This is a genomic window from Chryseobacterium sp. (assembly GCF_041914225.1).
Taxonomy (GTDB): Bacteria; Bacteroidota; Bacteroidia; order Flavobacteriales; family Weeksellaceae; genus Chryseobacterium.
In genome coordinates this window covers 1-57,671 of sequence record NZ_JAYSDT010000007.1, presented here as the reverse complement: position 1 = coordinate 57,671, position 57,671 = coordinate 1, and the positions used below count along the sequence as shown (strand labels likewise).

The 57,671-nt window shown below is 36.5% G+C and carries 51 protein-coding genes and 1 pseudogene (1 of these 52 running past the window's edge); 29 read left to right on the top strand and 23 right to left on the bottom strand.

What is annotated here, in order from left to right:
• The 6 genes and pseudogenes from ACE3RB_RS05225 to ACE3RB_RS05200 form a co-directional block, all read left to right on the top strand.
• Window positions 1–469: the 3' portion of a sensor histidine kinase gene (locus ACE3RB_RS05225; protein ID WP_374463262.1), read on the top strand. The gene continues 248 nt to the left of window position 1, outside the view; only the last 469 of its 717 coding nucleotides appear in the window; its start codon lies off the left edge, out of view; the stop codon is at window positions 467–469.
• 11 nt (window positions 470–480) lie between these two features.
• Complete coding sequence (locus ACE3RB_RS05220; RefSeq protein ID WP_374463259.1) at window positions 481–1,122, top strand: response regulator; 642 nt, start codon at window positions 481–483, stop codon at window positions 1,120–1,122.
• 248 nt (window positions 1,123–1,370) lie between these two features.
• Window positions 1,371–2,375, top strand: a pseudogene (locus tag ACE3RB_RS05215) (zinc metalloprotease).
• A 337-nt stretch (window positions 2,376–2,712) separates the two neighbouring features.
• Complete coding sequence (locus ACE3RB_RS05210) at window positions 2,713–3,726, top strand: zinc metalloprotease (protein ID WP_374463258.1); 1,014 nt, start codon at window positions 2,713–2,715, stop codon at window positions 3,724–3,726.
• A 101-nt stretch (window positions 3,727–3,827) separates the two neighbouring features.
• Window positions 3,828–4,868 (top strand): phosphatase PAP2 family protein, encoded by a 1,041-nt coding sequence (locus tag ACE3RB_RS05205; protein WP_374463257.1) that lies wholly within the window; start codon window positions 3,828–3,830, stop codon window positions 4,866–4,868.
• 150 nt (window positions 4,869–5,018) lie between these two features.
• Window positions 5,019–5,213: a hypothetical protein gene (locus ACE3RB_RS05200; RefSeq protein ID WP_374463256.1), complete on the top strand. Its 195-nt coding sequence runs from the start codon at window positions 5,019–5,021 to the stop codon at window positions 5,211–5,213.
• Between the two features lie 34 nt (window positions 5,214–5,247).
• Here ACE3RB_RS05200 and ACE3RB_RS05195 read toward each other — a convergent pair whose 3' ends face one another.
• The 3 genes from ACE3RB_RS05195 to ACE3RB_RS05185 form a co-directional block, all read right to left on the bottom strand.
• Window positions 5,248–7,113, bottom strand: a complete 1,866-nt coding sequence (locus ACE3RB_RS05195; RefSeq protein WP_374463254.1) for a M1 family metallopeptidase — start codon at window positions 7,111–7,113, stop codon at window positions 5,248–5,250.
• A 106-nt stretch (window positions 7,114–7,219) separates the two neighbouring features.
• Window positions 7,220–9,589 (bottom strand): outer membrane beta-barrel family protein, encoded by a 2,370-nt coding sequence (locus tag ACE3RB_RS05190; protein ID WP_374463253.1) that lies wholly within the window; start codon window positions 9,587–9,589, stop codon window positions 7,220–7,222.
• 173 nt (window positions 9,590–9,762) lie between these two features.
• Window positions 9,763–10,596, bottom strand: coding sequence for a GLPGLI family protein (locus ACE3RB_RS05185; protein ID WP_374463251.1), 834 nt, complete (start codon window positions 10,594–10,596; stop codon window positions 9,763–9,765).
• Between the two features lie 116 nt (window positions 10,597–10,712).
• Between ACE3RB_RS05185 and ACE3RB_RS05180 the strand changes: the two genes are divergently transcribed.
• Window positions 10,713–12,026: a sensor histidine kinase gene (locus ACE3RB_RS05180; protein ID WP_374463250.1), complete on the top strand. Its 1,314-nt coding sequence runs from the start codon at window positions 10,713–10,715 to the stop codon at window positions 12,024–12,026.
• The gene (locus ACE3RB_RS05175) at window positions 12,016–12,711 is read left to right on the top strand and encodes a response regulator transcription factor (RefSeq protein WP_374463248.1); all 696 of its coding nucleotides are present in this window, start codon (window positions 12,016–12,018) and stop codon (window positions 12,709–12,711) included. Before ACE3RB_RS05180 ends, ACE3RB_RS05175 begins: the two co-directional genes overlap by 11 nt.
• On the opposite strand, the gene ACE3RB_RS05170 is transcribed toward ACE3RB_RS05175, so the two are convergent.
• The 9 genes from ACE3RB_RS05170 to ACE3RB_RS05130 all read right to left on the bottom strand — a co-directional run bounded on the left by ACE3RB_RS05170 (window position 12,706) and on the right by ACE3RB_RS05130 (window position 21,319).
• Window positions 12,706–13,533 carry an endonuclease/exonuclease/phosphatase family protein gene (locus ACE3RB_RS05170; protein ID WP_374463246.1) on the bottom strand — a complete coding sequence of 276 codons (828 nt, stop codon included), beginning with the start codon at window positions 13,531–13,533 and terminating at the stop codon, window positions 12,706–12,708. The genes ACE3RB_RS05175 and ACE3RB_RS05170 overlap by 6 nt on opposite strands.
• Before the next feature lie 67 nt (window positions 13,534–13,600).
• Window positions 13,601–13,804: a hypothetical protein gene (locus ACE3RB_RS05165; RefSeq protein WP_374463245.1), complete on the bottom strand. Its 204-nt coding sequence runs from the start codon at window positions 13,802–13,804 to the stop codon at window positions 13,601–13,603.
• Window positions 13,801–15,063, bottom strand: a complete 1,263-nt coding sequence (locus ACE3RB_RS05160) for a S8 family serine peptidase (RefSeq protein ID WP_374463244.1) — start codon at window positions 15,061–15,063, stop codon at window positions 13,801–13,803. The genes ACE3RB_RS05165 and ACE3RB_RS05160 overlap by 4 nt, the downstream gene beginning before the upstream one ends.
• A 12-nt stretch (window positions 15,064–15,075) precedes the next feature.
• On the bottom strand, window positions 15,076–15,654 hold the full coding sequence (locus ACE3RB_RS05155) for a hypothetical protein (protein ID WP_374463243.1): 579 nt from the start codon (window positions 15,652–15,654) through the stop codon (window positions 15,076–15,078).
• Window positions 15,654–16,349: a hypothetical protein gene (locus ACE3RB_RS05150; protein WP_374463241.1), complete on the bottom strand. Its 696-nt coding sequence runs from the start codon at window positions 16,347–16,349 to the stop codon at window positions 15,654–15,656. The genes ACE3RB_RS05155 and ACE3RB_RS05150 overlap by 1 nt, the downstream gene beginning before the upstream one ends.
• A 15-nt stretch (window positions 16,350–16,364) precedes the next feature.
• Window positions 16,365–17,252 carry a DUF2589 domain-containing protein gene (locus tag ACE3RB_RS05145; RefSeq protein ID WP_310406160.1) on the bottom strand — a complete coding sequence of 296 codons (888 nt, stop codon included), beginning with the start codon at window positions 17,250–17,252 and terminating at the stop codon, window positions 16,365–16,367.
• Between the two features lie 353 nt (window positions 17,253–17,605).
• Window positions 17,606–19,543: a M1 family metallopeptidase gene (locus tag ACE3RB_RS05140; protein WP_374463240.1), complete on the bottom strand. Its 1,938-nt coding sequence runs from the start codon at window positions 19,541–19,543 to the stop codon at window positions 17,606–17,608.
• 85 nt (window positions 19,544–19,628) lie between these two features.
• Window positions 19,629–20,510, bottom strand: coding sequence for an SDR family oxidoreductase (locus ACE3RB_RS05135; protein ID WP_374463239.1), 882 nt, complete (start codon window positions 20,508–20,510; stop codon window positions 19,629–19,631).
• Between the two features lie 395 nt (window positions 20,511–20,905).
• Window positions 20,906–21,319: a DUF1573 domain-containing protein gene (locus tag ACE3RB_RS05130; RefSeq protein ID WP_374463238.1), complete on the bottom strand. Its 414-nt coding sequence runs from the start codon at window positions 21,317–21,319 to the stop codon at window positions 20,906–20,908.
• A 159-nt stretch (window positions 21,320–21,478) separates the two neighbouring features.
• Here ACE3RB_RS05130 and ACE3RB_RS05125 point away from each other — a divergent pair, with 159 nt between their 5' ends.
• The 5 genes from ACE3RB_RS05125 to ACE3RB_RS05105 all read left to right on the top strand — a co-directional run bounded on the left by ACE3RB_RS05125 (window position 21,479) and on the right by ACE3RB_RS05105 (window position 28,057).
• Window positions 21,479–22,741: a sensor histidine kinase gene (locus ACE3RB_RS05125; protein ID WP_374463236.1), complete on the top strand. Its 1,263-nt coding sequence runs from the start codon at window positions 21,479–21,481 to the stop codon at window positions 22,739–22,741.
• Between the two features lie 2 nt (window positions 22,742–22,743).
• Window positions 22,744–23,427: a response regulator transcription factor gene (locus ACE3RB_RS05120; RefSeq protein ID WP_332388199.1), complete on the top strand. Its 684-nt coding sequence runs from the start codon at window positions 22,744–22,746 to the stop codon at window positions 23,425–23,427.
• Window positions 23,428–23,505: 78 nt separating this feature from the next.
• On the top strand, window positions 23,506–25,803 hold the full coding sequence (locus ACE3RB_RS05115) for a GH92 family glycosyl hydrolase (RefSeq protein ID WP_374463235.1): 2,298 nt from the start codon (window positions 23,506–23,508) through the stop codon (window positions 25,801–25,803).
• 191 nt (window positions 25,804–25,994) lie between these two features.
• Complete coding sequence (locus ACE3RB_RS05110) at window positions 25,995–27,002, top strand: aldo/keto reductase (protein WP_374463234.1); 1,008 nt, start codon at window positions 25,995–25,997, stop codon at window positions 27,000–27,002.
• 158 nt (window positions 27,003–27,160) lie between these two features.
• Entirely contained in the window at window positions 27,161–28,057 is an 897-nt protein-coding gene (locus tag ACE3RB_RS05105; RefSeq protein ID WP_374463233.1) for a helix-turn-helix domain-containing protein, read from the top strand.
• Between the two features lie 167 nt (window positions 28,058–28,224).
• Here the strand turns inward: ACE3RB_RS05105 and ACE3RB_RS05100 are convergent, their stop codons facing one another.
• Window positions 28,225–29,562: a dihydroorotase gene (locus ACE3RB_RS05100; RefSeq protein ID WP_374463232.1), complete on the bottom strand. Its 1,338-nt coding sequence runs from the start codon at window positions 29,560–29,562 to the stop codon at window positions 28,225–28,227.
• 101 nt (window positions 29,563–29,663) lie between these two features.
• Between ACE3RB_RS05100 and ACE3RB_RS05095 the strand changes: the two genes are divergently transcribed.
• The 8 genes from ACE3RB_RS05095 to ribA all read left to right on the top strand — a co-directional run bounded on the left by ACE3RB_RS05095 (window position 29,664) and on the right by ribA (window position 36,722).
• Complete coding sequence (locus ACE3RB_RS05095; RefSeq protein ID WP_374463231.1) at window positions 29,664–31,091, top strand: oligosaccharide flippase family protein; 1,428 nt, start codon at window positions 29,664–29,666, stop codon at window positions 31,089–31,091.
• 154 nt (window positions 31,092–31,245) lie between these two features.
• The gene (locus ACE3RB_RS05090) at window positions 31,246–32,262 is read left to right on the top strand and encodes a sugar phosphate nucleotidyltransferase (RefSeq protein WP_002981815.1); all 1,017 of its coding nucleotides are present in this window, start codon (window positions 31,246–31,248) and stop codon (window positions 32,260–32,262) included.
• Between the two features lie 106 nt (window positions 32,263–32,368).
• On the top strand, window positions 32,369–33,220 hold the full coding sequence (locus ACE3RB_RS05085; protein WP_374463228.1) for a DUF4292 domain-containing protein: 852 nt from the start codon (window positions 32,369–32,371) through the stop codon (window positions 33,218–33,220).
• Window positions 33,217–34,779, top strand: coding sequence for a peptidoglycan DD-metalloendopeptidase family protein (locus ACE3RB_RS05080; RefSeq protein ID WP_374463227.1), 1,563 nt, complete (start codon window positions 33,217–33,219; stop codon window positions 34,777–34,779). The genes ACE3RB_RS05085 and ACE3RB_RS05080 overlap by 4 nt, the downstream gene beginning before the upstream one ends.
• A 31-nt stretch (window positions 34,780–34,810) precedes the next feature.
• Window positions 34,811–35,023, top strand: coding sequence for a twin-arginine translocase TatA/TatE family subunit (locus ACE3RB_RS05075; RefSeq protein WP_002981818.1), 213 nt, complete (start codon window positions 34,811–34,813; stop codon window positions 35,021–35,023).
• 14 nt (window positions 35,024–35,037) lie between these two features.
• Window positions 35,038–35,652: a DUF4254 domain-containing protein gene (locus ACE3RB_RS05070; protein WP_374463226.1), complete on the top strand. Its 615-nt coding sequence runs from the start codon at window positions 35,038–35,040 to the stop codon at window positions 35,650–35,652.
• The gene (locus ACE3RB_RS05065) at window positions 35,649–36,107 is read left to right on the top strand and encodes a hypothetical protein (RefSeq protein ID WP_374463225.1); all 459 of its coding nucleotides are present in this window, start codon (window positions 35,649–35,651) and stop codon (window positions 36,105–36,107) included. Before ACE3RB_RS05070 ends, ACE3RB_RS05065 begins: the two co-directional genes overlap by 4 nt.
• Before the next feature lie 18 nt (window positions 36,108–36,125).
• Entirely contained in the window at window positions 36,126–36,722 is a 597-nt protein-coding gene (ribA, locus tag ACE3RB_RS05060) for a GTP cyclohydrolase II (RefSeq protein ID WP_374463224.1), read from the top strand.
• A 203-nt stretch (window positions 36,723–36,925) separates the two neighbouring features.
• On the opposite strand, the gene ACE3RB_RS05055 is transcribed toward ribA, so the two are convergent.
• A complete protein-coding gene (locus ACE3RB_RS05055) occupies window positions 36,926–37,474 on the bottom strand; it encodes a hypothetical protein (RefSeq protein WP_374463223.1) in 549 nt (182 codons plus the stop codon).
• Between the two features lie 115 nt (window positions 37,475–37,589).
• Between ACE3RB_RS05055 and ACE3RB_RS05050 the strand changes: the two genes are divergently transcribed.
• The 7 genes from ACE3RB_RS05050 to ACE3RB_RS05020 all read left to right on the top strand — a co-directional run bounded on the left by ACE3RB_RS05050 (window position 37,590) and on the right by ACE3RB_RS05020 (window position 43,905).
• On the top strand, window positions 37,590–39,293 hold the full coding sequence (locus ACE3RB_RS05050; protein ID WP_374463222.1) for a glycoside hydrolase family 3 protein: 1,704 nt from the start codon (window positions 37,590–37,592) through the stop codon (window positions 39,291–39,293).
• A 24-nt stretch (window positions 39,294–39,317) separates the two neighbouring features.
• Window positions 39,318–40,466 carry an N-acetyl-alpha-D-glucosaminyl L-malate synthase BshA gene (bshA, locus tag ACE3RB_RS05045; RefSeq protein WP_374463221.1) on the top strand — a complete coding sequence of 383 codons (1,149 nt, stop codon included), beginning with the start codon at window positions 39,318–39,320 and terminating at the stop codon, window positions 40,464–40,466.
• Window positions 40,467–40,549: 83 nt separating this feature from the next.
• The gene (locus ACE3RB_RS05040) at window positions 40,550–41,131 is read left to right on the top strand and encodes a Crp/Fnr family transcriptional regulator (protein WP_149389211.1); all 582 of its coding nucleotides are present in this window, start codon (window positions 40,550–40,552) and stop codon (window positions 41,129–41,131) included.
• 52 nt (window positions 41,132–41,183) lie between these two features.
• Complete coding sequence (locus tag ACE3RB_RS05035; protein WP_374463220.1) at window positions 41,184–41,627, top strand: DoxX family protein; 444 nt, start codon at window positions 41,184–41,186, stop codon at window positions 41,625–41,627.
• 192 nt (window positions 41,628–41,819) lie between these two features.
• Entirely contained in the window at window positions 41,820–43,076 is a 1,257-nt protein-coding gene (locus ACE3RB_RS05030; RefSeq protein WP_374463219.1) for a DUF2851 family protein, read from the top strand.
• A 91-nt stretch (window positions 43,077–43,167) separates the two neighbouring features.
• A complete protein-coding gene (locus tag ACE3RB_RS05025) occupies window positions 43,168–43,389 on the top strand; it encodes a PspC family transcriptional regulator (RefSeq protein ID WP_002981826.1) in 222 nt (73 codons plus the stop codon).
• A gap of 3 nt (window positions 43,390–43,392) precedes the next feature.
• A complete protein-coding gene (locus ACE3RB_RS05020) occupies window positions 43,393–43,905 on the top strand; it encodes a GNAT family N-acetyltransferase (protein WP_374463217.1) in 513 nt (170 codons plus the stop codon).
• Window positions 43,906–44,146: 241 nt separating this feature from the next.
• On the opposite strand, the gene ACE3RB_RS05015 is transcribed toward ACE3RB_RS05020, so the two are convergent.
• The 4 genes from ACE3RB_RS05015 to ACE3RB_RS05000 form a co-directional block, all read right to left on the bottom strand.
• Window positions 44,147–44,881 carry an SIMPL domain-containing protein gene (locus ACE3RB_RS05015; RefSeq protein WP_374463216.1) on the bottom strand — a complete coding sequence of 245 codons (735 nt, stop codon included), beginning with the start codon at window positions 44,879–44,881 and terminating at the stop codon, window positions 44,147–44,149.
• Window positions 44,882–44,957: 76 nt separating this feature from the next.
• Window positions 44,958–45,773, bottom strand: coding sequence for a carboxypeptidase-like regulatory domain-containing protein (locus tag ACE3RB_RS05010; RefSeq protein WP_374463215.1), 816 nt, complete (start codon window positions 45,771–45,773; stop codon window positions 44,958–44,960).
• A 19-nt stretch (window positions 45,774–45,792) separates the two neighbouring features.
• Window positions 45,793–46,599 carry a hypothetical protein gene (locus ACE3RB_RS05005; RefSeq protein WP_374463214.1) on the bottom strand — a complete coding sequence of 269 codons (807 nt, stop codon included), beginning with the start codon at window positions 46,597–46,599 and terminating at the stop codon, window positions 45,793–45,795.
• A complete protein-coding gene (locus ACE3RB_RS05000) occupies window positions 46,600–47,346 on the bottom strand; it encodes a hypothetical protein (RefSeq protein ID WP_374463212.1) in 747 nt (248 codons plus the stop codon). It abuts the gene before it with no gap.
• Between the two features lie 182 nt (window positions 47,347–47,528).
• Between ACE3RB_RS05000 and ACE3RB_RS04995 the strand changes: the two genes are divergently transcribed.
• A complete protein-coding gene (locus ACE3RB_RS04995; protein WP_374463211.1) occupies window positions 47,529–50,669 on the top strand; it encodes a UvrD-helicase domain-containing protein in 3,141 nt (1,046 codons plus the stop codon).
• A gap of 428 nt (window positions 50,670–51,097) precedes the next feature.
• Here the strand turns inward: ACE3RB_RS04995 and ACE3RB_RS04990 are convergent, their stop codons facing one another.
• From ACE3RB_RS04990 to ACE3RB_RS04970, 5 genes are all read right to left on the bottom strand, one after another.
• Window positions 51,098–51,607, bottom strand: a complete 510-nt coding sequence (locus ACE3RB_RS04990; protein ID WP_002981834.1) for a ferritin — start codon at window positions 51,605–51,607, stop codon at window positions 51,098–51,100.
• A 127-nt stretch (window positions 51,608–51,734) separates the two neighbouring features.
• Entirely contained in the window at window positions 51,735–52,184 is a 450-nt protein-coding gene (locus tag ACE3RB_RS04985; protein ID WP_374463210.1) for a hypothetical protein, read from the bottom strand.
• Window positions 52,185–52,360: 176 nt separating this feature from the next.
• On the bottom strand, window positions 52,361–53,356 hold the full coding sequence (locus ACE3RB_RS04980; protein WP_374463209.1) for a hypothetical protein: 996 nt from the start codon (window positions 53,354–53,356) through the stop codon (window positions 52,361–52,363).
• A 139-nt stretch (window positions 53,357–53,495) separates the two neighbouring features.
• Complete coding sequence (locus tag ACE3RB_RS04975; protein ID WP_374463207.1) at window positions 53,496–56,147, bottom strand: 4-alpha-glucanotransferase; 2,652 nt, start codon at window positions 56,145–56,147, stop codon at window positions 53,496–53,498.
• Between the two features lie 126 nt (window positions 56,148–56,273).
• A complete protein-coding gene (locus ACE3RB_RS04970) occupies window positions 56,274–57,437 on the bottom strand; it encodes a T9SS type A sorting domain-containing protein (RefSeq protein ID WP_374463205.1) in 1,164 nt (387 codons plus the stop codon).
• Between the last annotated feature and the right edge of the window lie 234 nt (window positions 57,438–57,671).

Here is a 57,671-nt window from a genome sequence, read left to right as displayed (position 1 = left end):
AAGAATTGATCAGGTTTCACAAATCATCAATCAATCTTTACAGGACCTGAGGAGCTTGTCAAAAACATTAACGGATGACAATATCAACCAGAAGGAAATTGTAACTTTGATCCAGGAGGAAGTAGACAATACCAACTCCTTTAAAAAGTGTAAAGTCAGTTTTGAGCATAATTTTAAACAGCTGGATTTGGGTTTTGTACATAAAAATATGCTGCTAAGAATTACGCAGGAATTCATTCAGAACAGTATAAAACATTCCCGTTGTAAAAATATCTTTATCACTCTGAATACGTCTGAAGACATCCTTTGGGAACTTGACATCCGTGATGACGGAATCGGGTTTGATACTTCACAGATCAAATCCAACGGAATAGGTCTTACCAATATGAAAAACAGAGCTGAAATCATAGGAGCCAGCTTTCGTATGGAAAGTAAGGAAAATGAGGGAACCCAACTTAATATTATCTAAAAAAAACAGTCATGAAAAAAAGCATTGTAATCGTTGACGACCATATACTTATTGCAAAAGCCCTGGAAGGCATTATCGGTAATTTCAATGAATTTGAGGTCATCTATGTCTGTGAGAATGGCAAAGACCTCATTCAAAAATTTGAAGAAGGGAATGCTATTCCGGATATTATTCTTCTGGATATCAGCATGCCGATCATGGATGGCTTTGAGACGGCAGTATGGCTTACAAAAAATCACCCTAACATTAAAATCATGGCTCTGAGCATGCAGGGAGATGACAACAGTGTGATTAAGATGATCAAAAGCGGAGCAAAAGGCTATCTTTTAAAAAACACCCATCCAAGAGATCTGGAAACCGCTCTTACCCGGCTGAATACTGACGGCTTCTTTTATCCGGACTGGGCTTCCAAAATTATATTTACCAATCTTAACAAAGAAACAGAATCTGAAATCGCGGTAAAAATCTCCGACAGGGAAAAAGAATTCCTAAAATACACTGTGACCGAACTCAGCTATAAGGAAATTGCAGACAAAATGTGCTGCAGCCCAAGAACAGTGGAGAGCTACCGTGACCAGCTATGTGAAAAACTGGATCTGAAAACCCGTGTAGGACTGGCAGTTTTTGCTATTAAAAACGGTTTTGCAAATTAAGATTCACTGTGAAAATTTTATTCAATAAATTAAATTTAAACGAAAATAATTCACATAAAATCATCAAAAAAAACAAAAACACATAAACATAATCTAAAATTAATTAAAATTAAAACATATTGAAAAACATTGAAATTAATTTAATGAAAAGATATAAATTTTAATAATGTATTAAAGATTTTAAGAAAATACTTGCATATCAATTTCAAATAATATAATTTCACACCCTCAACCTAAATGATTTTGATATGAAAAAACTATTATTTGGAGCTTTCATGCTCACTGTAATGGCTGCATGTAACAATGACAGCATCAACAATCAAAACGAAAATCCAACTGACGAACCGGTAACTTCTGCAGGATTAGTTCAAAGAGGCTGTGCTTCTGAGGAAATCAGACAGGAGGCATTGAAAAAAAGTCCTGAACTTCAGCAAAGATTTGCGGCATTGGAAACCAACACAGAAAAATTTGCCAACGATCTTAAAGTGGGAAAAGTTCTTGCTGATGGCACTGTAGAAATTCCCGTGGTAGTTAATGTTATTTACAAAACTACAGCTGAAAATGTTTCTGATGCAAGAATTGCTGAACAGATTGCCGTATTGAATGCTGATTATTCTGGCACCAACAGTGATGTTAACAAAATTCCAACTGAATTCCAATCGGTAAGTTCCGGTGATACAAAAGTAAAATTCAGGCTGGTAAATACGGTTAGAAAATCCACAACAAAAACAAGCTGAGCAACTAATGATGATATGAAAAAAGCATCTAAAGGAGGAATTGATGCAACTAATCCAACTAACTATTTAAATTTATGGGTTGTGGGTAAAATGACCAGCCAGGGACGCACAATTCTTGGATACGCAACTTTCCCTGAATCTGCAGGTTTATGGAATGACGGTGTTGTAATTGCTGCTCCGTATTTCGGTAAAACAGGAGCTTCTTCACCTTTCAACCTGGGAAGAACAGCAACACATGAAGTAGGCCACTACTTAAACTTAAGACATATCTGGGGGGATGCCAATTGCGGAAATGACCTGGTAAGCGATACTCCTACACAAACTACTGCTAATTACGGAAAACCTTCCTACCCGTTATACAACACCTGCAGTGGTGTATAAAGATCTGTAATGTTCATGAACTATATGGACTATGTAGATGATGCAGCTATGTTTATGTTCTCTGCAGGACAGAAAACAAGAATGCAGTCTGTAGTAGCTTCTTCTGGTGCAAGATCCGGATTAAGAGTGTATTAAAAGATATTTTTAAATATAAATCTAAAAATCTATCCTAATCATTAGGGTAGATTTTTTTATGCTCGTATTGTGTCATCAGCTGCTTAAATAAGTATAAAAAATATTCTATATTTCTCAATAAAGACATAAAATTATTTATATTAAAATGCACTTGAGTGTGAAATATAAAGCAATTGTAATAATTTAACTAAAATTCAAACAAAATACATTTAAATTGCAATATAATCAAAGAAACAAATTTTTACATGCAAACTATTTAAATATTTTACAAAATAATTTGCATATCAATTTCAAATACTATAATTTCACGCCCTCAACCAAATTATATTATAACGATATGAAAAAATTCTTAATCGGAGCCCTGGCCCTGGGCTTTATGTCAGCATGTAACACTGACAACCTAGCCAATCAAAACGAAACACTTCCGGATCAGGAGACTTCTGCTCCCAGCGCTCTTAAAAGAAGCTGTCCATCAGAAGAAATCAGACAGGCAATGCTCCTGAAAAACCCTGCACTTAAACAAAAAATAGCCGATATTGAATTCGGGACTGAAAAATTTGCTGAAAATCTTAAACTGGGAAAAGTTCTTGCAGATGGAACAGTTGAAATTCCGGTAGTTTTTAATGTAATTTATAACACTTCCACTCAAAATATCTCTGATGCAAGAATTGCAGAACAGATTGCAGTACTTAATGCTGATTATGGCGGCACCAATTCTGATATCACTAAAATCCCGTCTGCATTTCAACCTGTAGCAGCAGGTGATGTAAAGATTCGTTTCAAACTGGTAGCTACTAACCGCAAGCAAAGTACAAAAACAGGATGGAGATCTGATCTTGAAGAAATGAAAAAAGCCAGTACTGGCGGTATTGATGCTACTGACGTGACTAAAAATATGAACATCTGGGTTGTGAACTCAATTCTTGATGAGAATGGCCAGCCCGGAACTTTAGGCTACGCCTATTACCCGGAACATGCAGGACAATGGTATGACGGTCTTGTTATAGGTTATCAGTATATAGGGAAAACCGGTGCTTCAGCTCCTTTCAATTTAGGAAGAACTGTAACGCATGAGGTTGGACATTATTTAAATCTGCCACATCTTTGGGGATCATCTGATGCCGGATGTCAGACAGATTATTCTAATGACACTCCTACATCTCCCGGTCCTAACTACGGAAATCCTACTTATCCTCTCAACAGAATCTGTGGTGGTGTAAGCCGTTCTCAGATGTTTATGAATTATATGGATTATGTGGATGATAAATCTATGTTTATGTTCTCTGCCAATCAAAAAACAAGAATGCAGGCAGTAGTATCAGCATCCGGACCAAGAGCCGGACTAAGATAATCCGCAGCTGAATATTATAAAAATATTAAAATAGTCTATCTCAATTTTTGTGATAGATTTTTTTAATATTTTTACCCGATTTTAATTCAGCACCACTACCGATGAAAAAAACAGCATTAGCATCAGGAATACTATTGCACTTATACTGTATTAAAGCACAGGATACGATCCAGGTCAGAAATATCAGGCAAGACCTGGAACTTACTAATTCGGGATATACCATTCAGGAGAAGACTCCGTTTTTCAAAAAAGAATGGGTAAAAAAATCAGTGGCTCCTGCAATTCTTTTTACTGCTGCAGCTGCAACCTGGGGAGAAAAAGAAAATATCCGTGAGGTGAGAAACCGATATCTTCCCAACTTCAAAGTCAAATATGATGACTATCTTCAGTATGCTCCTGCTGTTGCTGTTTACGGATTAAAACTCTCTGGTGTAAAGGGGCGGAACAATATTGGAAGGGCAACCTTATCCTATGGTACAAGTTTAGCCATCATGGCTATTTTAGTCAATTCTATCAAATATACAGCAAAAGTAGAACGGCCTGACGGGTCCAAAAACAATTCTTTCCCATCAGGACATGCCGCTATGGCTTTTACCAATGCCAGCTTTCTACACAAAGAATACGGAATGGTAAATCCGGCGTACAGCATCGCAGGATATGGGTCTGCCACGATAACAGGACTTGGACGAAATTTAAATAACAGGCACTGGGTTCCGGATATTCTTGCCGGTGCCGGTATCGGAATCATATCAACAGAACTCGGATATTTCTTTATTGACAAAATTTATAAGAACAAAGGGGATAATTTAAGCATCTTATCTAGAATAGAGGGAAACGATTACCCTTCTTTTCTTGCTCTGAAAATGGGTACAGCATTAGGCACAACCAACTTCCTGAAAGAATCTGAGCTTGACGACAAAAAGCAAACCGGTTTTGAGGGCGGGCTGGAAGGGGCTTATTTCTTCTCAAAAAATTGGGGTGTTGGCGCTGATATAGCTTTCAGCAGCTTCCCGATTAAATCTCAAAGAATAACTTTCGATGACGGGCAGGATTTTGGTGATCATGAAATCAAAACACAATCCATGGGATTCCTGGCTGCAGGCATTGGTCCTTATTTTTCCCACGAATTATCAGATAAATGACAGCTTACTTTAAAATTAACCGGAGGATATGCCGCAACTGCAAGTGGAAAAGTATTTGTAAAAGGAAACGAAATAGACACCCCTAATCACGAGCTGCAGATAGCCAGATACAAACCTAAACCCGCCTTCCGATGGAATACAGGAGCTTCCATGACTTATAAGTTCAATCCGGGATTAGGTCTTACCTTTTATACAGATTATAATCAGATCAACTCTACCATTCGTTACCACTTCAGTGATGAGATTAAAGAAAGTGCTGAGCTGGACCAGGAGCTTAATAACCTGATTGCAAAAGAAAAAGTTAATTATATTACGTTAGGTTTAAGATTAACTGCCTATTTTTAAAATACAAAGCCTTCAAAATATGAAGGCTTTTACTTTATAAATTTTTACGGTTATTTTCCGGAGTATAATCCATAAACAGATCACCATCCAGCTGTACTGATTTTACTTTCTTCTTAATGGGAATCACAAGATCAGTCATCTTCTGGTCTTTTTCCCAGACAGAAGGCGAGAAATGTAACTTTTCCGTACTTCCATCTTCATAAGAGAGTATGGCATCAAACGGAATGGCAAAGCCTCCTACATTGGCAACATTTACGGTAAGCATATCATTCATCTGGGATGCTCCTGCTATCTTTAAGTCAATATAATTATTGGTATAAAACCAGTTCTGGAAGAACCAGTTCAGATTTTTACCTGAACCTGTATTCATAGAGTTGAAATAATCCCATGGAACCGGATGTTTCCCGTTCCAGTTATCCATATAATGATGTAATGCTTTTTTAAACAGCTCGTCCCCCAGATAATCTTTCAGTGCCAGATAAGATAAAGATGCTTTCACATAGGAATTGTTGCCATATCCTGCACCACTCACCTGCGTACTCATTGTAATCACCGGCTGGTCCTGTTCTGAAGACGGGTCATTGATCCATCTTTTAACACGGAAATTTTTATAAAACTCTTTAGCCGCGGCTTCTCCGTTTTCATCAATCCCTATAAGATATTCCAGCGTAGTAGCCCAACCCTCATCCATAAAAGCATATCTTGTTTCGTTGATTCCCATATAAAACGGGAAATAGGTATGGGCAATTTCGTGATCTGCTGTGAGCCTCGCATCCTGGAGATTGTCCGGGATACTGGTATCATTAATCATCATCGGATATTCCATATCTGCATACCCCTGAATAGCAGTCATTACATTGTAAGGATATTCTACACCAGGCCAGTTCTTAGAGAACCAATCCAGGTTATAGCGCATCCAGTCTACATAATTTTCGAAATCTTTTGCTCCGGATTTATACCCTGCCTGAACGCTTGCTCTTTTTGTTTTTAACTGAACACTTGCAGCGTCCCAAACATAATGATTACTTAGTGCAAAACAGAAATCTGTGATATGGTTAGCCTTAAATTTCCATACATTCCACTTATTAGGTTTGGTCACTTTTCCGGACCTCATTTCCTGTTCTGTAGCAATATGTATCAGCTTATCGCTCTTTAATGAAGCTTTATAACGTTTTAAATATTCCGGCTGAAGCACGGTTTCCGGATTAAGGAAATCCCCTGTTGCCCAGACCACATAATTCTTTGGAGCTGTAATACTGAAACTGTAATCATTAAAGTCATTATAGAACTCCTGTCTGTCCGAATGCTGAATCATATCCCATCCGTTATAATCATCATACACGGAAATTCTCGGAAAAGAATAAGCCACATAGAATGTTTCGGGGTCAATCTGACCTTCTCTTCCACTCTGTACAGACAACGGATATTCCCATTCTATTTTAACCTCAGCTTTGGATTTTGATTTTAAAGCTGTTTTCAGGTTTACTTTTTCAACAGTACTCCAATCGTCACTGTTGATATCATATTTTGCACCGTTTACAATGAAAGATTTAATCTTAAGCCCTGAAGAGAGGAAATCCTTGGATACAAATCCTGATCTTGGCGACTGTGGTTTATGAAGGTTATTCACAAAGCGTATGGCCAGTTCATTCAGGCTATCAGGACTGTTGTTGGTATAGACAATCGTTTCTTTTCCGGAAACTATTTTGGTAACGGCATCCACTTTTACCTCTACATTATACACTCCTTTGTTCTGCCAGTAATTTTTACCCGGTGCTCCTGAAATATCACGGGTTCCTTTTTCGTATGCTTTTTTGATATTCCTCGGCATATACAATTCCTGCGCTGATAAGTGCAGTAAAGAAACTGCTACCAGCATCATGGAAAAAATTTTCTTCATAACGATCTTTTTAAAGATTGGCATCAAAAATAGCGAAAATCTGACACCAGTAGATCATTTGTTATATAATAATATTTTATTGTAACGATTCTTATATTAAATTTACTTACAATCTTTCCTGTTCTGCAGTTTTCTTTATTGTTTTTGCATTTTTCACAGACTGATTTCCAAAATTGAATTTCAAAGAAATCGTAAAGCTCTGGGTATCCCGGTAATCTATAAAATAGTTGTCCTGATTGGCATACTTTGTACTTATTTTTTCCTGTGAAGTTTTAAAAATATCATTAAACAAAAGGCTTGCTTCCAGTTTTTTGTTAAAGAATTTTTTATTGACCGCCAGATAAGTTGCAGAAGATTCCGAGATCCAGAAAGTCCCCTGTATCCCCGGAGAATAATAGCGGTGCCCTATTTCTATTTTCCAATCGGTGTTTTTATCGAGTGTAAAACTTGTTGAAATATTGGATGCCAGGTTCCAGACTTTGTTTTTATATAGGAATCCGTCAGTTCCTTTAAAATAATTTTCGTTGTGTTCAAGATTTTCAGACACGATAATATTCCACCATGGCTTGACCTGAAAATTTTTATACAGGCTTAATCCGAAAGCTTCTCCTTTCTCTATATTGGTGAAATAATAGATCAAACTGTTGGTACTTGGTTCCTGATATGAAATTTCCATGGATGGATAGATTTCTTTCCGGTAATATAAATCCACATTCCAATCCTTCCAGGAGTAGGTAAGATTCAGATTGTGAGTGATTGTTGCCTTTAATTTCGGATCTCCCTGATAGTATGAGAACAGGTTATAGTAAGATTTTGCGGGGTTCAGCCATGAATAGGAAGGTCTGCTGATTCTTTTACCATAAGAAAACCCAAATTCCTGTTTATTTTCTGTCGTATACTGTGCATAAAAAGTGGGAAAAAACTTCCAGTAATTACTTTTATTCAGTTCATAAGGCTCAGAAACAGTTCCTTCAAGATCCGTCATTTCTGCACGGAGACCTCCTTTGAAGTTCCATTTTCCTATATTGTAGGACAATGAAGAATACAGTGCAAAATTATGCTCTTTATAATCAAATACACTACTTTTTTCCGGTCTGTATTGCAATTCTCCATTCTCATTATCTGAAAAGTCAAGCTTACTGTTCGTCTTTACAAAACTATATTTTGCTCCGGATTCCAGTTCCAGTTTATCTTCTTTCCACTGGTAATCAAATTGAGTGGAATACAACTGAACATCCGCTTTGTTCTTCGTAATAAAATCATCCTCTTTTGGAGGCTGCCCAGCAAAGTTCAGATAGGTCATTACATTCTGATATTTATCTGCATTGTTTCCCGTAAAATAATTGATCCAGGAAAGGCTGCTTTTTTTGTTCAGTTTCCGGTCTATCTGAAGGCTTACAGAATTATTAATGGATCTTGAGCGATGATCATTAATTGTAGTATAGTTGGATTCTACAATATCCTGTTCATTATAAATCAAAGTTGGAACATTGTAAATCCCGAAGGATTTTGGAGAAAAATACCCTGAGTAGTTGAGGCTTATATTGGTCAGGCTGTCCAATTCATATTCCGCATTAAAATTCAGGGTATTCTGATTATTGTTTTTATCCTTCCTGTTCATTGTACTGATCCATCGGGTTTGACTTTCCGGATAACTTACATAGTCTGTTCCTTCCCGGTAGTAGGTCCCGATTCCTTTATAATAGCTTACCATAACGGAAAGTTTATCTTTTTTATAATATTGGGAAAGCCCAAAAACACCTTTTGCATATTGTGTCTGTATATATTTAGAGGAGAGAATTCCCCGGTAGCCTTCAATTTTATTTTTCTTCAGGACGATATTCAGAACAGCACTTCCTGAAGCTTCATATTTTGCAGGCGGATTGGTAATCACTTCTATTGACTTCACCTCATCTCCCTGTGTATTTTCCAGAAGATTTTTGAGTTCATCTCCCGTCAGCATTACTTTTTTATCATTAATCGTCACGAGAATTCCTGTGCTTCCCTTTACACTCAATACACTATTGTTGATGGTAACACTGGGTGTATTTTTTAGGATTTCCCAGGCATTGAGTGATGAAATATTACTGTTTTCCACATTAAATTCCAGCCGGTCAACTTTTCTTTTTACCAGGGGTTTACGCCTGGTCATTACAATTCCTTCAATTTCCTGGGACTCCTTTTTAAGAATAACATTCAGCGGTTCAGGTTCATTCAGATCGAGCTTTCTCTCAAATAAAGAATACCCCGGATTTTTAATCACCAGTTTTACATTCCGTTCTGTAATACCTTCCAAAACAAATTCTCCGTTTTCATTTGTTTTTAGTTCTTTGATTAATTTATTCTGAGCATCATACACTTCAAGCTTTACTGATGACAGCTTTTCGTTTTCAGTGTTTACAACTGTTCCTCCAGGCAATTGTTTCTGAGCAAGAATCAAAACCGGAAAACACAAAAGAAAAAGAATTTTATACATAGTTATTTTTTTATCCTCCAACAAAGACTGTTGTTGCGTTCTATGGGGACAAAATTCTGCATTGAATAGGAGATTTTCAGTTAACGATGGGTTAATGATAGGTTAATCTCTTTTCTTCAAAATAATAAACCTGAATCCGGAAATTCAGGTTTTAAAATCAATGGAATATGTTTTTATGGATAAGGGATTATTTTATCCAGTTCTATAGGATTATAATATCTTTTTATATTAATCTGCGTCTGTTTGGTCAAACCCGCAAACTCGTCTTTACTTTTGATCTGTCGTCCGTTAATGCGTACATTCCAGTCTGGCTGAAATTCAGTTCTCATTCTGGCATAAGGATCATTATAAAACTCCAGATTCAGTTTCACCCATTTCTTAAAATCAATGGCAATAGGAGACAATGAATAATGCTTTTCGAGAAAACCTGTTGTATCATATATTTTGGAGAGGTTAATATTTCTGGAGAAAGAATATATAAAGTCTTTGTTGTCATCCTCTACATACAGAACCAATCCCGGCAGTCCTCTAAATTTATAAGGACCTTCAGGAATATTGATATCCGGAGTAAACCAGGCGGTCCAGTTTCTTCCTCCAAATACTGCAGTTGCTTTTTGCAAATTATAATTATTGATCTTTTTGGTATCAGCCTCTACTTTCCACGAAATATTATCTTCCGTTTCAAACACATAATAATAGGGCATCATCATGATCTGAACAAAATTTTTATTTTTATTGGAACCTTTTTTCCTGATAATGGTCTGTCCGGACTGGCTGGTATACTGAGAAGACATTCCTCCATGAAGGATATTCAGAGAATCATTTACCAAAAATGCAAATTCATAAAATTTCACTTCCTCCGGATTAATATCCAGTACCATTTCTTCCTTTTCATAATTTGTACCTTTAGGATCAGGCCTGTATTGAAGTTCATATATAAAGCGATGGGTCTGAGCTTTAATCCCCATCCCAAGGAACAGAACAAGAAGAATGAATACCTTTTTCATTACATCGAATTTAATTTTCTAAAATTACCAAAAAACACACTAAACATCAGGTTAATAAAAGGTTAATGATAAAAAATACTATTTCATTAAAATGTTAAAGCTCTATCTTTGTTCCGATGATAGCCAAGAGTAAAATTCTGATTCCGGTTTTTGCCACTCTGTTCCTTCTTTTACTGGGAATACAGGTTTACTTTATGTATAAAACCTATCAGGTAAAAGAGAGAGAAATCTACAGGGCAATACAGTCTCCTCTCAGAGATTATACTGATGAACTGGAAGATAACGGCGGTGCAAAAAAAACTGACGATGATTCTTTACAATCTTTTTTCATCCGCTACAACAATAAAGAAATCAGTAAAAAAGATTTTCTGAATTTTTTCGAAGAAAACAGAAAGCAGACGATGGAAATATTCAGTAATCATGTTGACAGTATGTTTAGAAAAGAAGGATACAGAATTGCTGTAAAAATAGAATACCTGTCTGTTTCTTTCATGCCGGATAATATCAATCTTCTGGACAACCCCATTGTGCTGTATGAAACGAAAAACAAAATAATAAATCCCGAAATTTTAAGCCGGGGAAAATGGGAAACAACTTCAACTTCAAAAATCAATCGTAAGACCAGAAAAAATAATGTTTTCCTGGTAAGAAGCAGAACCAGTATTGAAATATTAAATATTAAAAGTATTGTTTTCAAAGAACAGGCATTGCTCTTTCTGTCTTGTATTGCGATTTTATCCTTTGTTCTGATGCTGTATATTTTTACAGTTAAAAATCTGGCTGCCCAGCAAAAACAGGTGGAAGTTCTTCACAACATTGTGGATAATATTTCACACGAGTTTAAAACTCCGATTGCTACTTTAAAAATAGCATCAAAAACGTTAAAGAAAGAATGGAACCCGGAAACGCTTCCTCTTATTGACCGCCAGGTTGCCCGTCTTGAAAGCCTGATGTTTCAGCTTCATAAGGACGAAATACCTGACGAAATAGTCGAAATACAGCCTAAAGACTGGGATTTCTTCATTCAGGATCTTGCAGTTACCTATCCTGCTACAGATTTTAAATTTGAAAACACCATCTTACAAAAGCTACCTTTTGATAAAAACCTGATGGAAACTGTTATTAAAAATCTTTGTGAAAACAGCGTAAAATATGGAGCATCTGTTATTACAATAAATCTAAGCTCCCGTTCTCAGCATCTGGAAATTGAAATTTCTGACAACGGACAAGGTATGGAAACGAAAGAGCTGAATACTATTTTTGAAAAATTTTACAGAATACAGAACAAAAATATTCACAATAGCAAAGGGCTTGGACTGGGGCTTTATTTTGTAAAAAAAATCGTTGACAAGTATGGTGGAAAAATAGAGGTTTCCAGCCAGCTTCATACAGGCAGCACTTTTAAAATATCAATTCCTTATGAAAACTAAAATCCTTCTTACAGAGGATGATCCGGATTTCGGAATGATCCTGAAGCAGTATCTTGAATTGGAAGATTTTGAAGTCGGCTGGTTTCAGAATCCCGAAGAAGTTTTACCCTTACTTTCTGCTGAATTTCCTTATCAGATAGGAATTCTGGATGTGATGATGCCTAATATAGACGGATTCTCACTGGCAAAAATGATTTTGAAAGAAAAAAGTAATTTCCCATTATTGTTTTTAACTGCCAAAAACCAGAAAATCGACCGTCTGACCGGGTTGAAAATAGGTGCTGATGATTATATTGCCAAACCCTGCGATCCTGAAGAGCTTGTGTTACGAATCAAAAATATTCTGAAGAGAAGTCTTCCTGCTGTTATGGCTTCCCAAATAAAAATAGGAGAATTCTCACTGGACACCAACAAGCTTCTGTTGTCACATCCTAACGGAAATAACCGGCTGACTATACGGGAACAGGAATTACTGCTGTATCTTCTGAAACACAACCGATCTATTATTACAAGGGATAATATCCTGGACAATCTTTGGGAAACCAATGATTATTTTACAGGAAGAAGTCTTGATGTGTTCATCAGCAGGCTCCGCAAATATTTCAACAGTGATCCCCAAATAAAAATCCAATCCCTTAGAGGAATTGGATTTGAAGTTGATTTTCCAACCAATGATTTTTTATAGCGACAGATGTACAATTACAGGGAAATGATCTGACGGGTACAAAAGATTTTCTCTTCTGTCATTAATGTGTCTGTGAGATCTTATTTTAAAGCCTTGTGTAAAGATATAATCTATTCTGTCTTTCGGGACTGTATTGACATCAAAAGCAGTGAAAGTTCCTACCGGACCATAATGTTTGGTTTCAGAATGGTAGAAAGTATCTTTCATATTCTGGGAAAGAATTTTAATCGGTTCTGAATCATCTGTCAGGTTAAAATCTCCGCTTAGCGTTACCGGAAGGTTTTTTGGATTGAGTTCTTTGATTTTTTTAAGGATCAGTTCAGAAGATTTCACTCTTGCCACATTTCCAATATGATCGAAATGAAGATTCATTGCGAGGAATTCTTTCTTCGATTTTTTATCTTTAAATACTGCATAGGTGCAGATTCTGTTCAGTGCAGCATCCCATCCTTTTGAAGGTTTTTCCGGAGTTTCAGATAACCAGAATGTGCCTGATTTTACAACATCAAGTCTGTTGGTATCATAAAAGATGGCTGAAAACTCCCCTTTTTCTTTACCATCGTCTCTTCCTACTCCTATGTAATCATAATTCTTTAATCCTGTCTTAATATCTTTCATCTGCTCAGGAAGCGCTTCCTGTACTCCGAAATAATCAGGATGGTAATAGGTAAGCAAATCTGCAACGTCCTGCTTTCTCTTCGGCCAGGCATTGTCTTTATCTGACTCTACGTTCAGCCTGATATTAAAACTCATTACGGTAAGGTCCTGTGAAAATCCCAATGCAAAAAGCATCAGAAACACCATTGAAAATCTGAAATTCATATGTTATGTTATCAATAAGAAAACAAAAATAAAACTTCTCTTTGACAGAGAAGCCTGATTCATATGATTATATTGTTAAATTATCTTTTTCTTCTTCTACGGATATAAAATATTCCTGAAATTCAGTTTCAGAAACCGGCAATGCACTTTCGAGTTTCACTACGCCAATGGTTTTATAATGGGCCGCAAGTTTGATCTCTTTACTTTTAAGAAGTGTTTCAAGCTTTTTAAAATTGATATCTTTTTTTAAAACTGCCAGATAAGTTTTCATAAGTATACCTGTATTAAACCATTTCCTATATCTCTGTATTTTATGCCTTCAACCGGCCTTGCTTTATGTTCAATAAGTTTCCAGATTTCCTTGGCTGATTTATCAGGAAACTGCTCCATATATAAGGCGGCAAGCCCTGAAACATGTGGTGCAGCCATACTGGTCCCGCTCATTGTGTAATAAAAATTATTTTTGTTCTTTGCATTTTTAGGGTAGCTGCTTACAATATCTACTCCGGGAGCACAGACATTGATGCTTCCTCCGGTAGACGGGTTAAGGCCCGCATTTGAAAATCTTGCAATCTTCATCTGGCTGTCAATTGCTCCTACAGCCATAATCGATTTTGAATTCGCAGGCATAGAAACTGGCTGTGGAATCTGTGGTCTGTTACTGTCATTTCCTGCTGCCGCTATAATAAGATAGTTATTCTCCAGTGCCCTTTCTCCAATGGTTTCAAAAAGAACAGAAGGCTGGTCGTCAAGCTTCACCGGACATGCCAGCGATAGTGACAGTATTCTGAACTTCTTCGTAATCGCCCAGTCTATTGCATCAATCACACTGCTGGTCGTACCTCTTCCATTATCAGCCAATACTTTTGCTATTTTCAGATTGGAATCCTTAGCTATTCCATAACGTTTTCCGGTATCACTTCTTACGTTTCCGGTGGCAATTCCTGCACAGTGTGTACCGTGGCCGTTGGGATCCCTGTTCCAGTCTTCACCATCTATGAAAGATTTACCTTCAATTTCTTCAGATGAAAAATCGGGGTGGGAAGTCTCAAGGCCTGTATCAAGAATACAGATGTCAACTCCTTTTCCTGTATAATGGGTATTTTCCAAACCAATTGCCTGTAATCCCCATTCCATCTCAGAGAATGATTTTTGGGGTAAGGGTTTGCTGGTAATGTATTTTTCAAGCTCTGAAATTTTTTCTGCGAGCCCTGCAGACTGTTTTTTAAGTTCGTTGATCAGCTGCAGTTCATCTGCTGGAAAAAACTCACGTTCTTTTTCATAGTAAACTATTGAGTTGGATTCATCTTTAACGGCGCTCTCCAGTTGTGCTTCATCCATATGATCCACCACAAGAACTCCAAGGTTTTTGTAAAGTACACCGTTATCCTTATTGATGACTTCATAGGAACGGTTTTCTTTGGAAAGAAATTCTGAAGAAGTAATGCTCACTTCCAGTTCTTTCTCTATTTTTTTGAGTGATGTCTTCTGCTGATCTTTCAACAGGACAATATATCTTCCGGTTTCCATAATGTTCTTTTTTTAAATTAACTTCAGAAATACTTTTTCCAGAATAAGAAAAATATCCTCAGGAATAATGGTCAGCCTGAGCTTCTTGTTAATTCCGGATATGGCTGTATTCTGCTCAGACAGAGAAGTCCAGAAACGTTCAATTTTGGGAACAGAATTCATTTCTTTTAATTTTTCATCATCAAGAATCCCATTCTGGTACAGGGATACAATGATTCCCGAAATAAGTTCTTCCGCCTCTTCGAGCTTTTTATTTTCCCTGGTATATATTTCTATCAGAATTCCATAAATACTTTCCATACCGTTGAATGAAAATCCTCCGAGAATTTCACGTCTTCCAGACAGTATCTTCTCCATTTTTATAGGATTAAAACCTCTTTTAACGGTTGCAATCATATTCATAATTTTCAGAACTTCAGATTCATGGCTCGTGTTCCCTTTTGTACGGAAATACTCCAGCACTTCGTCGAGAAATACATCAAAACGGGCATCAAAGTCAAATGATTTCGACAGATACAACGTCTGAACTTCATTGAAATGCTCCAGAAGTTCTTTAATTTTCTGTACCGTAAAATGAATAAGTTCCTGCATTACTCAAAAGTTATCTGTTCTATTTCATTACCGTCTTTATCTTTGTAGGAGACAATCCTGATTCCTTCTTCTTCCATTTCCACATGAAGATTAATAAACAGCTTATCTTTATCTTCTGCTGCACTGGTATTGGGATCTATGTAAATATTATTCAGTTTCGCATTCACCAGTGTATATTTATTCAGGAGAACTTTTGAAAAAATTTCCTTCAGCTCGTCAGTTTCTTCTGTTGTTCCTTCCTGAGGCCGGAAAATTCCGGAATTAAGAAGCTGGACTTTTTTTCTGAGATCCAGCTTAAGGACTTCGACAGAAGGAAGCTTACCGAATTTCTGATCATTTTTTTCCAGTGTACTGAACAGCGTTTTGAACTCCTCGGTCTCAAGCTGTCTTTTGCTGATTTCAGGAATATTCAGGTTTTTCTCTTTGTTTGCCAGACGGATTCTCTCATTTATTTCGGTAACGAACTGATCCTGATTCAGTTTGAAATTGTATTTGGAATCTGAATCAATATCCGTAATTTTTATGGGAATGTCCATCTTTACACTGGGCAGTGCATATCTCGGCACCTTAAAATACTTAAGGTATTCATGGCGGGCATATTCTTTGGCAATAAGAACGGCGTTCTCGTCAGCTTTTTTACGAGCCTGAATTATCTCGTTGTTGAGATAATCCAGGTAATCTGATAATTTTATCATTTTTCGTAAAATGTTTTATTGTGAAAGAAGTCCAAGTACTTTTTCAAGTCCTGCAGGCATTTCATCATTGGTTGCACGTACCTTTACCCCAAGAGAATATTCTTTTTCCACTTTGATTCCTGTGCTGGAAGTTCTTTTATAAGAAACATCCACTTTGAATTTTACAGGACCCCATCCACCGGATACTCCTGCATTGATACCGAATTCATCACTTACATCTTTGGTGTATGTAGAATTAAGTTTCACATTAAAGTCTACTTCACAGGTTTCAATTCTGAAGCTTGGAACATTCAGCAATGCAATAAACGGTACTGAAATTTCTACATCATTAGGAATGGTTTTAGGATTGGTAGCACTGACAGGCTCGTCTTCTTTAAAATCCGGATTCGGAATATTTTTTTTGTATTTGAATTCCGCCATTCTCAGTTTTTTAGCACTGGCTGCATTGGCAGGATCTGTAAGCTCAAAACCGACTTCGTTGATGAAATTAACGGTGGCAATAGAGGCATTAGACTGTGCTTTTACACAGGCATCCAAAGGTCCGCCAATAATGGTGGCAAAGTCAATACTTCCCAGTTCTGCCGCAAAATCTGCGCTGGCAGCATCTGAAGTTCTGAAGATCTCGTCATCGGCAGCCATTCTACCGGCAATCAGTTTCATGATCTCTGAAGAGGCACCTGAGAAAGATTTTTCCCACTTTTCATCATAATTCTTTTTGAATTCGTCTACAATTGCTAACAATTCCTTATTGGTTAATGAACTCAATTCTGAAGTTTCAATTCCTGATACTTTTTCATAGACTGCGGGAGTCAGCACTTTTTCTACTCCTGACAAGAGATCAATTAACTCATTTTTTGTTTTTTTGGCGTGGCTTGCTTCAAGCACTGATTTTAATGTTTCCATGTTTTTTGTTTTTGATTAATATTGTGGGACAAAATTATATCACTGACCTTCAAAACATTTCAGGAGAACACCTCTACTTGTTCAGGAAAAACACCCTAAAAAATAAAAAGCCTGAACTTACGGTGGTAAGCTCAGGCTTTTGTAATACATATTGCAGAGATCTATTTTATAGACGCAAAGATCATATTAACTATTATTCTTAAGTAAGCTAAGAAAGCAACAAGTTGCTGATGAAGCTGCATGAATATGCTCACGCTTAGAAAGAATCAATTCCATTGATTCCATCTTTGCCCCCTTAAAATCAAACATCAGATATCAGATCTTTGCGTTAAATTAAAATAGATCCAATATTTCTACGCCGGCGTTTTACTGTTGTTTTCCAGATTGACATCAGGAACTACAGAATCCGGATCCAGTTTTACTTCGTTTATTTCCTTTTTAGAATCTACCTTGAATGTCCATTCCGTATTTCTTTTCCAAACCTCAACAGGAATTTTCACAGTCTGTGCTGTTCCGTCTTTGAATCTGATCTGTACTGTTGTTGGCATTGGCAGCTGCCCAATATTTTCAACCGTAATCTGAACTCCATTCTTAAAGTCCCCGTTGATATACTGTACATTTTTAACCGCCTGATCAATTTTCCATTTATTAAAGAACCATCCTCTCCAGAACCAGTTCAGCTCTTCTCCGGATACATTTTCCATGGTATGGAAGAAATCCCATGGTGTAGGATGTTTAAAAGCCCAGCGATCTATATAGGTTCTGAATGCTTTGTCAAATTTTTCAGGTCCCAGAATGGCTTCTCTTAAAACCTCTAATCCCGTTCCCGGTTTAAAATAAGCTAAAGCACCGATGCTTCTTTCTTTCATATTATCGGGTCCTACCATTACAGGTTCCAGATTGCCATTCAGAAGGTAAACTCCCGATCTTGCCAGATTCGGTTTACGGTAATATTCCCCTTTATTGAAGGCTTCGGTGGAAAGTCCGTTAATAAAGGTATTAAACCCTTCATCCATCCAGGCAAACAGTCTTTCATTAGATCCAACAATCATAGGAAACCAGTTGTGTCCGAACTCATGGTCCGTAACGCCCCAAAGGCCTTCCCCTTTGGAATCCATATGACAGAAAACAATCCCGGGATATTCCATTCCACCTTCGTTTCCTGCAACATTGGTGGCTGCAGGATAAGTATATTCATACCATTTTTTCGAATAATGTTCTATAGCTGCCTTTGTATATTCTGTAGATCTTCCCCATGCTTTATCACCGGCACTTTCTACAGGATAAGCTGAAATAGCCAAAGATTTCTTTCCACTTGGCAAATTGATTTTTGCAGCATCTAAAATAAATCCGGCAGATGATGCCCATGCAAAATCTCTGGTCTGATTAATTTTAAATTTCCAGGTCTTTGTACCGGATGCTTTATTTTTACCGATTTCAGATTCAGGACGGATCATTACCGTTTTATCACTGTTTCTTGCCTCATTCCATCTGCTGATTTCTTCTTTGCTGTATACCTCTTTCTCATTCAGAAGCTCTCCGGATGCCACTACGTAATGATTGGCAGGAACAGTAATATTGGCTGTAATATTCCCATATTCCAGATAAAACTCCGAAGCTCCAAGGTAAGGAAGTGTATTCCAGCCCATCACATCATCATACACGCACATTCTCGGATACCACTGTGCGATGGTAAAAATCTTACCGTTTTTAGTCTCCTGAACACCCATTCTGTCTGAACCATACTCGGGAGAAACAAAAGAATATTCAATTTCTATTTTGGCAACTCCTCCGTTGGCTTTCAGTTCTTTTGGAAGATCAATCTGCATTCTTGTATCAGTAATGGTATATTTTACTTCTTTACCATCAAGCCTGACTGATTTAATTGTATATCCACCGTTAAATTCTTCTCCGTGAGCACCATTTCTGCTTCCTGAAAGCGGAACTACTCCATTTCCTCTTGAATCTTTTGCAAACAGGTTCTGATCCAGCTGCAGCCAGAGAAAACCTAATTTGTCCGGACTGTTGTTGGTATAAGTAATCTGCGCTGTACCGGAAATCTCTTTTTTGTCTTCATTCAGGCTTACATTCAAATGGTAATCTGCTGAATTCTGCCAGTAAGCATGTCCCGGCTGCCCGCTTGCAGAACGTGTGGCTGTACCTGTCTGCGGATAGAAGAACGGCTTAAATGCTTCTACGTAATCGTATTTCGGAGTCTGCTGTGCATATACCGATCCTGAGAAGAGGACCACTGCAAGCGTCGAAACAAAGGTTGGAAGTTTAAAATTCATTTTGAAAAAGTATTATTTACTGTATAGGTAAAAAAAACTCCCGGAATTGTTACACATCCGGGAGTTTTTTTAATATAAGTTTAATTTAATTTGACTTTTTAGCTTTAATCATAGCTTCCAAAGCATCCCACATTTCACGGGGAATTGCTTCAAGTATATTGAACTCTCCCGCTCCCTGAAGCCATTCTCCTCCATCAATGGTTACCACTTCCCCATTCATATATGCAGAATAATCAGAAACCAGGTAAGCAGCAAGGTTGGCCAGCTCCTGATGCTCACCTACTCTTCTCAACGGAACTTTCTTTTTCATATCGAATTTTTCCTGAAGGTCTCCCGGAAGAAGTCTGTCCCAAGCTCCTTTTGTAGGGAAAGGTCCCGGAGCAATGGCATTGAAACGGATTCCATATTTTGCCCATTCTACAGCCAGTGATCTGGTCATTGCCAGAACTCCCGCTTTTGCACAGGCTGACGGTACTACATAGGCAGAACCCGTCCATGCATATGTTGTTACAATGTTCAGTACAGTTCCCGGAGTTTTGGAGTCTATCCAGTGTTTTCCTACAGAGAGTGTACAGTTTTTCGTGCCTTTTAAAACAATATCAAGGATAGAGTCAAAAGCAGAATGAGTGAGTTTTTCCGTTGGAGAGATGAAGTTTCCGGCAGCATTATTCAATAAAATATCAATCTTTCCGAATTCTTTCAATGTGGCCTCTTTCATGGCTTCCACCTCATCCCAGTTTCTCACATCACAAGCCACACAAAGAACTTTACCTCCTGTTTCGTCTTCCAGTTCCTTAGCTGTAGCCTGCAGTTTTTCCAGGTTTCTGGAGGTAATCACTACTTTGGCACCCAGTTCAAGAAAGTATTTGGTCATCGCTTTTCCAAGACCGCTTCCGCCTCCTGTTACAATTGCTACTTTATCTTTCAGTGCACCTTCGCGCAGCATAGGTTGTGTATATAGACTCATAAAATATTTTTTCTTAAAAATAATAAATATTAAAATGCAATCCCTTAAAACAGGTTGATAAATAATGCTACAAATAGTTATTCTTTCTATAGAAGCTGCATAAATTTTTACATTGATGATTTTTTAACCAAAAAAAACACAAAGCTCTAAACGTTTAATTTTTTTAGAACCAAACTTTATGCATAATAAGTACACCAAGTATTGTGAAAATCTTTGATTTTCATCTTATATGGACTTTATCCGGCATTAGTTTAAATCTACTTAAGCGGCTAAAGTATTTTTGCATGAAAGTTTTTGTGACTTTGTGGCTGGTAAAGTTCAGACAACTTTATATTTGAAAAGAAAATAGCCTGATAATTTCTACCAGGCTATTTTTTATTTTCTAAAACAATATATTAAGATGCTGTAACCACTCCTTTGAACGAAAGTGTTTTAGGAGTTTTACTGTCACTGGTCGTAACGTTTACAGTCTTCATAAACGGACCAGCCGCTGCTGCGTTGTAACTGGCTTCTACAAACCCTTTTTTTCCCGGCTGGATAGGTGTTTTTGTATAATCTGCCGTTGTACAACCGCATGAAGGGGCTACGTTTTGGATAATGATCGGCTTTGAACTTGTGTTGGTGAATTCAAATCTGATCAGTTTTGGTTTTCCCTGAGGGATATTTCCCACATCAATAGATTCTGATTTCCACTTAATAGCATCAGCTACCATTTTTACAATGGAAGGGGCATCTGTAGTAAGTACATTCGCATAAAACGGAGAGAATGCCAAAACTGCTAAAAGAGCTGTAATTTTTAATTTTTTCATGAGTATAAATTTTAATATTTGAAACTGATTGTTTTCTTTCGGTATCACAAATGTAAAGCACACCGTAATTACAACTTGTTAACCGCTGTCAAACATTTGTTAACAAGTTGTTAATGATAAAAGATAAATAGATAATTTTGGATAATATTGTTTCAGGAAATGAAAATAAAAAGACTCAATATTATCATAACACTGGGATTTGTTGCTATTATCGGAATTTTAATAGCACAGCTAATGTGGACGATACAGGCTTATAATCTTGAAGATAAAAAATTTAATCAGAAGGTCAACATCGCCTTAATGGAAGTTGTAGAAAAGCTCTCCGGCGGAAAGACATCTTATACAGAAAATCCTGTGCAGAATATTGCGAATGATTATTACGTAGTTAATATCAACAACGAATTTCATCCCGTAGTTCTGGAATATTACCTGAAGACAGAATTTACCCGCTTCCAGATCAATACAGATTATGTATATGCATTATACAACTGTCACAGTGATAAGATGGTGTACGGAAAATATATGACATCCCATCAGGAAAACCCTGGCAACAAAGCGATCAATTTCCCGAAACATAAAAACCTGATCTATTACTTCTCCATACGCTTTCCTGATAAAACGACCTATCTGATCAGCTCATTAAGATTCTGGTATCTTCTTACATTTGCTCTTATTATCATTCTTCTGGTATATGTATATTCTATCTATACCATTATTCAGCAAAAGAAATTTTCAGAATTGCAGCGCGATTTTATCAACAATATGACTCATGAGTTTAAAACGCCTTTATCATCAATACTTTTAGCGTCAGAAGCACTTAACAAGCAGGAAATGGTACAGGATAATTCCAAATTGCAGACTTATACTTCCATTATTATCAACCAAAGCCATAAACTCAATAATCACATTGAAAAAATATTGAATATTGCTAAAAACGATGCCGCCGGATTATCATTAAAGCCTCAGAAAATTCTGTTGCTTCCCTTTATTCAGGAAATTGCAGATAATATTCAGCACAAGAATAAAGACCTCAGCATTGAGATTGATATTGAAAACAGCACTTCGGTAATGGCTGATGAATTTCACTTTACCAATATTATTTACAACCTTTTGGATAACTCCGTCAAGTATTGTGAAACAAAACCTGTGATTAAAATTTCAGCTTATAAAGATTCAAAAGGATTATATTTAAAGTTTAAAGACAACGGAATGGGAATTCCTGCTAAAAATATTCCTCATATTTTTGATAAATTTTATCGGGTACATACCAAAAGGAGTGAAGAGGTGACCGGTTTTGGACTAGGATTATTTTATGTGAAAAAAGTTGTGCAGCAGCATCACTGGAAAATTTCTGTGGAGAATAATGAAGATAAAGGAATAACCATTACACTCTTCTTCCCGTTTTCAAATAATCATGTGTAAGTATGGAGAAATCTAAAATTTTATATGCAGAAGATGATAAAACAATAGCATTCCTGGTTGAGGACAGCCTGGAAAGTTATTATGACATCAGCTGTTACTCTGACGGTGAATCTGCATTGGAAGCGTTTAACAGTCAGAATTTCGATATCTGCCTCCTGGATATTATGATGCCCGGCATGAACGGATTTGAAGTGGCACAACAGATCCGCAGTAAGAATTCTGAAATACCCATTATTTTTATTTCTGCAAAAGCATTAAAAGAAGACAGAATCAAAGGACTGAAAATAGGTGCTGATGATTACCTGGTAAAACCATTCAGCATTGAAGAGCTGATGCTGAAAATTGAAGTCTTTCTCAAACGTACAAAAAAAACAGATGCAGCACCTGTAAAATATAAAGTCGGAAAATATGATTTTGATCCAAACAATTACACGTTGAAAGGTGTGGAAAACAACATTACTCTTACCCAAAGGGAGTCTGATCTTCTTTTATATTTTATCCGCCATAAAAATCTGGTCGTCAAAAGGCAGGATATCCTGAAAGCAATCTGGGGTGATGACGATTATTTTATGGGGAGAAGCCTTGATGTATTTATTTCCAGGTTGCGAAAAGTGCTTGCGGAAGAACAGGATGTATTGATTGAAAATCTTCACGGAATAGGTTTCCGTTTTTCTGAGAAAAAGTAATAATAACTCAATTCAAGTAAAATAAAAAACAGCAAATGATGATTTTAATTAATTTTAAACTTTGAAAATTTGTCATTAATGAAAAATCATAGACCTACTGTTGTTCTAATCCTTATATTTTTAAGTGTATGTTTTAAGGCTCAAAAATTTGAGAAATTAACCCAATATGTCAATCCATTAATCGGGACCGAAAAGATGGGACATACTTATCCCGGAGCTACTGTTCCTTTTGGTGCCGTACAGCTAAGTCCTGAAACAGACACCATTTCTTATGAGCTTAACGGAAAATACAATGGTGAGGTTTATAAATACTGTGCAGGCTACCGTTATGAAGATAAAACCATTGTAGGCTTCAGCTCTACACACTTCAGCGGAACAGGACATTCTGACCTCGGGGATTTTCTGATAATGCCTACGGTAGGAAAACTCCAACTGAATCCGGGGACAGCTTCCCATCCTGAAAGCGGCTACAGAAGCAGATTTTCGCATCAGAACGAAACTGCAGAAGCCGGCTATTACAAAGTAAAACTGGATGACCACAATATTCTGGCAGAGCTGACAGCAACTCCAAGAGTGGGAATTCACCGCTACACTTTTCCAAAATCCGACCAGGCTCACATTATTCTGGATCTGATGGCTGGTATTTATAATTATGACGGAAAAAATGTATGGACCTACGTTCGTGTGGAAAATGGAAATACCATCACAGGTTACAGACAGACCAATGGCTGGGCAAGAACCAGAACGGTTTATTTCGCCATGAAATTTTCAAAGCCTTTTAAATCTTACGGTCAGCAGAACTATGATGAAAAGCAGGTTTACAAAGGATTCTGGAGAAAATTCGATCAGAATAAAAACTTCCCTGAAATTGCAGGTAAGAACCTGAAAATGTATTTTGATTTTGACACCAATGAAAATGAAGCCATAGAAGTAAAACTTGCTATTTCTCCGGTAAGCCAGATCAATGCTTTAGAAAACCTGGAAAAGGAAGCGGGAAATATGACGTTCGATCAGGCTAAAGCTCAAGCACAGGACAGCTGGAATAAGGAATTAAATAAAATTGTTATCAAAGGTTCTGATACAGAAAAGACAAATTTTTATACAGCCATGTATCATACCTTTATTAATCCTACGACTTATATGGATGTTAATGGAGAATATAAAGGGCTTGATCAGAATGTTCATAAAGCAGATGGTTTTACTAATTATACAACATTCTCTTTATGGGACACTTACCGTACGCTTCACCCATTTTTTAATATTATTCAGCCTAAACGAAATAGTGACATGGTAAAATCTATGATGGCTCATTATGATCAATTCTCAATGAAAATGCTGCCTATCTGGTCACATTATGCGAACGACAACTGGTGTATGAGCGGCTACCACAGTGTAAGCGTTGTAGCTGATGCTATTATTAAAGGAAATTATAACGGTGATCCTGAAGAGGCATTAAAGGCCTGCATAGAAACAGCTAACAAAAGAAATTACGAAGGCATCGGGCAGTATATTGATCTTGGATATATTCCGGCTGAAAAGAACGGAACTTCAGTTTCCAATACATTAGAATATGCCTACGATGACTGGGCTATTGCCCAGCTGGCAAAACATTTAAACAAAACGGAAATCTACAATCAGTTTATCAAACGGTCTGAAAACTGGAAAAATAATTTTGACAAAACCATCGGTTTTATGCGCCCGCGACTTGCAGATGGAAGCTTTAAAAAAGATTTTGATGTCTTAAGTACCCATGGACAGGGTTTTATTGAAGGAAACTCTTGGAACTATAGTTTCTTTGTTCCGCAAAATCCGGATGAGCTGATCAGCTTGATGGGCGGAAAGAAAAAATTTGCATCCAAACTGGACGAACTGTTCACGATGCATTTACCTGATGAATTCTTTGCCGACACTGAAGATATTACCCGTGAAGGAATTATTGGTGGATATGTACACGGAAATGAACCGCCCCATCATGTTGTCTATTTCTATAACTGGGCCGGACAGCCATGGAAAGCACAGGCACAGATCCGCCGTATTCTGGAAATGCAGTATAAAGCAGCACCGGATGGTCTGGGCGGCAATGATGATGCCGGGCAAATGAGCGCCTGGTATATTTTAAGTTCATTAGGCTTTTATCCTGTCGCTCCGGGATCAGAGGATTATGCTATCGGAAGTCCTGCGATTGATAACGCTGTACTGAATCTGGAAAACGGAAAAACTTTTGAAATTGAAGCTATTAATCAAAGCCAAAAAAATGTGTATGTTCAGAAAGTTCTTCTGAATGGAAAAGAGATTAAAAACTTTACATTAAAACATTCTGAGATTATGAATGGTGGGAAACTTACGTTTTATATGGGAAGTAAGGCAAAAAAGTAAAAGGCAAAATTGCGAAAAGGCGAAAAATAGATACTGTTGAAGTACTATGTTTTTGTCAGTTATAAAGATTATTACCTCATACATTTACTGTCCATAAACCACGATCAGTAATTTACATACAACAACCATGGTTTTGCATACATCCGGATTTTAATTTCTGCTGAATTTTGTATCAATAAAAAATCAACAATATGAAATTGAATCAGGTAAAATTAGGAAACCAGGGGCTGATAGTTCCGAATATTGGTTTGGGATGTATGGGAATGACAGGCTTTGGTGATGCAGATATGTACGGTAAAACCGATGAAAAAGAAGCTATCGCAACCATTCACCGTTCTCTGGAATTAGGTGGAAATTTTCTCGACACCGCAGATCTGTATGGTCCTTTCAAAAATGAACAATTGATTACGAAAGCCATTGAGAATAATCGTGACCGGTATATTATTGCGACAAAATTCGGATGGGAAATTGATGATAACGAACAAGTAACCTGGAGAATCAACGGAACCAAAGAGTATGTAAAAAAGTCTGTGGAACGTTCTCTGAAAAATCTGAAAACAGATTATATTGACCTTTATTATATGCACCGTCTTGATAAAAATACGTCTATTGAAGAAACTGTAGGAGCCATGAGCGATTTGGTGAAGGAAGGGAAAATCGGTTATATAGGACTGTCCGAAGTATCTTCAGAAACGGTGAAAAGAGCGCATGCTGTTCACCCTGTTTCTGCCGTACAAAGTGAATATTCTCTTTTTGAAAGAACGGTTGAAGAAAAGGGTGTTATCAAAACTTTGACTGAACTGGGAATTGGCTTTGTAGCTTATTCTCCTTTGGGAAGAGGTTTCTTATCCGGACAGATCCGCACGATTGATGATTTGCCGGAAAATGATTTCAGAAGAGGAATTCCCCGTTTTCAGGAACAGCATTTCTATAAAAACATTGAATTGGTAGAAGCTATTGAAAACCTGGCTAAAGAAAAAGATATTACCTCATCACAACTGGCTCTGGCATGGATTATCAGCAAAGGAATCCTTCCTATTCCGGGAACGAAACGCAGAAAGTATCTTGAGCAAAATATAGACGCTGCAGGCATCCGGCTAAGCGAATATGAACTTCAGAAACTGGAAAGCATTGTGCCGCTGGGAACAGATACGGGTGCTACTTATGATGAATTCGGGATGGGACTTTTGGATTATTAATTTGTAACTTTAATTTCTATTTAAAAGTTCTGCTATTTTAAAACACAGTATGATCACAGCCCGACTTGAGCGGAAATCCTTTTGTGAGGAGGCACGACAAACAAAAGATTGGGAGCGGAAGGCGGAAAAAGCTGCCAAATATTAAAAAAATTACAGTTATGAACACCATACAATCGATTTCAGCGTTTCACAAATTGCTTTCTCTTCCTGAACCGAAGCATCCGATGGTAAGTGTAATAAACCTTTACGAAAGTGTTTTCATTGAAGATGAGGTCTGGAAAGGTTTTGTGAGCAGATATTACTGTGTTGCACTGAAGCGCAATGCGAAAGGGAAAATAAAATACGGGCAGCAGCATTATGATTATGATAAAGGTGTCCTGAGCTTTACGGCCCCAAACCAGGTTCAGTATCTGGATCTGAAAACGATGGATTGTGAGAATACCGGTTATCTTCTCATTTTTCATGAAGATTTCCTGCTGAAACATCCGTTGGCAAAGACTATTTCATCATATGGTTTTTTTTTATATGCCGTAAATGAAGCCTTGCATTTGTCCGAAGATGAAGAGAATGACTTATTTGAAATCATGCTTAAAATTGATAAGGAATGCCAGCATATTGATCATCATACGCAGGAAATTATTCTGTCACAGATTGAATTATTGCTGAATTATTCGAAGCGGTTTTACGAGAGACAGTTTATTACCAGAAAAAACGGGAGTCATCAGCTTTTGACAAAATTCGAATCTTATCTGAATGATTACTTTAATCAGGGTTCCTCAGACAAAGGGCTTTTAACCGTTCAGCAGATTGCTGAAGCCATGAATCTTTCTCCCAATTATCTGAGTGATCTTTTGAAAATTCATACCGGACAGAATACTCAGCAGCATATTCATGAAAAGCTGATCAGTAAAGCAAAAGAAAAGCTCTCTACGACGGAACTGTCGATCAGCGAGATTGCTTATGAGCTGGGATTTGAACATTCGCAGTCTTTCAGTACGTTGTTTAAAAAGAAGACGAATATGTCCCCACTGGAATTCAGGCAGTCTTTTAATTAATAAAGATTGAGAATAAATGAAATAAAAATAAATTCTGGCTAAAAAAGCCAATGAAAGATTTAAAATAAAAGAGCGGGCTTTAGCCCGCTCCTATTGATTATTATAGTCTCTATTCATATAAAAGTAAAAGAGAATTTTGCGATTTACGATTTTGCCTTTTTACCTTATTAGTCCCTCGCTTCAAAAAGCAGCCTCTCTCCGAATTTATCCTCAGCAATTATACCATTGTCATACACCAGATGTCCGTTAACAAAAGTATGGGTAACTTTCGAATGGAAGTTTGTTCCTTCTAATGGACTCCAGCCACATTTGTACAGTAAATTGTCTTTAGAAACCGTCCAGTTCTGATTTAAATCTACCAAAACAAGATCCGCTTTATAGCCTTCTCTTACAAAGCCTCTCTTTTCAATTTTAAAAAGAATCGCAGGATTATGAGCCATCTTTTCAACGATTTTCTCAAGGGATATTTTGCCGTTTTTATAGTTTTCAAGCATCACAACCAGTGAATGCTGTACTAAAGGCGCTCCTGATGGACATTTGGTATAGACATTATTTTTTTCCTCCGCCGTATGCGGAGCATGGTCTGTAGCAATAACATCGATTCTGTCATCTAATAATGCTTCCCAAAGGGCATCTTTATCTTTCTGAGTCTTTACTGCCGGATTCCACTTGATAAGTCCTCCTTTTGTTTCATAATCCTCATTGGTAAAAGTCAGGTGGTGCACACATACCTCAGCAGTGATCTTTTTATCTTTTAAAGGAATATCATTTCGGAAAAGCTCCATTTCTTTCGCTGTCGAAAGGTGGAAAACGTGAAGTCTCGCTCCTGCTTTTTTCGCAAGTTCAATGGCTTTGGATGAAGATTTATAGCATGCTTCTTCACTTCTGATCAGATGATGGAATTTTACCGGAATATCATCCCCATATTCATCCATATATTTCTGAGTATTGGCTCTGATGGTAGCTTCATCTTCACAGTGAACGGCAATCAGCATTTTGGTATTGCTGAAAATATTTTCCAGCGTTTCCGGATTATCGACAAGCATATTTCCTGTAGATGAGCCTAAAAACAACTTGATTCCCGGAACATTTCTGGGGTTTGTTTTCAAAACTTCCTCCAGATTATCGTTAGTTCCTCCCATCATAAAACCATAGTTGGCATATGCTTTTTGGGAAGCAATTTCATATTTGTCTGCTAATAACTCCTGGGTAACAGCATTTGGAACTGTATTCGGCTGATCGATAAAACTTGTTACCCCACCTGCAATGGCAGCTCGCGATTCACTTTCAATATCTCCCTTATGAGTAAGTCCAGGTTCACGGAAATGTACCTGGTCATCAATGACTCCGGGAAGAAGATATTTTCCTGAACCGTCAATGATCTGATCTGCTTCATCAGAAATACCAACCGCTATTTTAGAGATTAAATCATTTTCTATTAAGATATCGCTTTCAAAAATTTTTCCCTCGTTTACGATATTTACGTTTTTTATAAGAACTTTCATTTCAATTTATTTCCCTGTAAAATTAAGATTTTAAGTTTTAATTCACTCCAAAATCGCAAAACGAATGCTTAAAGTTTTACATTTGCAAAAAAATTTCGGCTTTGTATAAGAAACTATTAGGACAGACAATCATCTACGGAGTGGGAGCAATAGCGCCAAGGATTATTCTATTCATCCTTAATCCACTTTTGATCTATAAGATTCCCAATGAAGGTTTTGCGATTTTTACGCAGCTGTATGCATGGATCTCATTTGTTAACATTATCCTTTCTTTTGGTTTTGAAACAGCGTATTTCAGATTTTCAGCCGAAGAGGATAACGAAAAAAAGACTTTCAATACTTCGTTCTGGTTTTTATTTTCAACTTCCACTATTTTTCTGGCATTGTGTTATTTATTCAACCAGCCCATTGCAGATTATGCAGGATACCACGACAATCCTGAATACATCAGATGGTTTGCGCTGATTGCCTTTTTTGACAATTTGCTGGTCATCCCTTTTGCGTGGCTGCGTTTTCATAATAAACCTATCAAATACTCTGCAGTAAGAATTGTTCAGTCTATATTTCAGGCTGTTTTTACCGCCGCATTATTTTTCTGGATCCCGGAAAATATATCAAAAAGTATGGGACTGGATCAAAATGTAGACTATCCTTTCTTCAGTAATCTCGCAGGAAGTGCACTTGGTTTTTTATTATTGTTCCCTATTATATTAAAGGTAAGGTTTCAGTTTGTGACTTCTCTATTCGGGCGTATGATCAAATACTCCTTCCCTCTTATGCTGGCAGGTCTTGCCTTTATGGTGAATGAAAACTTTGACAAATCTATTCAGAGGAATCATATTTCAGATGAGGAAGCAGGAGCTTACGGGGGCTGCTATAAGCTGGCTGTACTGATGACATTATTTGTTACCGCTTACCGAATGGGAATTGAGCCCTTCTTTTTTAAACAAATGGATAAAGGCGATGCTAAAAAAACTTATGCCAACGTAGCTGAATATTTTGCCTTTTTTGCATGTGCCGTTGCTTTAGGGATCATTGCCAATATATCCTGGCTGAAAGCCGTTTTTATTCCTAATAAATCCTATTGGATCGCTATAGATATCATCCCGATTATCGTTATTGCCAATCTTTGCTTCGGAATATATTATAACTTTTCAACCTGGTATAAAGTAACGGACAGAACCAGTATGGGAACTGTTATTTCATGGCTTGGGGCAGGAATTAATATTGCTCTCAATCTGGTAGCGCTGAATTACTATCACAGCATGATTGGCTCTGCATGGGCCACTTTCGGAGCTTATGTCATTATGATGATTGTTTCTTATCTGCTGGGACAGAAGTACTATCCTATTCCTTACAGAATGAAGAAAATGTCTTTCTTTCTGGTACTGCTTGGAATTTTTAGCTTTATCATTGTAAAGTATCTTAACTATAATATTCTGACAAGCAATCTGCTGTTTCTGATCTTTACCGGAATTTTGATTTATTCTGAGAAAAACCTGATTTTATCAAGAATCAGGAAGAATTAAACTTTGGTCTTTATTTTGCTTGTAAACAAACCTATTGTTAATTTAAACAAATATTTAAAAAGATATAAATTATAGCACATCAAATATTTTAATTATTTATCTTTAGCCTTAATATAAATAACAACTAATAAAACATCTTTTATACATATAATTTATGAAAATTATTGTCCCTATGGCTGGACGTGGTTCCAGATTACGTCCACATACACTGACAGTTCCAAAACCTCTTATTCCTATTGCAGGAAAACCTATCGTACAGAGATTGGTGGAAGATATTGCCAAAGTTGCAGGAGAAAACATTGAAGAGGTAGCTTTTATCATCGGAGATTTTGGTCCTGAGATCGAAAGATCCCTTATTCAGATTGCTGAAAAGCTGGGAGCAAAGGGTAGTATTTATTATCAGAATGATCCTCTTGGAACCGCCCATGCCATCAAATGTGCTGAGCAGTCTATGCAGGGAGATGTCGTTATTGCTTTTGCAGATACGCTTTTCCGTGCAGATTTCCAGCTGGACAAAAATTCTGACGGTGTAATCTGGGTGAAAAGTGTTGAAGATCCATCTGCTTTCGGAGTAGTAAAATTGGATAATTACGGTTTCATTACCGATTTTGTTGAAAAACCCCAGACTTTTGTTTCAGATCTTGCCATCATCGGTATTTATTATTTCAACAGTGCTGAAAAACTGATGGATGAGATCAATTATATCATGGATAATGATATTAAAAACGGAGGCGAATATCAGTTAACAACCGCTCTTGAAAACCTAAGATCTAAAGGCGCTAAGTTTACTCTCGGAAAAGTAAATGACTGGATGGACTGCGGTAACAAAAATGCTACGGTAGAGACCAACAGCAAAATCCTTGAATATGAAAGAGAAGCAATGACGCATTATCCTGCTTCTGCTGTGATTGAAAATTCTTTGATCATTCAGCCTTGCTTTATCGGAGAAAATGTAAAAATCTCCAATTCAAAAGTGGGACCTGGTGTTTCTTTAGGAAACAACACTACTGTTGTCAATTCCAATATTGAAAACTCCCTGATTCAGGAAAACACAAGAATCAATCACGGGAACCTATCCAACTCTATGATCGGTAACTCTGCACAGTATTTCGGAGTTGCCAGAGAAATTTCATTAGGTGATTATTCCGTTTTAGATTTTTTATCTAAATAGAAGTCAAAAATATTTAACTTAAACAGTTTATCATCAAGCCACACAAAATGTTTGTGTGGTTTGGCGTTAATATTGCAACGTATTTTTTTAATTTAAAGATAAATACATGAAAAACTGGATCCCTTTTCTTTTATTGCTTCTCGCCTTATCATCCTGTAAGACCCGTACTGCTGCTCAAAATGATACAGATCGTACACGGGACAGCATTAATGCTGCAAAAGATAAAGATAATGGAAATCCAAAAGATGCCAATGAACCGGTGAGAGACAAGCTCACTTTTTATGAGCATGTATTGATTCCTCCAAAATTTGAACAAATCAAAATAGACAGCAAAGTAAAGGTAGAAACAGGCAGCTATGTTCCGACGCTGGATGCAACCATCTATATTGAAAATGATAAAAAAGTATGGATGAATCTTAGAGCTTTGTTCATCAATGCAGCAAGAGGTATTGCCACTCCCGAAGGAATAAAAGGACAGGATAAAATCAATAAAACTTATATAGATTCCGATTTTGATTATCTTAATAATTTACTGAATGTCAATTTTATTGACTATAAATCATTAGAAAAAATCTTACTGGGAAGAACTTTTGTAAAGATCAACGACAGACAGTTTGACCTCACTCAAAATGCACAGGGTTTTAAAATGGTTTCCAATACCAATCAGAAAATTGTAACGGATGAAAAAAACAGAGAGTATAAAGTAGCTCTTCAGTATGATACCAATTACGATTTATTAAGTGTCAATTTAAAAGATATGCTGTCCTCTGACGAGCTGGAAATTTCTTATAGTGACTGGAACGAATACGAAGGAATCCGCCTTCCGAAAAATGTTAAAATAATTATAAAAGGCTCAAAATCTAGTCAGATTTTACTGGAAAACACGAAATTTGACTTTTCGAGGATGGAAACACCTTATTCTGTACCATCCAGTTATAAGAAAATTGAGATTAAATGATAAGAAAATTTAGCTTTTTAATAGGTGTTTTGATGTTTGGACTGCACCATGGACAGCAGAACAAAGAACAACTGCAGAAGCAGAATGCCGAACTTAAAAAACAAATTGCTCAGATAAATAACGATTTAGCCAAAACCAGAAGTGAATCTAAACTTTCTATCGCCTATCTCTCCAGTGTCAATCAAAAGCTGGTTTTAAGAGAAAAGGTATATAATAATACCCAGAAAGAAAAAAGATTCATTGAGGATGACATTTATTTACGTCAGCTGGAAATTAACCGTCAGAATAAAGAGCTGGCTGTTTTAAGAAAAAACTACGCTGAGGTCTTGGTAAATGCTTATAAAAACAAAGGTGTACAGAATAAAGTAACGTTTATCCTTTCTGCTAAAAATCTGGGAGAAGCTATACGAAGAGTACAGTATCTGAAGCAATATTCAGATTATCAGGATAAAAAAGCTGCTGAAATTACCAATGCAGCTAATCTCATCAAAAAAACCATCGCACAAAAACAAAACTCTGTAAAAGCAAAAGAGACCCTTTTGATCAACCAGCAGAAAGACCTGGCAACCATCAATGCTGAAAGAGCTCAAAAAGAACAGTTAGTTGCAGAATTCAAGAAAAACGAATCCAAGCTGACTGCGGAGCTTAAGCAAAAGCAGGTTCAGTCTAAAGCACTGGAAGGACAGATCAGGGCTATTATTGCTGAAGAGATCAGAATCGCCAAAGCAGAAGAAGAAGCCAGAAAGAAAGCAGAAGCAGAAAAAATACGTTTGGCAAAATTAGCTGCTGAAAGAGAAAAAGCAAGAATTGAAGCAGAAGCTAAAGCAAGAGCAGAAGCCCTGGAAAGAGAAAGAAGACTTGCAGAAGCAGAAGCTAAAAGAGCTGCAGATCTTGCCGCAAAAAGAGCAGAAGAAGAAAGAAAACGTAATGAAGAGGCCGCAAAAGCAGAAGCTAATGCAAGAGATGAAGCAAGAAGAGTAGCTGCTAAAAAAGCTTCGGATGAAGCTAATGCAAAAGCCAAAGAAGCTGCAGATAAACTGGCAGCAGCAAGAGCAGCAGAAGCAGCACTTACCAAGAGAAAAGAAGATGAGAAAAAGGCAGCTGAAACAAAAGCTATGACAAGCTACGGAGTTTCTACTGCAACGGGAAGCAGTTTTGCAGACAACAGAGGGAGACTTGGTTATCCTGCAGACAGAGCCGGACAGATCACCCACCGTTTCGGAAGACAGCCGCACCCGGTTTTCAAAAATATTACTGAAGAAAATAACGGGATTAAAATTTCCGTCCCGTCAGGTACACGTGCAAAATCAGTGTTCCCGGGATCAGTATCTTCGGTATTGGCTAACAATGACGGAACAAAGACTGTCATTATCAAGCACGGCGGCTATTTTACCATTTATTCCAACTTAGGAAATGTAAGTGTTTCAAAAGGACAGCAGGTTTCCTCAGGAACTCCAGTAGGGACTATAGCTCAGGATTTTGATGGCGCCTATACCCTTGATTTCCAAGTATGGAACGGAAGTACACCAGTTGATCCGTTAGGTTGGATTTCATATTAAAAAAAGTGTACCTTTGTAGAAATTTTAAGAGATGAATACATTAACAATACTTGCCTTATCTTGGCAGCATATCCTTATCGTTGCAATCATTTTAGTATTGCTTTTCGGAGGAAAGAAAATTCCGGAATTAATGAGAGGAGTAGGTTCAGGAATCAAGGAATTTAAAGATGCAGTAAAAGAAGAAGATAAACCAGGTTCTGAAAATAAATCGGCTTCCAACAATAACAATTCTTCAAGCAACTAAATTCCTTAGAATTAATGAAATTTACTGAGACTGCATGGAAAGTCTTCAATCAAGCCATTGAAGACTATCACGTGTCTGATGACGTTAACACTCTAATTAATAACCCGTTCGAAAAAGATAGTTTGGAACGGATTTTGTATGCAAAGAACTGGATTGATACCGTTCAATGGCATTTGGAAGATATAATTAGAGATGAAAATATTGATCCGGCTGAAGCTCTTCAACTCAAGAGAACGATAGACGCCTCCAATCAGAAAAGAACTGATCTGGTAGAATATATTGATGGCTGGTTCCTTAAAAAGTTTGAAAATATAACTCCTAAACCGGAAGCAAAAATAAATACGGAAACTCCCGCTTGGGCAGTAGACAGACTCTCCATTCTTGCATTAAAGGTTTATCATATGTCGTTAGAAGCTAACAGAGAATCCGCTTCTGAAGAACACAGAAACAACTGCCAGGCTAAACTGGATGTTCTGCTTACTCAGAAAGAGGATTTATCAACTTCTATAGATCAGTTGCTTGCTGATATTGAAAACGGTAACGTTAAGATGAAAGTGTACAAACAAATGAAAATGTACAATGATGAAAGTCTTAACCCAATCCTTTATCAAAAAGGGCAACAAAAATGAAACGACTATTTTTCTTTGGAGTACTTATCATATTAACATCTTCCTGTGCAACGGAAAAACTTAATATTTCTCCGTTGTCAAGTAATTTTTATAGCGATGCAAAAGGTTCTGATTCCGATAGAGGCTCAAAGAAGAATTTCAATATCAATATAAAACAGAATGTAAATGCTTCTGAAATTTCAAATATGATCTCCACTTTTCCCAAGTTTAAAAACAACGGGTTAAATGATGAGATTACAAGCATGAAATACAGCCTTCAGAATTATTTATATGCTATTGATGCCAGCAATTCTGCGGGAAAGAGCAGAGCCCTGAAAAGCTTCGAAAAATCATACAAGAAAATACAGAAGCTAAGGCAGAATCTTGACAGAGATGAAGATGAAGTTCTTAACAGATATCTTGTTCGTTTAAAAACCAATGTTTCTGTTATTGAAGACACTTTGCCAGGAAGTTAAAAACTAATTGAACTATCAATGATTAAAATTCAGGCGGAAGCCAATGTTCCTACAGAGCACGGTACTTTCCGAATGATAGCTTTCTCCGAAAACGAAAATGACTGGATGCCTCATATGGCCATTGTTGCAGAAAACACAGATTTCTCAAAGCCTGTCAATGTTCGTTTCCACTCAGAATGTATTACCGGAGAAGTTTTCCATTCAAAAAAATGTGAATGCGGCCAGCAATTGGATGCTGCAATGAAATATATCCATGAAAACGGTGGAATTATTATCTACCTTCGTCAGGAAGGCAGAAACATCGGGATCATCAACAAGCTGAAAGCTTACTCACTACAGGAAAAAGGATTGGATACCGTACAGGCCAATCTTCAACTTGGTCTTCCTGCAGACGACAGAAACTTTGGGGTAGCCATTGAAATTCTTAATCTGCTGGATGTAAAAGACATTAATCTTTTGACCAATAATCCTGAAAAGGTAAAGTATGTAGTTGACAGCAACATTCACCTTAATTCAAGAGTACCGCTACAGATTCCTGCCAACGAAATAAGCAAAGGATATCTGCAGACAAAAAAAGACTTCTTTGGACATCTTCTGGATGACAATGATAACTAAACAAAATAAAAGCTTCAGAAATATTCTGAAGCTTTTTTTATTTAATTGAACTTTTTAGCCTTTAGCCATAGTTCATTCAACCAAATTTGAATCCAATATTCTAGGATGTCTTATAACTGTCTTAATGTTTATAAATCAAAAGCCCCGGAAGAGATTTCTCCCGGAGCTTTTTTAATTATAAAAAACTGAAAAGATATTCTGAATTATTTAGTCTTAATTTTAGACTCGTCAATATTGTAATATTTGATTACGCTCCTATAATCGTTATAATCTACAGGAGCACCTTTAGCCATTTTTGCACCACCTGTTCCTGTACTGTTTGCAGGTAGAATCAGGACTCTGAATTTTTTGTTCTGATAATACGATGGATTAGCTGTCAAACTGAAAGTACTGGTGGAGTTAATATTAATCGTAGCTGCATACTTACTGAATTCATAAATATAGTCTACAGCATCATTAGTTGCATTCCCTACATAATAAGTATATGGTAAAAGTTTCCAGACAGGAGAATCTCCGTCAGTTCCAATCTGCATATAAATAAGCACCATATCAGATTGTACTAATGGTTTGTTAAAATCATCACTCCATCTATAAAGGTTGTCGTTAACTCTGGTAAAAGTTGGGCTGATATCAAATGACTGGCTTATTGTATCATAATCTGTTCCCTGTACTACAGTGTCATCACTATTATCACAGCTATAAGCTGTAAAACCTACAGCGCCCAGGAATAAGAAGAGAAGTATTTTTTTCATTTCTATTAAAGTTTAGTTATTATTTATATTGCGTATTCAAATCATATACCAAAAATTTCAAAAACTTTGTTTTCATCATTTTTTTAATTGTATTTTTGTTCTTATTCAAAAAGTCATGAAGAAATTAATATATATTTCACTCTTTATTGTTGCATTGATAAACCCTAAAGTTAAGGCACAGTATCAGCCTAAAAATGCATCCAAAGAAGATTTGAAAAAGGCTCAGCAATGGGTTGATAAAACTTACAAAAATCTTTCTCAGGATGAAAAACTAGGACAGCTTTTTATTATTGCACTGTATACCAATAAAGGAGAAGACTATATCAACCAGGTAAGAAATATTGTTACAAACGATAAAATAGGCGGTCTGATTTTAATGCAGGATGATGCCGCAAGGGAAATCAATCTGGTGAATGAATTTCAGCAAAAATCTAAAGTTCCTCTGATGATCGGTATGGATGCCGAATGGGGATTGTATCAGAGAATTGCAACGGCTCACAAATTTCCATGGGCCATGACGTTAGGTGCCATTCAGGATAAAAATCTTGTCTACCAGATGGCAGCAAAAATTGCTGAAGATTGCCACAGGATGGGAATCAACTGGGATTTTGCTCCTGTAGTAGATGTCAATACCAACCCTGATAACCCGATTATCGGTAACAGAAGTTTCGGATCTGAAGTAAGTAATATAATCAGCTCTGCTCTATCCTACTCTAACGGTCTTCAGGATAACAATATCTTAGCTGCTATCAAACATTTCCCGGGACACGGAGACACCAGCACAGATTCTCATCTTGATCTTCCCGTAGTTTCCCATAACATTGACAGACTTAATACAGTAGAGCTGGCACCATTCAAAGCTCTGATGGATAAAGGAATTGGCGGTGTAATGGTTGCTCATTTATACGTTCCGAATTTAGAATCAGGAAAAGGGATTCCCGCTTCTGTTTCCAAGAATATCATTACCGGTTTACTTAAAGACAAACTGGGCTTCAAAGGCTTAATCATTACAGATGCATTAAATATGGGTGCTGTAGCCAACAAATATAAACCAGGTGAACTGGATGCTATGGCCTTTAAAGCAGGAAATGACATTATGCTTTTCTCACAAGGGGTTTCTGAAGGAAAAAAATTAATTCAGAAAGCTATAGATAAAGGTGAGATACCTCAATCCAGAGTAGAAGAAAGTGTGAAAAAGATCTTACTGACCAAGTATTTCCTTGGTCTGACTCAATATATTCCTAAAAATCCGGAAAACATCAATGCAGATCTTAATAATAGTTCTCATACCCAATTGGTACAGAATCTTTATTCCAATGCCTTGACTTTATTAAAAGACGAAAAGAAATTATTGCCACTTACCGAAAAACAAATATATTATGTTCCTCTGGAGGAAGCGCCTTACCAGACTTTTGCCAACAGACTAGGAAATAATGTGATCATTAAAAAAGCCGGAGAAATTACTACTATTCCGGCAGGTTCAACAGTAATTGTAGGTTTCCATAAGGATAATTCAACGGCTTATAAACCTTATAAAATTTCATCAGAATCTAAGAAAGTACTTTCTGATCTTACTCAGAATCAAAATGTAATTCTGAATGTTTTCGGAAGCGCTTATGCATTGAAGGATATTGATATTTCAAAAGTTTCAACAGTTCTTGTCTCTTATGAAAACAACGATGATTCTATGAATGCAACCGCTGATGCTTTCAATGGAAAAACAAAAATATGGGGAAAACTTCCGGTACTGGTTAATGACCAATTAAAACCGGGAATGGGCATAGAGCTTAATGCAGCAACCTCTGCAAACACCAAATAAACAATATCAAACAACAATAATCTAATGAAAATAGGCATACTTTGCTATCCGACATATGGAGGAAGCGGAATTGTAGCAACAGAATTAGGAATGTCCCTTGCCAATAAAGGATATGAAGTACATTTCATCAGTTCTGCACTTCCTGCAAGATTAGACATCACCAACCCGAATATTTTCTTTCACAGGGTAAATGTTCAGACCTATCCGCTTTTCCAGTATCAGCCTTATGATATTGCACTGAGTTCGATGATCTACAGGGTTGTCAATCTTTATAAACTGGATCTTCTGCACGCACATTATGCTATTCCTTATGCATATGCAGCATTTACCGCAAAACAAATGCTTAAGGAAGACAATAATGACATTCCTTTGGTAACGACCTTACATGGTACGGATATTACCCTTGTAGGCCAGCATCCAAGTTATAAACATGCTGTAGAATTTTCAATCAATCAGTCTGATGCGATTACTTCAGTTTCTGAAAGCCTGAAAAAAGATACCCTTCCGTTTTTCAACATCAAAAAAGAAATTCAGGTGATCACCAATTTTATTGACAATTCTGAATTTGATGACTGTACTGAATGCCAGAGAACACAGTTTGCCAATCCTGATGAAAAAATCCTGATTCATGTATCCAACCTTCGTCCTGTAAAGCGTGTGGATGAAGTACTTCAGATTTTTAAAAATGTGGAGAAAAAGGTGAAATCCAAACTGATCATTATTGGTGAAGGGCCTGATATGGAAAAGGTCAATCAGTTCCTGGAGGAAAACCCGGAGCTTATTTCCAAAATCCGCCTTTTAGGAAAAGTAAATGATCTTTATAAAATCCTACAGCTTTCAGACGTATTTTTACTTCCATCTGAGCAGGAAAGCTTTGGTCTTGCAGCGTTGGAAGCCATGGCGGCTTATACTCCGGTGATCAGTTCCAATGCAGGAGGAATTCCTGAGGTGAATATCCAGGGAGAAACGGGATATCTTGCTGAAATTGGAAATGTGGAAGCCATGAGCAATTACACCATCAAGCTGTTGAGCAATGATGAACTTTTAGCCAAAATGAAACAAAATGCGAAAGATCAGGCGATAAAATTCGATTTGAAAAACATTCTTCCTATCTATGAGAAAATGTATAGAACGACTATAGAAAACTTTAATAAGGAATTTTCAAAAGTATAAAGAGAGTCGTTATATTATCAATAGCCACAATATTTAAGAAATATTTGTGGCAATTTTTTAATGATATCTAAACTATTGATGACGTGGAATCAAATAAATTAATTGAACATTTCTCAAAATATATAAAACTCAATATTGAAGAAATTGAATTAATTGATTCTTTATTCACACCTAAAAACCTGAAAAAGAAAGAATTCTTATTGAGGAGCGGTGAGACCTGCAGAACAGAAAGTTTTATCATCAGCGGGTGCCTGAGAACTTATTCAATTGATGAAAATGGATTTGAGCATACCCTAACGTTTGCCATAGAAGATTGGTGGACTGGGGATTTATTAAGTTTTTTAACAGAAACACCTTCTTTTTATAATATTATTGCATTAGAAAATACTGAAATCCTCCAGATCACAAAAATAGATTTAGATAAACTATATCTTGAAGTTCCAAAACTGGAACGCTATTTCAGGCTGCTCATACAGAATGCATATGTATCACAGCAACAAAGGATTAATCAAAATCTGTCACAAACAGCTGAACAACGATATCTGGAATTTATTGGGAAGCACTCCACATTTCTACAGAGAATTCCACAAAAGCATATAGCTTCATATCTTGGTATCACTCCTGTATTTCTAAGTATGCTCAGAAAAAAACTGATCCAAAAGTAATTTCTTCAACTACTTTAATTTTTTTGTTGGCTGTTATCCTCAATTTTATGAAATGAAAAATAAAATTTTTAACACCAACGACGATTGGACAGGATTTGTGATTAGACTCACACTTGGATTAATACTGTTTCCGCATGGAGCTCAAAAAATGTTTGGCTGGTTTGGCGGACCCGGATTCAGTAAAGAAGTTGAACACCTGACAGAATATATGCATCTGCCATGGATTATTTCAGTAATGGTAATTCTAGCAGAATTTTGGGGATCTGTCTCTTTAATTATGGGCTTGGCTTCAAGATTATGGTCCGTAGCTTTTGGCGTCTTGTTCGTTAATATTATCTTCATAGCTCATTTAGAAAATGGTTTCTTTATGAACTGGTTCGGAACCCAGAAAGGCGAAGGCTACGAATATCATCTATTGGTGATTGGATTATGTATTGCTTTAGGATTAAACGGAAGTGGAAAGTATTCTGCAGATCAATTAATTTCTAAAAAATAACGGCTGAACAATGTTTCTGTTGAATATGGACAGAAATACACAGCAAAATAAAAAAACTTAACAGTATTCTCCATAAATCCCGCTTAGAAAATATTTTTTTCTATAAATCAATAAATGTGTAGAATGACTATAGAAAACTTTAATAAGGAGCTGACGAAAGTATAATATTTCTATTATATTTACGTTACACTTATGGCGGAAAAACTACTTCAATATCTTTGGAACTATAAGGTTTTCAAAAATTTTGACTTCAAGGATATTGAAGGGAATTCCGTTGAGATCATCCATTCCGGAAAATGGAATAAAAATGCCGGCCCCGATTTTCTTGATGCCCAAATCAGGATCAACGGATTACTTCTCGCAGGAAATACAGAACTGCATGTCCGTTCCTCAGACTGGATTTTTCACAATCATTCGCAGGATCCCAATTATCAGAATGTCATTCTTCATGTTGTTTTTCAGCACGACATGGAAATTCATGAACATACCGGAAAGCATATTCCCACTCTGGAACTCAAAAATTATATTGATGAAAATATCCTGTGGAAGTATGAAAAACTTATTAACGGAGACGAATTTATTCCCTGTGAAAAAATCTTTGATCCGAAAAAAATCCCGGTCAACTTTCATGAAGAGAATATTCTGCAAAAGCTGGATGAGAAATCCTCTCAGCTTGAGCAAAGCTTAGATCAATACAAAAATAATTTTGAGGCTGTTTTATTCCACAGCTTTGCCTATTCATTTGGGTTAAAGGTAAACGCCCATATTTTCCGGCAAATGGCAGAAAGTATCGATTACAGCATTATTAATAAAATCCGTCAGAACCCGCTTCAGCTTGAAGCCCTGTTATTCGGAATTTCCGGGTGGCTTGAGGATCCTCATGATGGCCAGATGAAAATATGGAGAAGAGAATTTAATTTCATTAAAGCCAAGTTTTCTATCTCTGATTTAAAATTTCATCCGAAATTTTTAAGATTAAGACCTCCCAATTTCCCTACAATCCGATTGTCACAATTAGCAGACCTGTATAAGCATCAGAATTTATTTTCAAAGATTATGGAAGCTAAGAATACAGATCAGCTATATGCTGTTTTCAAATCTGTAAAAGCTTCAGAATACTGGGACTTTCATTTCAATTTCGGAAGTATTGCCAAAGTGCAGCCTAAAACATTGAGTAAAGATTTTGTTGATCTTCTTATTCTGAACACTGTACTCCCTTTAAAGTATACCTATCAAAAATATCATCACGAAGAAACTGCGGATGAAATTATTGAACTGTACAGGACTATTTCTACTGAGAAAAATACTATTATTACAGGTTGGAAAAAGCTTGGATTAAATGTGACCAATGCCCTGGAAAGTCAAAGTCTGATTTACCATCACAAGACCTACTGTGAATCTAAAAACTGTCTGGCCTGCGGTATAGGATTTAAGCTTTTAAAAGAATAACCTTATCTGGACAGTTTTTGTCATCAAAAACCTTGTCAAAAAAATTTCTTACCTTGCAGTATTAGATTTAAACTTAAATAACAATCTGAAAATGCTGAGTAATATCCGTCATAAAATGGAAAGAGAGTGGTTTGGGGTACTGACAAGAATGGGTGCCAAGCTGGGAATTCCTGTTTCTAAACTGAGGGTTTTCTTTATCTACTCTACTTTTGCTACCGCCGGTTTTTTCTTTCTGATTTATCTGGGATTGGCATTTACCCTTTGGATTAAAGATATTTTCATCACTAGAAGACCCAGTGTCTTTGATTTATAAATTATGGAATTTTTACCGATTACTTCTGTTGAAGACCCAAGAGTTCAGGAAATCTATACTTCTTATACAGCCACATTTCCTGTAGATGAACAAAGAGATAAGGAACAGTTTATGGGCTTGTTTTCAAATCCATATGTAAAATTCATGTCTGTTATTCATGAATCGGAAGCTATTGGATACCTCATCCTTTGGGAATTGAGTTCCTTTGCTTTTGTGGAACATTTTGAAGTCTTTGAAGCATTCAGAAGTAAAAAGCTGGGCTCTCATATAATGAATCACTTATCAGAAAATTATCCAAGCATTATCCTGGAAATTGAACCTGCAGAGTTGAGTGAAGACGCCTCAAGACGATATTCTTTTTATCAGAGAAATAATTTCAGCCTGATAGATACCACTCATGTACAGCCTAGTTATGGTGAAGGAAAAAAGTCTTTAAACTTATGGCTGCTTGCGAACTACACTCCTGAAAATATAGAGGAAGCTAAAAAAGAAATTCATAAAATTATTTATGCTTAAAATATAAAACGCCGGAATTGTTTTTCCGGCGTTTTTCTTTTATGTTTTTTAACCACAAAAGGCACAAAAGTTTTAAACACTTAAGTTTTTTAGAGCAAAACTTTATGCATAATGAGTACACCTAAGTTTAGTGAAAATCTTTGATTTTCATCTTATGTGACCTATCATTTTAAACTCGTTTTAAAATAAATGCTTTTGTGGCCTTTGCGGTTTTATAAAATTCAATAGATAACTTTTTCTGTTAGTTTACTTCGTATTCCAGCTTTATTGTAATACTGGCTTCTTTTTCTTTGGACGAAGTATTGAAAGTTCCTCCGTAAGAATAATCCTCATTAGAGTTAGGAGCTGTAATCTGGATCACTCCCATGGTTGCTTTCTTCAGATTTCCCAGGCTGCTCCCTGAATTTTCTGCGATTTTTTCAGCACGTTCTTTTGCATCCTTAGTTGCGCTGGCGATCATTTCCTGTTTTACAGTTGCCAGTTTGGTATAGAAATAAGCAGGAGAAGAAGATGTGAATTCAATGCCACGGTTGATGATTTCAGTAATATTTCTGGATAGGTTTTCTATTTTACCAACTTCTTTACTTTCAATAGAAACTTTTTGGGTAAGGTTATAGCCGGAGAATTCTCCCTGTACATAATTTCCGTTTGAATCATTATAGCTTCTGAACTGTTTTTGAATATCTACGGAAGAAAATACAATCTCCTTTTGCTGGATCCCTTTCGAAAGCAGGTAGTCATTGATGACCTTTCTATCTGTTGCCAGTTCATCATAAGCAGATTTCAGATCCATATTATTCTTGGAAAAACTTCCGGACCAGGTAATCAGATCTGAAGTAAATTGTTTTGTCCCTAAACCTGTTACAGAAATCGTGTTTTCGGATTTATTCCTGTTCTTAATGGCATTTCCTAAAAAACCGAAGCCAATGACAAAACCAAGCGCTGCAATAGCTACGGCAAGAATGTTTTTATTCATAAAATTTGTGAATTTAGTTGGTTACAGTATGACTGTATCAATTTCTATTCCAATATTTTAAGATTTTATTAACATTTCAATACTTTTGATTCTGCTTCAGTCTCTCCAGAAAAAGAGGCACCGTTTCTTCCAGCCTCAGCATTACGCCGGAAAGATTTCTTGCTTTTACATAGGTCCGTACCTGTGGTTTTGCCAAAAATGAAAACTGAATAAACTCTGAAATCCTGTCGCCGGGAACTCCTGCTTTGATAAAATAGTCATCGCCTATTCTGTCCCGTACCCAGGCAATATGCTCCTGGAGATCATCATATTTATACTGTCTTTTCTGTCTCCTTGCTTTACCACTGATCAGGTCATATACTCCCTGTACATTCAGGTTTCCTAAAAGTATTGGCAGAAGGACGCTTTTTACCTCAGCCGGTTTTTCCCTCATTTTTCCCACCGGCTGCGGAAGCCCTACAGCATCTCTTACCTGTTCTCCTTTGTCTGCTTTTGCTACAATGCGGGAATCCACTTCCAGGTCTCCTGTGAGTTTTTTAACAATCTTTACTTCTCCCACATCTTTCGGGATCTGATAAAGAGTAATAAACAATGGTAAATTGGTTCCGTTGGTAAGAACCCTTCTAGAAGTTCTATTGAAATCTTCCTTTACAAATCTTAATTCATCATTAGAATTGGCATCAATAGAGAATATGCCTTCTGTATCTGAATATACTTTTTTATCGGTAGCCATGTTGATAACAATTACTTTACTCAGATTTTCTCCGTTATCATCCACTATCCGACCTGTCACGGTCTGTTGGGAAAAAATAAAAATACTGCACAGAAGCATCAGAAAAAGAGAAATTTTCCGTCTTCCAAATGCTTCAATATTTTCAGTACTATAACTCAATTTTTAATTTTAATAAGAATTACTCTTTACTTCCTTCTAATTTATTCATTTTACTGTATTCCCCGAAGGCTATTTTAAGCTCATATTCAATAACATCGATACTAAAATCCTTCCGGTATCTTTTTGCCAGTGAACGGTTTTTATCTGCATAGAGAAGAAATGTATCAATCTGCTCTTCATCCATTCCATATTTCTTCAGGAAGCTCAGATTCACTTCGTTTCTTACTCTTTTAAGAAAATCCTGAGTTTCATTATAATTCGCTTTGGTGACCTTAGGCTTTGCCAATTTCTTTACAGCATTAAAGACACCAAACAGATTGACCTGTCCTGCATTGAAATCGTGTCCGGTAAAAGTTTTAGAAATAGCATTGCTAGGTAAAAGCTGATTAAGCGGGCTTCTCATATACTCTTCCATGTCTGATTTTAATGCCTGAAGTTTTCTGGATTCATTCAAATGCTGATTATCTTTTGCAAGATTTCCGGTAGGCCTGTACTGAATTTTCACTTCGGGAATCTGAATCTCCATTTTTTTCAGAATGATATTGAACGGAGAACTGATATCTTCTTTGGTAATTTTCTTATCAACCCGATAATATCCTTCTTTTACAAATCTTATTTCATCATTTTCCCTGGCTTCGATTTCAAATGTTCCGGACATATCGCTCAATATACTTTTGCCGGCTGAAATATTAACAATGAGAACAGGAGCTAAATCCATTTCATCCCCTGTGATTACCTTTCCTGATACTTTCTGCTGTCCCCATAATCCTGAAGTGATACAAAAAAGCACAATAAAAAAAGTTCTGCTGATATATTTTACTTCCATTTACCTTTGAGTTTGCGGAGCACGATAGGATGAAATTCTTGTCAGCACAAAACGCTGAAACCTGTTCAGATCCGCATCACTGCAAAATCCGTATTTCAGTATTTTTTTTCTTTCAAAACCGCCTGCAAAAACATAATAAATAAAATGGTCTATCAGAGGCTTCTCTATTTTAAGATTGGTAAAATAATCGTCTCCCAGACTTTCTCTGATGTATTTCATTAAATCTACGTCATCCCATTTATCTTTAACTTTCCCAATAGAGAATCCCTGTCCTTTCGGCTGTACAAACTCTCCGGGTTTTGCTGCCAGTATTCTGGGATCTGATTTCTGAGCAATATACTTATCCATATCTTTGAGCAGTTTTTCAACCTTTTTAGGTTTATTATAAAGTTTTGAATCAATCTTCAGGTTTCCTGTAAGTCCTTGCTTTACCTCAACTTCAGGAATCTGGATAGTCTGGCGAACCATACTTATGTCCATCGGAGATTGTGTATTTTCCCGGGAAATTATTTTGGTGATACGTTCATAACCCGCTTTTATAAAGCGCAATTCATCGCCCTGTCTTCCGGAAATCATAAAGTGCCCGTCCCGGTTTGAAACTACAATCTCATTTGTTCTGATGTTGATTACATTCACATCCTGCATTTCTGTGCCGCTTTCTGAAGTGATCTTACCAAAGATATAACTTTGGGCATGGGTATGAATAAAAAGAATGAAGGATAGAAAAAAGAATAGTTTGAGTTTCACGGGCTATTTTTTATAAAGCAAAGCTAAAATTATTTTTAATTTATACCATAAGTTTAACCACAGTTAACGCGTTTTAATATTTCTTTTTGATTTTTGCCTTGTAAACTGTTAAATAGGCTGATTAAATTGTTAAAGTTTCTTTTAAATTTTAGCTAACTTGCAGTCTCAATTCTCTTTCAACAATGCAAAATTCTTATACAGTCATCAATGCTTCTGCCGGATCAGGGAAAACGTATGCTCTGGTGCAAAGACTTCTGATGATCTGTCTCCGGTATCCTAATCAGCAGCAGTCGATCAGGAATATTCTCGCACTGACTTTTACCAATAAAGCAGCCAACGAGATGAAGGAGAGAATTTTATCGTGGCTGGGCAATTTTTCAGCCAAAGATTATGCAGAGAATGCAGACCTGAAGAATATTCAGAAAGCATTTGAGGAACAGGGTTTGAAAATTACCATTGATGATCTTCATCAGCGTTCCAAGAAATTACTGGATTATGTTCTCCACAATTATTCCACATTGAACATCGGAACGATTGACCGTTTTAATTCAAGGCTGGTAAGAAGCTTTTCCTATGAGCTGGGACTGGCTAAGAATTTTAATCTTGAAATTGAAGCAGAACCGTTTCTGATAGAAGCGGTTGATAAAATGCTGGACCAGATCGGAGAAAATGAAACCATCTCCAATTCTTTCATGGATTATGTAGACTACAGTCTTGAAAATAATGAAAGAATTAATCTCAACAAAAATCTGTATGATTCTGCAAAGGAATTTGTAAAGGATATTCATTACGAGCATCTTAAAAGCAATAAAAGTTTTGATGATGCCAATTATGAAAATATAAAGAATGCGCTCCGTAAAGAGATCGTGCAGAATAAAAAGCAGTCTGCGGAACTGGCTGCTGCTTCTGTTGAGTTATTCAAATCAAGAAATATAGATATTGAAGATTTTGCCCAGGGCAAAAACGGAATCGGAGGTTTCTTTACTAAAGTGATCGATTTTTATCAGCAGAAAAGACCCGGCTTTCCTTTTCCAACTACTCTGGAGGAATCTGTTATTAACAATTACAGGAAAGGAGCTTCTTCAAAGTCAAAGCATAAAGAATCTGAAATTTTTGAAATCCTTGATCAGCTTCTGGAAAATAGGATGAAACTGATTCTTATGTATATTGAGACTCAAAAGAAAGAGAAAGTTTTATCAGCGCTTCTTCCTTTAAAGGTAAACAAGGATATCCAGGACGAACTTCAAAAAATTGAGGAAGAAAATGATCTTGTTCTTCTTTCCAAGTTTAATATCCTTATTAATGAAAACCTGAAAAATGAACCTTCTGCTTTTATTTATGAAAAGGTAGGTTCACAGTTTCAGCATTATTTCTTTGATGAGTTTCAGGATACTTCAGAGCTGCAGTGGCAGAATTTTGTTCCGCTGAGAGATCACAGTGTTTCTACAGAATATACTTCTTTCACACTGGTAGGGGATCCCAAGCAGAGTATTTACCGTTTCCGAGGTGGAGAAAGTAAACTGATGCTTGATATTATCAACAAAAAAGAATTCTCACCAAAAGAAGCAGACCTTCTTGTCTTAAAGGACAACTGGAGAAGTGCCAGAAACATTGTACAGTTCAACAATGAATTGTACCGTTTCCATTCTGAAGGGCTTCTGGAAGAGCATAAAAACATCTTCGGTGCTGATGCTGAACAAAGCTCCAAATCAAAGATTGAAGGGCGCGTAAAGATCAATCTGATTGAAAATCTTACGAATGAAGACTTTTATACCGATACTTCCACGCGGATGCAGAAAGACATCCAGGAATGTCTGGACAATGGTTTTAAGTTCTCCGATATTACGATCCTTTGCCGGGGAAATTTTGATATTTTCAGTTATTCTCAAAAGCTGGGAAGCTTAAAAGTTAATTATAAGGGTGAAGAAACCAATATTAAAACGATTTCTGATAAAGGCCTTACACTGGAGCTTTCCAATACTGTAAAAGCTGTCATTGAATTTCTGAGATGGGAACTTAACCCAAAGAATAAGCCTTGTCTGATCATGATGATGTACCATCTGAACACACTGGGGAAAATTCATATGCCGGATTTTACCTTAGGTATGAAAGAAATTCTGGATATTGACGGCCATGAGGAAATATTGCAGTTCATTCAGGAGAAATATTCAATTCAGCTTAAACAGGATAATTTTCCAAGATTTAATCTTTATAATTTTATTGAATATTATATCAACGAATTTTCTGTTGAAAACAAGGAAACTGATTTCTTATTGAATTTCCTGGAAATGCTTTTCAACTTTACACAAAATGCCGGAGCCAGTACCAAAGAGTTTCTGAAATACTGGGATGAAGAAGCGTCGTCGTACACTATTCAGGCTTCGGAAAACATTGACGCTATCCAGATCATGACCATTCACAAATCTAAAGGGCTGGAATTCCCTATTGTTTTTATTCCTATGATGAACAAAAACCGCGACAGTGAATTTACCAACTGGTTTGACACGAATGAAAATGAAACATTAAAATCTGTGAATATAAACCAGTTCAGCAAACATCTGGAGGCTTATGATGATGAAATTCTTTTTTTCAACACAAAAAATTCTTATAAAAATCTGATTGACAGACTCTGTTTACAGTATGTTGCTACCACAAGACCTGTTGAACAGCTTTTTTTCTATCTACAGAAACCTAATAAAACGTCTAACAATCTTGAGCTTCTGGAATTCCTTCAAACAAAAAATCCGGAGCAGGCTGACGAATTTGATGTATATCCTATACATCCTGAAATGCTGAAGAAACATTCCAGGGATAAAACTTCTTCTTTTAAAACCCAGAATATCCGGCATCTGAAGAACATTAATGAAAAGAGTACATCCATCAGGATTGCTACTCCGTCTAAAAACTACCAGGTACGGAATGAAAAGGTAAGAATCGGACTTTTTGTACATGAGCTTTTATCAAAGATCAATACAGAAAAGGATATCATTAAGGTATTGGAAGGATATGCCCTGGAAGGACAGATTACATTAGAGGAAAAAAATGAGATACAATTTACGCTACAGGAAATTGTTAGGACCTATGCAGAATTCTTCGATGAGAAATGGGAAGTGATCAATGAAAAAGACATTATGATCACTGAAAGAGGAGAAAGCCATATATTCAGGCCTGACCGTATTTTAAAGGGTGAAGAAGGGTATATTATTGTGGATTTTAAGACCGGTGAACCAAAGGCCAAGGATGAAGCACAGGTAGAAGGCTATAAAAATATTCTTGAACGCCTGGGCAAAAAAGTTCTCAAAACTAAGATCATTTATCTGTAAAGAACATTTACAAAACATTACTATAACAATTTCTGTAAAAAATTCTTCAAATATAAAAAGGTTTTATTATTTTTATTATAAGACGAATATAATTATATAGTCTTTGATTATATTTTGATTACAACTAGCCAACCATGAGAATATACTTAAACTCCTTTTTAATAAGTCTGATCATCATGTTATTTTCTACAGTGGTCACTTACAATATTGTTGATTGTTTAGATCCTCCCGTTACATCAGATGGTCACCATTATATGCCCGCTGAAAACATTGCCAATTCTTTATTTCTGGGTTTTGTATTGGGAGCAGTAGTTTTTATTTTCACTGTGAGAATCCAAAGGCAGCCATATAGGAAATAATTATATCATCTTAACAAAAAAACCGCTATCCCAGAAGATAACGGTTTATATTTTGAATGCTTTTCAATTTTAAGCTGTTGTATCAGGAGTAAACACTCTCTGAGACAATTCCTGGTCAAAAAGGTATAATGCTGACGGATTATCACATACCATTTTGATTTTCGTTACATATTGAGAGGCACTTGCTTCTTCTTCTACCTGCTCATTGATAAACCATTGAAGGAATGATGTCGTTGCAAAATCTCCTTCCTCGTTTGCATTTTTTACAATATTGAAAATACTTTTAGTTACGATTTTCTCATGTGCCAGTGCTTTCTCAAAAATATCTGTTGCGTTTTCGAACTCATGCGGAGGCTTTGGAATTTCTCCGATGATAATTTCCCCGCCTACGTCATTCAGATAATCAAACATTTTATCTGCATGCATCAATTCTTCTTTGCTCTGTACTCTGAAATAGTTGGCAATTCCATCAAGATCTTTTCCTGAAAACCATGCAGACATTGAAAGATAATATTGAGCAGCGTATTGTTCGTGGGCAATTTGTTCGTTAATTAATTTCGCAATTTTTTCGCTAACCATAAGTATTAAATTTATAGTCAAAAATAGGGAATAAAAGCCCGAAATCAAAAGTTTTAGGGAAAATTAATATAAAAAGGATGGAAGTATATCCATCCTTAACACATTAAAAAACTAAAATTACAAACTGTTACTTTACATCAGCAGTTCCCGTATTCATGGGCTTTTTCATCATTCTTCTTTCTTTCATTGCCATTTTCATTTTCTCTGCTTTTGCTTTTCTGTCAGCCTGCCATTTATCATATTGATCAGGAGTAAGGATTTTTTTCATATCAGCATCCATTTGTGCTCTTTTGGCCTGCATTTCCTGCATCTTAGCTTGTCTGTCAATTTTATTTTTGTCAAACTCTGCCTTCATTTCAACTTTTCTTTTATCCTGAAGAGCCTTTATCTGAGCTACCTGAGAGGCATTAAGGTTAAGGTCTTTCTGCATCTGGTCTAAACGTTCCTGTTGTTTCTGTTCCATTCTCTGCTTCATTTCAACAGCTCTTGCCTGTCTGTCCTGTGGGGTTGTAGTTTGTTGTGCCATTGCAAAACTTCCAATTCCGATAAATGCTATTGCTAAAACTAATTTTTTCATCTTTTTAAAATTTAATTAATTGTTATATGTCTTTTTGATTATGAATTAAAACACAAGTTAAATTAACAAATTCATAAATAATGTTAATTTTTAACAAAAATAAACCAACAAAACAACAAAAAAGGGCAGATTATAAAAACCTGCCCTTCACACCACTTAAATATAATATATGAAAATTAATTCCTTACTAAACTGCCTCTAAAGCCACCTCCGCTATTACCACGGTTTTCTTGTCTTGGAGCAGAATTTTCAGATCTCTGCCTGAATCCGCCTCCGTTGTTTCCTCTGAAACCGCCATTATCTTCTCTTTTAGGAGCTTCTCTTCTTACTTCACTGTTTCCTCTGAAACCACCTCCGTTATTATTTCTGAAGCCTCCGCCATCTGCATTTCCTCTGTTTCCTCCATTATCAGAATTCCCTCTGAATCCGCCACCATTGCTGTTTCTGAAACCTCCGTTATTATCATTTCTGAATCCGGAATTATTGTTACTTCCATTGTTACCACGGAAACCTCCCGAATTCTCATTTCTTGTGTTTCTGAAGCCATTGTCCGGCCTGCTGTCTCTTCTGATAATATTAAAAGTAGGGTTATCCATTCTTCGGAATCTTGAACGGTCTACTCTGTAAATATTAACATTGATATTTCTATATCTCGGCATTACAGTATACCTCGGTACATAATACGTTCTTCTGTAGTTCTGGAAATATACAACCGGGCTGTAACCTCTGTAGTAGTTATTCTGGAAAACTACAAATACTCTTGGTCCAAGGATTCTTTCCAGTGCATAGAACCTGTCATAGTACCATCTGTCCGGATTATATCTGTAGAAATTATTCCATGCTGAAAAACTTGCATACAGGTTATTCAATCTCATGATCTGGTCTACCTGCCATCTGCTTAATCTGTTCTGGATGAAAAATCCATTCCAGTCGATATTGATAATACTTCCTCTGTAGTCGTTATAATAGCTTTGATAATAATCATTTGGATAATAATCCTGAGGATAATTGTAGTAATAATCGTCAGGAAAATAATTTCTGTCATCTTCATCGCTGTAATAGCCTCCGTCATTCTGATAATAACCGTCATCATTCCAACCATTATTCGGATATTGCTGAGCAGACGTCAAAACGCCTAACCCAAAAGCTAATCCCAAAAATATTTTTTTCATCTCTATAGTCGTTAATTGGTTAATATATAGCAGAATATCTTAATTCTATCTCTTTGATATAAATAAAAAAAAGAAGTTAAATCCTAAGATCAAACTTCTTTTAAAATATTGTTAACTAACTGATAATCAATTGTTAAATTTACACTCTTCCACTATCTTTTATCCAATGGGCTATTTTTTTATTGAAAGATGTCCTTTCTTTCAGGTCTTCCAGTTTTATATGCATCCTGTAACGCCAGTAATGTGGAAAAACTGCGGGATTATTAATTCTTTCATTATCAATTTCCTGATTGGCAAGTTCTGCATCGGTAGCCAGAAATTCCTGAATTGGGAAAATAGCAAGCATGGCCTCATTATACAAATGCTGCTTCATAATAATCTCTGCAAGATGAGGATTCAGGTCTTCAGGTGCTTTGCCATACTGTATCAGCTGTTCGTTATAGTATCTTTGTGTAAGAACGGAATCTTCTTTCCACCACTGTCTTAATGTTGAGCTGTCATGGGAAGAAGCGGTTACCACATTCATATAACTGGCATATTTAGGATTATAGAACGGTATATTTTCAGAAGGCATCCTTTGCACCTTAAGAGCTATAATGGCCAATTCATCCATTACAACAGGTACACATGCAGGTACCATTCCCAGATCTTCTCCACAGATCAGCATTTTGGTAGCATTCAGAATAACGGGTAGTTTCTCCATGGCTTTTTCATACCACAAATGATCCTGTCTTCTGAAGAAATAGTCATGGTACAAATCATAAATATTTTTCTGTTCAGATTCCGGAAGGTATTTATAAGATTCTGTATTGTATACATTGAATCTTGGATGGTAAACCGTTTTTCCATTTCTTTCCTCCGGGAGGAATAAAACGTTGGCGCATAGAGAAATCAGTTTTTCTTCCAGCAGGCCATAGGATTTTTTCTTAAAGAAATTAACCAGCTTTCTCTGGGTATCAAACTCTTCTTTAAAAGCGTAGGTCCCGTCTTCATTACGGTTCATAAATTCAAGAGCCTTTCCGCTTTCATCTCCAAAATAGTCCCATAAGATCTTGTTGTTGATAAATGGCTTACAATACCTGTCAAAACTGAAAGGAATCTGCCAGGCCTTAAATTCATCCGGTACAATAGGAACAGCCGGATAAAAGTACCCTAATATTCCTTGTACAGCAGAAACAGGCATTCTCCATATTCTGAAGAAACCTAAAATATGGTCGATTCTCATGGCATCAAAATATTGCTCCAATGCTTTGAACCTGTTTTTCCACCATCTGTAGTCATCTGCTTTCATAGCTTCCCAGTTGTAGGTAGGGAATTCCCAGTTCTGTCCCAGTTCTGTAAACTGATCCGGTGGTGCGCCTGCCTGAAAATCCATTCCGAATAACTCTGGTTCTGTCCAGGCTTCCACAGAGTATCTGTAAATACCTATCGGGAGATCTCCTTTCAACGAAATTCCCAGGTTATGGGTATAATCAACGGCATCTTTCAGCTGCAAGTGTAATTGATACTGTACCCAGGCATGGAGCATTGCGGTATCGTAATCCTTACTTTTCGTGGTAAAGAACTGTGAGATCTTTCCGGCAATATATTTTTTGTGGGTTTTCCACTCATTAAAATTTGGTGTCTTATATTTATCCCTCAAAACACAGAATGCTGAATAGGGTACGAGCCAGTATTCATTATCCTTAATGAATTTTTTGAAGTTTCTGTCTTTATAACTTTTGTCTTTTTCCTTATTGAAAACAGCTGTAAGATATTTCCATTTCCCTTCAATCATCGTTTCATAATCGATCAGATCTAAGGCGTTTAACTTTTCTTTTTCAGATAAATATTCTTCAACTAATTCTTTCGGTATAGAGTAATCAAGATTTTCTAAAGAGATATACTGTGGGTGCAAAGCATAAACGGATACTGCAGCATATGGATATGAATCTGTCCAGGAATAATTGGCTGTAGTATCATTAATCGGAAGAATCTGAATAATACCAAGATTAGTTTCTTTCGTCCAGTCTGCCAGTTTTTTTAAATCTGCAAATTCCCCTACTCCGAAGCCGTCTTCACTTCTCAAAGAGAATACCGGAACTGCCACACCGGCGTCATGGTACATCTGGTATCCTTTAAACCTGAAATAATGATTGGAAACAATCTGCAGCACATCGCTCAACAGATTGGCAGCTGTTGATCTGTTTCCGCCGGTTTCTACATCTATGACCCGGTTTTCCCTGGTATCATATATACAGTATTTAAACTCGATAAATTCATTTTCAGGAATTTCAACAGAGGCTTCCCACATTCCAAAATCGGTCTGCTGCAGGTGAATAACCCTGTCATAGTTCCAGTTTCCCAAAGATGCTGTACTTCCAAAAAGAACAATTCGCCAATCCGGATTATAAATAGGAGCTTCTATTCTGAAGAGATGGGTATGTTTTTTTAAAACCGTTATTCTTTCAGGAACAAAATCATGCAGCTTGTTATAGAGAATTTTATTGTTTAAATAATTTTCAGGAAAGTTTTTATTGTTCCATTCGTCAAAGATGATAAACTCCTTATAATTATGAGGAAAACTTAAATGATGCGGAACGAATTCCTCTCTTAAGACATTTCCTTTTTCATTAACAACCCTATATCGATAAGTAATGGATTTTGAGAAATAGTCTACTTCGCATTTCCATAACCCATTTTCTGCATAAAACATAGTATGGACGTGTAAGGCATGTTCATCTTCACCAAATACCAGCTGCAAGTTCTCTCCCGCCTTTACAATATATCCTACATTAAAGTATAGTTTCATCTATATTTTTTTATAAAAGTACATTTTAATATCGAAAAATAAAACTTATTGAATATCAAATAATCATTAAAAAACCTTCTCAAAACAGATTGAAAAGGTTTTTACATATTGATTTATAGCAATCTGTTATTTGGTTACAAGAATCTTTTTGTTGAATATTACTTTTCCTGATTCATCAGTAATATTTACAATATAAGCACCGGTCACCAGCCCTTTAAGGTATACTTTTTCATCTGACGAGCCTTCTTTTACTGAAACATTCTGAGTCATAACATTCTTACCTGCCATATCAAAGATATTCAGCTTAACAGTACCTTTTATTTTGTTGCCAGCATGTACATTAATGTAATGTTCATCAACTCTTGTTGGATAAATATCAAGACCTGCAAAACTGTTTACTGCTGAAGATTTATCATCCACAAAATATTTACTCGCCAGATCATAAATATGAAGCCCTTGCTCACCCGGAAGCTGTTTTGCCTGTAAAGTTGTAAGATCTACTTCATATAATGCCCCTCCTTTTGCACTGGCTACTACAACTTTTCCCTGAGCATTTACTGCCGATCCGTTTACAGAATAGTTATCCGGAATGCCTGCAATCTTACCTATAAATTTAGCTTTTAAATCTTTCGTCAGGACTTTGAAAACATTTCCCGAAGCCGAAAAAATATAAAAATTGTTATCTGCATCTGCAACCATATCCCCTCCAAATCCAGTTTCCATAGCGGTAAATGAATTTCTGCCATTAGAAGCATCATCTTTGATAATTCCCAGGTCATTCACAATATATTTCCCATCCTTTCTGCTGATTTCTAAAAATTGTGTTCCGGCATTATTTACAGCATATATCTTACCGTTATATCCCGTTGCCATCCTGGTAATATGAGAATTAATATCACATGATGACACCCTTGCCACATTATTTTCCACTAAAGTAATTTCTTTTGTCTTCGGATTCAAAACATAGATATTCGAAAAAAACATAGGCATATACACCAGGTTATTATTCGAAGCATCATATGCAAGCGCAGCTAAAGTTACTGCCTGAGAATTGCTGTAAGAATTTTTGTCTTCCGCTACAATACCTTTTCTGGCTTGTGAAAATACTTTTACAGAAGAATCTGCCGTAAAAAACTTCTCACCAGAAGTTCCGTTTATGCCGTCAATAGCACGAAAATCATTGAAAGTAATACTTTGAGTATCTTTTCCGGTAATCGCAAAAAAATCCTGCTGTGCTTGTGTATTTACACCTAATAGCAGTAAAAATAAAGGGAATAAATGTTTTTTCATATTATATATTTTTAGATTCGTAATCAATTTGATAGTACTAAGTTACACAATTTTAGAATTCTAAAAACAAAAATCTCTAGTAATTGATTAAAGTTGACTACAAATTAAAAAAATCAGCTGCCATCAAGACTGTGGTTATTCATTTCTGTTCGCCAGCATAATATACATTAAATATCAGTAGCTCTTTCCCGCTATCCATTCATACTCCTCGCGCCTGCGCTCTCACCCTGAGCG

Coding starts and splice junctions, on each gene's coding strand:
- ACE3RB_RS05220 (WP_374463259.1), top strand. CDS start 481: ATGAAAAAAAGCATTGTAATCGTTGACGACCATATACTTATTGCAAAA.
- ACE3RB_RS05210 (WP_374463258.1), top strand. CDS start 2,713: ATGAAAAAATTCTTAATCGGAGCCCTGGCCCTGGGCTTTATGTCAGCA.
- ACE3RB_RS05205 (WP_374463257.1), top strand. CDS start 3,828: ATGAAAAAAACAGCATTAGCATCAGGAATACTATTGCACTTATACTGT.
- ACE3RB_RS05200 (WP_374463256.1), top strand. CDS start 5,019: ATGACTTATAAGTTCAATCCGGGATTAGGTCTTACCTTTTATACAGAT.
- ACE3RB_RS05195 (WP_374463254.1), bottom strand. CDS start 7,113: ATGAAGAAAATTTTTTCCATGATGCTGGTAGCAGTTTCTTTACTGCAC.
- ACE3RB_RS05190 (WP_374463253.1), bottom strand. CDS start 9,589: ATGTATAAAATTCTTTTTCTTTTGTGTTTTCCGGTTTTGATTCTTGCT.
- ACE3RB_RS05185 (WP_374463251.1), bottom strand. CDS start 10,596: ATGAAAAAGGTATTCATTCTTCTTGTTCTGTTCCTTGGGATGGGGATT.
- ACE3RB_RS05180 (WP_374463250.1), top strand. CDS start 10,713: ATGATAGCCAAGAGTAAAATTCTGATTCCGGTTTTTGCCACTCTGTTC.
- ACE3RB_RS05175 (WP_374463248.1), top strand. CDS start 12,016: ATGAAAACTAAAATCCTTCTTACAGAGGATGATCCGGATTTCGGAATG.
- ACE3RB_RS05170 (WP_374463246.1), bottom strand. CDS start 13,533: ATGAATTTCAGATTTTCAATGGTGTTTCTGATGCTTTTTGCATTGGGA.
- ACE3RB_RS05165 (WP_374463245.1), bottom strand. CDS start 13,804: ATGAAAACTTATCTGGCAGTTTTAAAAAAAGATATCAATTTTAAAAAG.
- ACE3RB_RS05160 (WP_374463244.1), bottom strand. CDS start 15,063: ATGGAAACCGGAAGATATATTGTCCTGTTGAAAGATCAGCAGAAGACA.
- ACE3RB_RS05155 (WP_374463243.1), bottom strand. CDS start 15,654: ATGCAGGAACTTATTCATTTTACGGTACAGAAAATTAAAGAACTTCTG.
- ACE3RB_RS05150 (WP_374463241.1), bottom strand. CDS start 16,349: ATGATAAAATTATCAGATTACCTGGATTATCTCAACAACGAGATAATT.
- ACE3RB_RS05145 (WP_310406160.1), bottom strand. CDS start 17,252: ATGGAAACATTAAAATCAGTGCTTGAAGCAAGCCACGCCAAAAAAACA.
- ACE3RB_RS05140 (WP_374463240.1), bottom strand. CDS start 19,543: ATGAATTTTAAACTTCCAACCTTTGTTTCGACGCTTGCAGTGGTCCTC.
- ACE3RB_RS05135 (WP_374463239.1), bottom strand. CDS start 20,510: ATGAGTCTATATACACAACCTATGCTGCGCGAAGGTGCACTGAAAGAT.
- ACE3RB_RS05130 (WP_374463238.1), bottom strand. CDS start 21,319: ATGAAAAAATTAAAAATTACAGCTCTTTTAGCAGTTTTGGCATTCTCT.
- ACE3RB_RS05125 (WP_374463236.1), top strand. CDS start 21,479: ATGAAAATAAAAAGACTCAATATTATCATAACACTGGGATTTGTTGCT.
- ACE3RB_RS05120 (WP_332388199.1), top strand. CDS start 22,744: ATGGAGAAATCTAAAATTTTATATGCAGAAGATGATAAAACAATAGCA.
- ACE3RB_RS05115 (WP_374463235.1), top strand. CDS start 23,506: ATGAAAAATCATAGACCTACTGTTGTTCTAATCCTTATATTTTTAAGT.
- ACE3RB_RS05110 (WP_374463234.1), top strand. CDS start 25,995: ATGAAATTGAATCAGGTAAAATTAGGAAACCAGGGGCTGATAGTTCCG.
- ACE3RB_RS05105 (WP_374463233.1), top strand. CDS start 27,161: ATGAACACCATACAATCGATTTCAGCGTTTCACAAATTGCTTTCTCTT.
- ACE3RB_RS05100 (WP_374463232.1), bottom strand. CDS start 29,562: ATGAAAGTTCTTATAAAAAACGTAAATATCGTAAACGAGGGAAAAATT.
- ACE3RB_RS05090 (WP_002981815.1), top strand. CDS start 31,246: ATGAAAATTATTGTCCCTATGGCTGGACGTGGTTCCAGATTACGTCCA.
- ACE3RB_RS05085 (WP_374463228.1), top strand. CDS start 32,369: ATGAAAAACTGGATCCCTTTTCTTTTATTGCTTCTCGCCTTATCATCC.
- ACE3RB_RS05080 (WP_374463227.1), top strand. CDS start 33,217: ATGATAAGAAAATTTAGCTTTTTAATAGGTGTTTTGATGTTTGGACTG.
- ACE3RB_RS05075 (WP_002981818.1), top strand. CDS start 34,811: ATGAATACATTAACAATACTTGCCTTATCTTGGCAGCATATCCTTATC.
- ACE3RB_RS05070 (WP_374463226.1), top strand. CDS start 35,038: ATGAAATTTACTGAGACTGCATGGAAAGTCTTCAATCAAGCCATTGAA.
- ACE3RB_RS05065 (WP_374463225.1), top strand. CDS start 35,649: ATGAAACGACTATTTTTCTTTGGAGTACTTATCATATTAACATCTTCC.
- ribA (WP_374463224.1), top strand. CDS start 36,126: ATGATTAAAATTCAGGCGGAAGCCAATGTTCCTACAGAGCACGGTACT.
- ACE3RB_RS05055 (WP_374463223.1), bottom strand. CDS start 37,474: ATGAAAAAAATACTTCTCTTCTTATTCCTGGGCGCTGTAGGTTTTACA.
- ACE3RB_RS05050 (WP_374463222.1), top strand. CDS start 37,590: ATGAAGAAATTAATATATATTTCACTCTTTATTGTTGCATTGATAAAC.
- bshA (WP_374463221.1), top strand. CDS start 39,318: ATGAAAATAGGCATACTTTGCTATCCGACATATGGAGGAAGCGGAATT.
- ACE3RB_RS05035 (WP_374463220.1), top strand. CDS start 41,184: ATGAAAAATAAAATTTTTAACACCAACGACGATTGGACAGGATTTGTG.
- ACE3RB_RS05030 (WP_374463219.1), top strand. CDS start 41,820: ATGGCGGAAAAACTACTTCAATATCTTTGGAACTATAAGGTTTTCAAA.
- ACE3RB_RS05025 (WP_002981826.1), top strand. CDS start 43,168: ATGCTGAGTAATATCCGTCATAAAATGGAAAGAGAGTGGTTTGGGGTA.
- ACE3RB_RS05020 (WP_374463217.1), top strand. CDS start 43,393: ATGGAATTTTTACCGATTACTTCTGTTGAAGACCCAAGAGTTCAGGAA.
- ACE3RB_RS05015 (WP_374463216.1), bottom strand. CDS start 44,881: ATGAATAAAAACATTCTTGCCGTAGCTATTGCAGCGCTTGGTTTTGTC.
- ACE3RB_RS05005 (WP_374463214.1), bottom strand. CDS start 46,599: ATGGAAGTAAAATATATCAGCAGAACTTTTTTTATTGTGCTTTTTTGT.
- ACE3RB_RS04995 (WP_374463211.1), top strand. CDS start 47,529: ATGCAAAATTCTTATACAGTCATCAATGCTTCTGCCGGATCAGGGAAA.
- ACE3RB_RS04990 (WP_002981834.1), bottom strand. CDS start 51,607: ATGGTTAGCGAAAAAATTGCGAAATTAATTAACGAACAAATTGCCCAC.
- ACE3RB_RS04985 (WP_374463210.1), bottom strand. CDS start 52,184: ATGAAAAAATTAGTTTTAGCAATAGCATTTATCGGAATTGGAAGTTTT.
- ACE3RB_RS04980 (WP_374463209.1), bottom strand. CDS start 53,356: ATGAAAAAAATATTTTTGGGATTAGCTTTTGGGTTAGGCGTTTTGACG.
- ACE3RB_RS04975 (WP_374463207.1), bottom strand. CDS start 56,147: ATGAAACTATACTTTAATGTAGGATATATTGTAAAGGCGGGAGAGAAC.
- ACE3RB_RS04970 (WP_374463205.1), bottom strand. CDS start 57,437: ATGAAAAAACATTTATTCCCTTTATTTTTACTGCTATTAGGTGTAAAT.